General features: G+C 65.8%; 33 protein-coding genes and 1 pseudogene (1 of these 34 cut by a window edge). 8 read left to right on the top strand and 26 right to left on the bottom strand.

What is annotated here, in order from left to right; all coding sequences use genetic code 11:
• Positions 1–476 precede the first annotated feature (476 nt).
• From U4Z64_RS13515 to tssJ, 18 genes are all read right to left on the bottom strand, one after another.
• Positions 477–1022, bottom strand: a complete 546-nt coding sequence (locus U4Z64_RS13515; protein ID WP_321820224.1) for a hypothetical protein — start codon at positions 1020–1022, stop codon at positions 477–479.
• Positions 1022–5512, bottom strand: coding sequence for an RHS repeat-associated core domain-containing protein (locus U4Z64_RS13510; RefSeq protein WP_321820223.1), 4491 nt, complete (start codon positions 5510–5512; stop codon positions 1022–1024). Before U4Z64_RS13510 ends, U4Z64_RS13515 begins: the two co-directional genes overlap by 1 nt.
• A 12-nt stretch (positions 5513–5524) precedes the next feature.
• Positions 5525–6790 carry a hypothetical protein gene (locus U4Z64_RS13505; protein ID WP_321820222.1) on the bottom strand — a complete coding sequence of 422 codons (1266 nt, stop codon included), beginning with the start codon at positions 6788–6790 and terminating at the stop codon, positions 5525–5527.
• Positions 6791–6805: 15 nt separating this feature from the next.
• Positions 6806–9010: a type VI secretion system tip protein VgrG gene (tssI, locus tag U4Z64_RS13500; protein WP_321820221.1), complete on the bottom strand. Its 2205-nt coding sequence runs from the start codon at positions 9008–9010 to the stop codon at positions 6806–6808.
• Positions 9007–11679 (bottom strand): type VI secretion system ATPase TssH, encoded by a 2673-nt coding sequence (gene tssH / locus U4Z64_RS13495; RefSeq protein WP_321820220.1) that lies wholly within the window; start codon positions 11677–11679, stop codon positions 9007–9009. Before tssH ends, tssI begins: the two co-directional genes overlap by 4 nt.
• Positions 11680–11691: 12 nt before the next feature.
• Complete coding sequence (tssG, locus tag U4Z64_RS13490; RefSeq protein WP_321820219.1) at positions 11692–12825, bottom strand: type VI secretion system baseplate subunit TssG; 1134 nt, start codon at positions 12823–12825, stop codon at positions 11692–11694.
• Positions 12822–14693, bottom strand: coding sequence for a type VI secretion system baseplate subunit TssF (gene tssF, locus U4Z64_RS13485; protein ID WP_321820218.1), 1872 nt, complete (start codon positions 14691–14693; stop codon positions 12822–12824). The genes tssG and tssF overlap by 4 nt, the downstream gene beginning before the upstream one ends.
• 4 nt (positions 14694–14697) lie before the next feature.
• Positions 14698–15246 (bottom strand): type VI secretion system baseplate subunit TssE, encoded by a 549-nt coding sequence (gene tssE, locus U4Z64_RS13480; RefSeq protein WP_257772361.1) that lies wholly within the window; start codon positions 15244–15246, stop codon positions 14698–14700.
• 16 nt (positions 15247–15262) lie between these two features.
• A complete protein-coding gene (locus tag U4Z64_RS13475; RefSeq protein ID WP_059525502.1) occupies positions 15263–15754 on the bottom strand; it encodes an Hcp family type VI secretion system effector in 492 nt (163 codons plus the stop codon).
• 70 nt (positions 15755–15824) lie between these two features.
• Positions 15825–17342 (bottom strand): type VI secretion system contractile sheath large subunit, encoded by a 1518-nt coding sequence (tssC, locus tag U4Z64_RS13470; protein ID WP_321820217.1) that lies wholly within the window; start codon positions 17340–17342, stop codon positions 15825–15827.
• Positions 17335–17889 (bottom strand): type VI secretion system contractile sheath small subunit, encoded by a 555-nt coding sequence (tssB, locus tag U4Z64_RS13465; RefSeq protein WP_257772359.1) that lies wholly within the window; start codon positions 17887–17889, stop codon positions 17335–17337. Before tssB ends, tssC begins: the two co-directional genes overlap by 8 nt.
• 59 nt (positions 17890–17948) lie before the next feature.
• A complete protein-coding gene (gene tssA, locus U4Z64_RS13460) occupies positions 17949–19073 on the bottom strand; it encodes a type VI secretion system protein TssA (RefSeq protein ID WP_321820216.1) in 1125 nt (374 codons plus the stop codon).
• Positions 19060–21282 carry a serine/threonine-protein kinase gene (locus tag U4Z64_RS13455; RefSeq protein ID WP_321820215.1) on the bottom strand — a complete coding sequence of 741 codons (2223 nt, stop codon included), beginning with the start codon at positions 21280–21282 and terminating at the stop codon, positions 19060–19062. Before U4Z64_RS13455 ends, tssA begins: the two co-directional genes overlap by 14 nt.
• A gap of 65 nt (positions 21283–21347) precedes the next feature.
• Complete coding sequence (gene tagF / locus U4Z64_RS13450; protein WP_321820214.1) at positions 21348–22043, bottom strand: type VI secretion system-associated protein TagF; 696 nt, start codon at positions 22041–22043, stop codon at positions 21348–21350.
• Positions 22025–25654 carry a type VI secretion system membrane subunit TssM gene (gene tssM / locus U4Z64_RS13445; protein ID WP_321820213.1) on the bottom strand — a complete coding sequence of 1210 codons (3630 nt, stop codon included), beginning with the start codon at positions 25652–25654 and terminating at the stop codon, positions 22025–22027. Before tssM ends, tagF begins: the two co-directional genes overlap by 19 nt.
• 1 nt (position 25655) lies before the next feature.
• Positions 25656–26975 carry a DotU family type VI secretion system protein gene (locus U4Z64_RS13440; protein ID WP_321820212.1) on the bottom strand — a complete coding sequence of 440 codons (1320 nt, stop codon included), beginning with the start codon at positions 26973–26975 and terminating at the stop codon, positions 25656–25658.
• A gap of 15 nt (positions 26976–26990) precedes the next feature.
• Complete coding sequence (gene tssK, locus U4Z64_RS13435) at positions 26991–28373, bottom strand: type VI secretion system baseplate subunit TssK (RefSeq protein WP_321820211.1); 1383 nt, start codon at positions 28371–28373, stop codon at positions 26991–26993.
• Positions 28370–28885 (bottom strand): type VI secretion system lipoprotein TssJ, encoded by a 516-nt coding sequence (gene tssJ / locus U4Z64_RS13430; RefSeq protein WP_321820210.1) that lies wholly within the window; start codon positions 28883–28885, stop codon positions 28370–28372. The genes tssK and tssJ overlap by 4 nt, the downstream gene beginning before the upstream one ends.
• A gap of 81 nt (positions 28886–28966) precedes the next feature.
• Between tssJ and U4Z64_RS13425 the strand changes: the two genes are divergently transcribed.
• The 3 genes from U4Z64_RS13425 (at position 28967) to tagH (ending at position 31360) form a co-directional block, all read left to right on the top strand.
• Positions 28967–29287, top strand: a complete 321-nt coding sequence (locus U4Z64_RS13425; protein ID WP_321820209.1) for a hypothetical protein — start codon at positions 28967–28969, stop codon at positions 29285–29287.
• Positions 29288–29513: 226 nt separating this feature from the next.
• Positions 29514–29900, top strand: a complete 387-nt coding sequence (locus U4Z64_RS13420; protein WP_321820208.1) for a TssQ family T6SS-associated lipoprotein — start codon at positions 29514–29516, stop codon at positions 29898–29900.
• Positions 29901–29947: 47 nt separating this feature from the next.
• Positions 29948–31360, top strand: coding sequence for a type VI secretion system-associated FHA domain protein TagH (gene tagH, locus U4Z64_RS13415; protein ID WP_321820207.1), 1413 nt, complete (start codon positions 29948–29950; stop codon positions 31358–31360).
• An 84-nt stretch (positions 31361–31444) separates the two neighbouring features.
• On the opposite strand, the gene U4Z64_RS13410 is transcribed toward tagH, so the two are convergent.
• The 3 genes from U4Z64_RS13410 to U4Z64_RS13400 form a co-directional block, all read right to left on the bottom strand.
• Entirely contained in the window at positions 31445–32041 is a 597-nt protein-coding gene (locus tag U4Z64_RS13410) for a recombinase family protein (RefSeq protein WP_044848672.1), read from the bottom strand.
• 21 nt (positions 32042–32062) lie between these two features.
• Complete coding sequence (locus U4Z64_RS13405; RefSeq protein WP_321820206.1) at positions 32063–36148, bottom strand: CheR family methyltransferase; 4086 nt, start codon at positions 36146–36148, stop codon at positions 32063–32065.
• A gap of 90 nt (positions 36149–36238) precedes the next feature.
• Positions 36239–36484 carry a hypothetical protein gene (locus U4Z64_RS13400; RefSeq protein WP_321820205.1) on the bottom strand — a complete coding sequence of 82 codons (246 nt, stop codon included), beginning with the start codon at positions 36482–36484 and terminating at the stop codon, positions 36239–36241.
• 364 nt (positions 36485–36848) lie between these two features.
• Here U4Z64_RS13400 and U4Z64_RS13395 point away from each other — a divergent pair, with 364 nt between their 5' ends.
• From U4Z64_RS13395 to U4Z64_RS13375, 4 genes are all read left to right on the top strand, one after another.
• Entirely contained in the window at positions 36849–37238 is a 390-nt protein-coding gene (locus U4Z64_RS13395) for a hypothetical protein (protein WP_321820204.1), read from the top strand.
• Positions 37239–37336: 98 nt separating this feature from the next.
• Complete coding sequence (locus tag U4Z64_RS13390) at positions 37337–37534, top strand: hypothetical protein (protein ID WP_044848675.1); 198 nt, start codon at positions 37337–37339, stop codon at positions 37532–37534.
• Between the two features lie 130 nt (positions 37535–37664).
• Positions 37665–38219: a phasin family protein gene (locus tag U4Z64_RS13385; RefSeq protein ID WP_321820203.1), complete on the top strand. Its 555-nt coding sequence runs from the start codon at positions 37665–37667 to the stop codon at positions 38217–38219.
• A 960-nt stretch (positions 38220–39179) separates the two neighbouring features.
• Entirely contained in the window at positions 39180–39593 is a 414-nt protein-coding gene (locus tag U4Z64_RS13375; RefSeq protein WP_321820202.1) for a PRC-barrel domain-containing protein, read from the top strand.
• A 49-nt stretch (positions 39594–39642) separates the two neighbouring features.
• Here U4Z64_RS13375 and U4Z64_RS13370 read toward each other — a convergent pair.
• The 5 genes and pseudogenes from U4Z64_RS13370 to U4Z64_RS13350 form a co-directional block, all read right to left on the bottom strand.
• Positions 39643–39813, bottom strand: a pseudogene (locus U4Z64_RS13370) (BON domain-containing protein); the annotation flags it as partial.
• A 164-nt stretch (positions 39814–39977) separates the two neighbouring features.
• Positions 39978–40982: a chemotaxis protein CheB gene (locus U4Z64_RS13365; RefSeq protein ID WP_321820201.1), complete on the bottom strand. Its 1005-nt coding sequence runs from the start codon at positions 40980–40982 to the stop codon at positions 39978–39980.
• A 204-nt stretch (positions 40983–41186) separates the two neighbouring features.
• The gene (locus tag U4Z64_RS13360) at positions 41187–45329 is read right to left on the bottom strand and encodes a CheR family methyltransferase (protein ID WP_321820200.1); all 4143 of its coding nucleotides are present in this window, start codon (positions 45327–45329) and stop codon (positions 41187–41189) included.
• Positions 45330–45998: 669 nt separating this feature from the next.
• Complete coding sequence (locus U4Z64_RS13355; protein ID WP_321820233.1) at positions 45999–47012, bottom strand: hypothetical protein; 1014 nt, start codon at positions 47010–47012, stop codon at positions 45999–46001.
• A gap of 384 nt (positions 47013–47396) precedes the next feature.
• A complete protein-coding gene (locus U4Z64_RS13350) occupies positions 47397–48992 on the bottom strand; it encodes a GMC oxidoreductase (protein ID WP_321820232.1) in 1596 nt (531 codons plus the stop codon).
• Positions 48993–49362: 370 nt separating this feature from the next.
• Between U4Z64_RS13350 and U4Z64_RS13345 the strand changes: the two genes are divergently transcribed.
• Positions 49363–49566, top strand: the 5' portion of a protein-coding gene (locus tag U4Z64_RS13345) for a hypothetical protein (protein ID WP_044848681.1). Its footprint extends 57 nt past the window's final position; 204 of the gene's 261 nt are visible here — the first part of the coding sequence; its start codon is at positions 49363–49365; its stop codon lies beyond the right edge, outside the window.

Genomic DNA, 49566 nt, shown 5'->3' with positions numbered 1-49566 from the left:
TCAAAAAGTTCGATCATCGGCATTATGTAAAATAAACATCATCGACCAACACGCATGACGACTGCCGGCTGTCTGACTCCTCCAGGACCCCACGCTAAGGTTCCCCTAAGTCTGTTCAACTAGACTGCGTGACACTCAACTGCCAAGGAGTCGCGCTATGTCGACCGCTACCGACAAGCCCATCACACGCTGGCTCAACAAGGTTCCCGAGATCACGCTTGTGTTCTGGTGTAGCGGTCTAGCGAATCCGGACACAGATTTGGCGAGAGTGTGCGCGATGTCGGAAGGCATCGAGCGGACGAGGTCATCGATCAGATCTGCCGGAACGAATCGGCGGAGCCAGTTTGTGCGGTTTTCGATACGCCGCCTCCTGCGTGTACACGCATCGGGCACGAGTCCGGCATGTCGACAAGCCACCCCTTGCTCCCACGTGCGAAAAGCGATGCCGGTCACCTGCCTTCGATCTTCGATCAATATCAGACAGGCGAGCCGAATTCGATACTGAAATCGTGCGCTTCGCAAAGCGTCTTGAACGCTTCCGACACGACGAATCGGCCATGACTGTCGTTGTCCCTGCAGATGAAGAATTTGGATTCGATCTCCGGCCGGTAGACAGCACGCAATAGCAGAGACGCCCCCGACGCAAGCTTTCGATATTGCGATTTTTCGGTGTCGATCAGCGGCAGCGACCGCAATATCCGGCCGGCACTACACTGGAATGGTTGCCCATCGCACGCGATTACACAGGGGACGAATTCCAGCTCTCCCGAAAACGTCTCCCCAAGAACGTCCTGGAATCGAGTCGAAAAAATGGGAACTCGAATGGAGGCCGCGATATAGTCGGTCGCCTGGATATTGGATTTCGTATATCCGCTCTGTGCGACGGCCTTTAACGGAATGCTCAGATCGCGCAGATCTCCACGGCCATGTATAAAATAATTCGAGATGCCCTTCGGGTCTCGGGAGAAATCCACGATGGCAAACTCGGATTGCACCGTCGTTCGTATCGAGTAAATATTCATTATTTGAATTTCGCACAGGTGAACCTGCCGTCACGGCTACCTCGCCGCAGCTCGCTTTGAAGCCCGTATATCTCCTGCCTGATGGTCTGGCGGTCCCAGCCGGACTGGTGCGCCAATTCCTCAAGATCATCCAGATAAATTTCGACCATTTCGTTGTACTCCTTGTGCTTCTTCGTCCATCCTCGATGCAGCCCGATCAGTTGATGTGGATCGGTCGCGCGCGACCAATGCTTGGGCATATACATCAGGTTGGATGGGGCATCGATATTGGCGCCCGATGCCAGGAATATGGGGTGGTTGCGAAGCGAGTGCGGAATAATGTGTTGGCGTTGATGCCCTGTTTTGGTCGGCATCCACTTCAAGGCTTTCCAGTTCCGCGAACTCTTCCGCTTCAACCCCAGCGGATCGATCCAGTCGAAAACATTCGGAGCGATGCCGTATATATTCTCTCCGGCCCGAAAACCGAGCGGATCCGGTGAGATGTATGTTCCGGCGAGTGAATCGTAATAGCGATAGCGATTATAGTGCAGCCCCGACTCGTCGTCGAAATATTGCCCCTGAAGACGAAGAGGCTGACGGAATCCGGCATACGTGTCGATCGCGCGGCACCCGCCCCAGGCCGTATACGACGCTTCCCACCTCACCTGCCCGCGCGCGTCGACGATGCGAACCGGCGATCCGTTCGGATCGGTTTGATAGAAGAGATGCTGTCTGTCTCCCCCATCGAAGCTCGCGTCGTGCCGATGCTTCAACAACGCCAGGGGACAAAACGTTTCAGGGTAGTAGATCCATTCTTGATCGTTCACGTCCTGCGTGTCGATGGATCCCGTTAGCTCCCTGACGTCCGGTCCGGTGCCATCGACCACGAACTCCCGCGCCAGCGCGTCCCCGTCCCAGAAAAAGCGGCTGACACGTGAACGCCGTTTCGAAGGGGAATGCTGTCGCGAAGCCGGCATTCCGCCGAACTGCGTATGCGACACCTTCCCGATCCGCCGGTGAAGCGCATCGTAGGTGTAGCGCGTGCGCGTGTTCGATTCGCCATCGATCGCAATGCGTCTTGCCTCGGTTTCGATCAATAACCCGTCGCTGTCCCAGTGCAGCAGCAGATCCTGCGTGGCGTCCCGCCTGCGCACGAGATTTCCGGATAAGTCGAACGTGTAGTGGCAGCCGGCATAGCTACCTTCGCGCGTCTGCGCGTGTCGTTCGTGACTCGCGTGCGGCGGCGTTTTCAGCAGGTCGCCCGCCGGATCGAACAAATAGCGTTGCAGCCCGCTGGTCGGGTCGACGTGATGCGTCAGTCGTCCTACAGGATCGTACTCGAAGCGCTCGACACCGAGGCGAGCGTCACGCTTTTCGAGCATGTTGCCATTTGCGTCGTACGTATATTCGCTTGCGAACAGCACACCGGTACCGTTCAACAACGTTTGTCTCGCCGGTCGCCCGTCTATGCCGTACGACAACTCGCGGCGTAACGCCGTGCCTAGATGCTCGACGCGGATCTGTCCGAGCTCGTCGCGCTCCAGCGTTATCGGCGCTTCGTCGCCGATCTGTATCGTCGTGACTTCATCCAGCTCGTTGTACGCGTACCGGACGGTATGACTGAGCACGGCCGTCCCGGCGAGCAGCCGGGTCGTGCGTTCGATTCGGTTTCCCGATTCGTCGTACACGTTGGCAATCGTGAAATCATCGCCCTGCTTTTCTTCGACGACGCGTCCCGCCAGGTCATAGGTGAGTTCGACGCGGCTATCCGGATTCTCCGCGATGACGAGATTTCCGCCGCCATCGTACGTGAGCGTTTCGATGCGAAACCCGTCAGGCTGTCGCGAGTCGGGCACCTGCTTTTGCACGATGCGCCCAAGTGCGTCGGTCCGGTAGACGATTGCCTGTCCAAGCGGGTCGATACTGCGCAGTAGCCGACCCTGCAAGTCATAGCCATACTGGCGCGACTGCCCGTAGTAGTCGACTTCTTCGACGATCCGCCCCATCGCATCGCGTTGCAGTTCGTAGCGCCTGCCGCGCTCGTCGACGACGCAGACCAGTTGCGCTTCGGTGTCGTACAGGTACTCGACGGCATTTCTGTCGGCCGTCAGTCGTTTGCTGACATGCCCGAGCGCCGAATACTCGAGCTGTGTCACATGTCCGAGCGGGTCGCGATAGCGCGTCAGATTGCCATCTGCATCGTAGATGCAGTGGATCTCCAGTCCGCCCGGCTCGATGGCACGAAGAAGATTGCCGTTGCGGTCGTATTCGTAACGGCTCGTCTGGCCGAGGGCGTTCACGGCTTGAATCAGATTGCCGCGCGAGTCATGGACGTACTGCGTATAGCGGCCGAGCGCATCGCAGCGTGTCGACGGATTGCCGTCGCGATCGTATTCGAACCGGGTCACTCCGCCGCGTGGCCCGACATGCGTAATGAGCTGTCCGCACGCATCGTAGGCGTACCGCGAGGTTGCCTGCGCCGGCGTCGTCTGAGCGAGCAAGTTGCCGCACGCATCCCATTCATAGCGCCACATCCTGCCGCCCGGCGCCGTCACGCAAACGAGCCGGAGATCCTCGTCGTACTCGTTGCGCAAGGCGCTGCCGTCCGGCAGTGTCTGCGCCCGCAGATTGCCGTACGCATCGTATTCCCAGGTCGTCGCGCGGCCGGCTGCATCGATGCGCGCGCTCGCTCTGGATTGTGCATCGTATCGATAGGTCGTCACCCCACCCAGCGGATCGGTTTCGGCCACGGGCATGCCGCGCGCGTTGAGCTGCAAGACGGTGGTGTGGCCCAGCGAATCGGTGACCCGCGTTTCCATTCGCTCGCGATCGTAGACGAAGCGATAGTCGAGGACGCCCTCGTCTCCCCACGCACGATCCGCGCGCCAGACGCCGTCGTCGTGCTTCAGGTAGCTGTAGTAAAACGACACGCCGCGCGCGCTGGCATGACGCACCATGCGATGGTCGCTGGCGTACTCGAAACGATGCGGTTGTGTCATCGCATCAATTGCGGCGACCAGGTTTCCCTCGTGATCGTGCTCGTAACGTGCGAGCGGATGCACGCGGCCATCCGCATCGATCAGGGTCAATGACGTCAGCCGTGCGGCGTGCGGCGGATGGCCCCGGCCGCACTCGATGACGCGCTTCGTTGGACCGTCACGCGTGCATTCGACCAGGCGTATGAGGCTGCCGTCCGGCTCACGCTCGAAAATCCATGCGTTGCCGTTGAGATCGGCCATGCGATCGACCGGCGCGACCAGCCCGGCACGCTCGTCGGGCTCACTTGCCATTGCGCACCACTGAACCTGACGGTCGGGCGACAACAAGAACGCGTACTCGATTCCGGCGGTCGTTCGCAGCACCAGGTGTGCGCCTCGGCGGTATAGGGCGTACCCATGCTGCCAGTCGTACACACGGGCCTGCCACCCCGCCTCGTCAGGCAGCGTGTCGAACGCCGTCGCGTAATCCGTAAAATACGCCGCCGCGCCGACGCCATGCTCGTGCCGTATCAGTTCGAGTCGGGTGTCGGCCGGCGTCAGCCAGCCAACGCCGACCGCGCTCACGTATCGCTCATGGCTCGAATAGCACCGGTCCCACTCGAGCGGCAGACGCCCCGACACAGTGAAATCGCTCTGCTGAACGACGACCTCTCCGGTGGTCGCGTCGACCGGCTCCGCCTTCAGTACGGTGCACCTCAAAAACCCCGGTTTCAAATTCAGCTTGTCTGCCAGCGACTTCGCCCACTCCGACCCGCGAAACGCCTTGAACAGCCCCTTCGCAAGCGCCGCCATGTTGACGATCGGCGGCCCGCCCACCAGCACGGGGCGTCCGGTCGGAATCGGCAGCATGAACGACGTCGGCAGCGACAGATGCTCGCGCTTCGTATGGGCGCCGTTATGCGTTGGCGGTTCCAGCCCGACCGCCCAGCAGCTCATCGCAGGCAGCGCCAGGAAAGCCATCGGATCGTTGTTCGCGAGCACGGTCTTGCTGCCCATGTACGCTTCCGCGTCGTTCGATGGGTCCGGATCGGGCGGCGCGAACGATGCGCCCAGCGGAAAATGCAGCGACGGCACATGAAACGCGTGCGTGCCCGCTGTCGCGCGCAGCATCCCGTTCACGAAGATCGGCCGGCCGGCGATGCTGCCCATCCCGACGCCCGCGCCCGCCGCATTCGCGATGTCGGCGGCCATGGTCGCGCCCTTCAGTACGTGTGCGACGGTCGGATTGCTTTCGAGCTTTTTGGCTTCGTTGGAGGCGGCGTTGACCGTGTCGCCGAGTTGCTTCGCGTCGTCCGGATGATCCTCGAGATACTCGACGGCTTTTTCTTCGACGATCGTGAAGGCGATTGCACCGATCACGCCCAGCGCCGCGTTCACATACTCGCGCAGATCCAGCATGAACCCGATATGGGGGTGCGGCAGAAACACGGGCGTCGGGCTCGGCGTGACCATGACTGAATGCAAGTCGACGCCGACGACCGGATCGAGATGCTTGACCGCCGGCAGCCCCATGCGTGTCTCCGATCAGCGGGCACCGCGCAACGCGGCGACTTTCTCGCCGAGTTCGGCGCGGCGCCGGTCGAACGCCCCGACCTGCGACGCCATCCACTCGACGACGAACTGCAGGTTGCTGTTGACGCGCGTCGAGTCATCCAGCGCCAATCCCGCATCGAGTGCGTTGAAGCCGGCTTCCATCGCATGCTCACGCTCCCCTGCGCGCTCCCAACATATGGCGCTCATGCGCCACGCTTCGACCGTCATCAGCGTATCCTGCGCCGCGGTCGTCGATGCGGCTGCCCGTTCGTAGCAGTAGGCGGCATGCGCATGATCGTTGTACGTCAGGTGCACGCTCGCCTCGCCGAACAAGCCGTTCGCGACGAGCTTGTGGCCGGCCGGATGGCCGGTGTTCACCGCATGCGCCCCGCTTTCGGCTGCATGGCGATACGCGTCGACGGCCTGCTCGCGATTGCGCCATTTCAGATACGCGGCACCGGCAATCAAATGCACGACGACACACTGGTCGAACCACTTTTCGCGCTCGGCCACCTTCAGCGCAGCCGCGCGGAGTTCCTCCAGGCGCGCGGGATTGCCGCCTTCGACGGTCTCGCTCATCGCGACGAACAGTCGGCGGAATTCGCCGCTTGATCCGCGCTCGCCCGATTCCGCGAGCAACTCACGCGGCACGCTCGCTATCGCGTACTTGCCTTGTACGACTCGCACTGTGGCCGGATACCGCAGCATCAGTGCTGCGAACGACGCAATCCCGGTACGCGGCACGACGAAGCGCACGCGTTCGCCCAGCTTCGGTGCGGCGCCGATGACCGACAACAAGCCGTCCATCCATCGCACCCATGCCGCGTCATCCCGCACGTGCGCCGGCTCCAGCACGAACACCATCGCCGGAAAAACTTCCGGATGGTGCTGCATCAGGCTGTCGGCAACCGTGAGGAGATACAGCACCGGGTGCTTGCCATCGTCATACGGCGCTTGCCAATCCGCACGCACGCCCTGCGCGGCGGATGCGTCGCGCCGGCTGTCGTAGAAAGCGATGAGCTCATCCGTCAGCGCCGACGCATAACCGGCTTCGCTCACGAACGACGCCCTCATCGTCCTTACCGCACACGACGTCTCGTCCTGAACCTGGAAATACAGCCGCACGAGCTCCGCATCCTTTTCGTCGGTCTGCCAGATCATCAATCGCGCATCGCGATCCTTCGCAAAACGCATCCAGTCCGTATGCGCATCCATGAACCTGCGTTCCACCGGATTGGTCGGCTGCCAGTTCTGCATTCGTGCGAGCCTCCGTTATGGATTCAGTTTCAGGACCGTGCCTTCGACCGTGTGCTCGCCCGTGGCCGACGACGTGACCGTCGTTCCGCGCACGCTATGGCTTTGGGAGCCGGTCGATGCGACGTTGACGCCCTGGATCGTGATCGTGCCGTCGCGCTTCATCACGATGCTGGACATCCCGCAGACGAGCGAAAGCTGATCGCCGGCGTTGACGGTGACCTGATGCTGCACGTTCGTCGTCTGGTTCGCGCCGACGTTGACGGTGTGTTCGCCGCCGACCGTGTGCGTATGGGCGTTCGCAATCGTCGATGTACGTGCACCGATTTCCTCGGTATGCGACGACGCAACCAGCGTCTTCATGTCCTGCGAAGTCGTTTGATACATCTGTCCGACATTCAGCGTCTTGCCTTCGCCGATCGTTTCAGTCTTGGCTTTCACAACCGTCTCGGTATGTATTCCACCAATGGTCGCGTCGCGATTCGCGGCGATCGTCACGGTTTCGTTCTTGCCGACCGTTCGCGTGCGATTCCCCCCGACCCCATGCGTCTCATCCACCCCGATCTGCGCGACCCGGTTCTTGCCGATATTCACCGTCTCGTCCTGCCCGACACTCCGTTGCCGGTTGTTCTTCACCTGCATCGTCTCGTCGTTTCCGACCGTATGCGTGTGGTTGTTCCCGACGGACAGCGAATGATCGAGTTCGGTCTCGGCATCGAAATTCCTTTCGGCATGCATCCACAGTTGCTCGGCGCCCTTCTTGTCCTCGAACCGGAACGCGTTCGCATGGTCGGTTGTCCCGCCGGGCGACGAGCGCGACAGCAACCCGCTCTGCGTCGCACTGCCCGGTAACCCCCACGGCGGCATCTTCTCGCCGTTGTAAACCCGCCCCGTCACGATCGGCTCATCCGGATCACCATTGAGAAAATCGACAACGACCTCATCGCCGACGCGCGGGATCTGCACGCCACCGAATCCACCGCCCGCCCAAGGGCTCGACACCCGCACCCAGCACGACGAATCCTGGTTGCTCTGCCCATACCGATCCCAGCGAAACTGCAGCTTCACGCGCCCGTACTGGTCGGTCCAGATCTCCTCGCCGGGCGGTCCGACAACGGTTGCCGTCTGCGGCCCGTTCGTCCGCGGGCGCGGCGTTTCACGCGGCGATCGATAAGGCAGGCTCGACGGCTGCACGAGCATCGTCGTTCGATGCACGACAGCCTCCGCGCCCTGATCGCTCGCATACGCGTTCTCCTGGAAACGGTATCGACACCGCACGATCAGGTACTCGCGGTTCTGATCGGCGCGCGGACAATGTGCAAGCGTGAACAGATACCCGGGCGCGGCACCGCGCACGTCGGTATCCGCACTCGCCCGCTCATGCTCGGCCTGCTGCTCCTCGAGTCTCACGCGGCTGTAATGCGCACCAGGCGCATCGTCGCGATACCCGCCCGGCCATTCGAACGACGCAAAACTGTCGTGATCATGCCCACGCGGATCGACCTTCTGCGACGAGAGATCCGCACGCGGCTTCGTATAGTCGTAGTCGGCGGTCTGATGCTTGCCGACGCTCACCTCCTGCGCCGGCAACCAACCGTCGACGTGTTCCTCGTCGGCGATCGCGGTGCGATCCTGCGCGATGTACGGGATCGTTTCGTAGCCGGGCAACGCGACGTGCGATGACATCGCATCGCACAGCACGAGCGTATGACTGTCGGCCGCGTGCCGGAAATAAAAATAGATGCCCTCGAATTCCATCAATCGCATCACGAACGCGGTGTCGGTCTCGTTGTACTGCACGCAGAACTCGCGCGGCACGTACGCATCGGTCAGCTTGTTCTCGATGGGGAAGCCGTAAGGCGCGAGCACTTCCTGCACGATGTCGGGCACGGTGTGATTCTGGAAAATTCGGCAATCGGAGCGGCGCGTCGCGAGCCACAGCCACGGCCGCACGATCAGCTCGTAGCCGTAGTGCCGCTCGGCGCGCCGGCCGGCCAGCATCGCGCGCGCGACGATGCCGTTCAAGTAACGCGTCGACAGGTCCTGCTGCTCGATCCGCACGGTCACGGGCTTGCCGAGCATGTCCTTCAGCGACAGGCTATGGCTGTCCGCCAGCGCGTCGATCCGGAATTCGAACAGGCGGCCGAGTTCGTCGCTGCCGTCGAGCGCATGGAATTTCAGGTCGTCGCCGTGCGGGCTGTCGAGTGTGAATACGCGATTCACGTCGTTCCCTCCTCGTCGAACCGGTAAGCGAATTCGCCGCCGGCCGCGCTCACCTCGATCGAAGCCAGCGCACGGCCTTCGAGCGTGGCCTCGAGGATCGCGCGGCCGATGCGCGGCATCACGGTATGCGTGAGGATCGCGTCGACCATGCGGCCGCCGGATTCGATCGTCCGGCAGCGCTCGACGATCAGCGCGGTCGCCGAATCGGTGCAGCGCAGCCGGATGCCGTGATGCAGATCGATCCGCTTCTCGAAGCGCCGCAACTGCAACTCGACGATGCGCGCGAGCGTCGCATCGGTCAGCGGGTAGTACGGCACGACGGTCAGCCGGCCGAGCAGCGCGGCGGGGAACACGTCGAGCAGCGGCGCGCGCAGCGCATCGGCAAGCGTCTGCATGTCGGGCAGGCGCTCGGGGTCGCGGCACAGCTGCATCACGCGATCGGCGCCGACGTTCGACGTCAGCAGGATCACGGTATGCCGGAAGTCGATGTCGCGCCCTTCGCCATCTTCCATCCAGCCCTTGTCGAACACCTGGAAGAACATCTCGTGCACGTCGCGGTGCGCCTTCTCGATCTCGTCGAGCAGCACGACGCTGTACGGCCGCCGGCGCACGGCCTCGGTGAGCACCCCGCCCTGCCCGTAGCCGACGTAGCCGGGCGGCGCGCCCTTCAGCGTCGATACCGTGTGCGCCTCCTGGAACTCGCTCATGTTGATCGTGATCGCGTTGCGCTCGCCGCCATACAGCGTGTCGGCCAGCGCGAGCGCGGTCTCGGTCTTGCCGACGCCGGACGGCCCGCACAGCAGGAACACGCCGTGCGGTTTGGTCGGGTCGTCGAGCTTCGCACGTGCGGTCTGAATCCGTTGGGCGATCAGTTCGACCGCATGGTGCTGGCCGACGACACGTTCGCCGAGCGTTTCGGCGAGCTTGAGCACGGCCTGCGTCTCGTCGCGCACCATCCGGCCGAGCGGGATGCCGGTCCAGTCGGCGACGACGGCGGCGACCGCATGCGTGTCGACGGCGGGCAGCACGAGCGGTGCGTCGCCTTGCATCTCGGCCAGCGCCTGCTGCGCGGCTGTGAGGCGCGACAGGACATCGGCGCGTGCGTCGCTGGTGAGCGCGCGCGACGGCGCGTCGTCGAGCAGTGCGGCGCGCGATTCGACGATCGAGGCCAATGCGTCGCGCTCGGCTTGCCAGCGCGTATCGAGCCGATCGAGTTCCGTCTGCACGGCGGCAAGCTCGGCATCGATCGCGTCGCGCCGCGCGGTGTCGCCGCTGCCGAGCGCGCACTCGCGCGCGATCCGTTCCCGCTCGACGCGCAGGCCGTCGATGCGTCGGCGCGCGTCCTCGATCGGAGCGGGCACCGCGTGCTGGCTGACGGCGACGCGCGCGCAGGCCGTGTCGAGCAGGCTGATCGCCTTGTCCGGCAACTGCCGCGCGGGAATATACCGATGCGACAACGTCACGGCGGCCTGCAGCGCATCGTCGAGCATCAGCACGCGGTGGTGGGCTTCGAGTTTCGCGGCGAGGCCGCGCAGCATCGTCACGGCGGCGGCCTCCTCGGGTTCGAGAACATGCACGAGCTGGAAGCGCCGCGTCAGCGCGGGATCCTTCTCGATGTACTGCTTGTACTCGGACCAGGTGGTCGCGCCGATGGTGCGCAGCAGGCCGCGCGCGAGCGCCGGTTTCAGCAGGTTCGCGGCATCGCCGGTGCCGGCGGCCCCGCCCGCGCCAACGAGCGTATGGACTTCGTCGATGAAAAGGATCGTCGGCCGCTCGGACGACATCGCTTCGTCGATCACGCCGCGCAGGCGGCTCTCGAATTCACCCTTCACGCTCGAGCCGGCCTGCAGCAGCCCGATGTCGAGCAGGCACAGCGCGACGTCTCGCAGAGACGGCGGCACGTCGCCGGCGGCGATGCGCAGCGCGAAGCCTTCCGCAACGGCAGTCTTGCCGACGCCGGCCTCGCCGACCAGCAGCGGGTTGTTCTGCCGGCGCCGCAGCAGGATGTCGACGATCTGGCGGATCTCCGCGTCGCGCCCGACGACGGGGTCGATCTCGCCGGCCCGCGCTCGGGCGGTCAGGTCGACGGCGAAGCGCGCCAGGGCCGAGCCTTCCGCGGCTGGCACACCGCGCATCGCGGCGGCGTCGGAGCCGGCGTCAAGGCCCGAGTCGCCACGCGCAGCCGGTTGCGCCTCGGGCGAACCGTCGACGATCGATGCGAGTTCGTCGGCGAGCACGTCGGGCACGATGCGCTCGAACTCGCGTGCGATCGCGTACAACACGTTGCGCAACTGCGGCGTCTTCAGGATCGCGAGCAGCAGGACCGCGCCGCGAATCCGCGTCGCGTCGTATTTCAAGGTCGCATAGACCCACGCACGCTCGACCGCGTCGTCGATGTGCACGGACAGGTCCGACACCGATCCCGCGCCACGCGGCAGCCGATCGAGCGACGCGACGAGGCCGCGCTCGATCGCGGCCTCGTCGATCTCGAACCGGCGCAGCACTCGCTGCAGGTCGCCGTCGGGCCGCTGCAGGAGCTGCTTGAACCAGTGCGCGAGTTCCACGTACGGATTGCCGCGCAGCCGGCAGAATCCGGTCGCCTGCTCGAGCGTCTCGTAGAGGAGCGGGTCGAGCTTTCCGAACAGGTTGACGCGGCCGATATCGGACATGACGGTTCCCGTTTAGGCGGTTTCGCGATGAGGAGCGGCGCCGGTGCGCGGCGGGCCGCCACGGCGCGCGTCGTAACGGACGACGAGATCGCGCGCGGGCCCCGCGTCGAGCCGTTGCCCGAGCCACACGCTACGGCCGAGGCCCTGCGGCACGCCGAGCGCGATCGCGGGCACCGCGTCGGCCGCCAGTTCGAGCTGGACGTCCCAGTCGAACTCGATGCCGACGTATTCGCGCACCCAGTGCGCGAGCTGCCGCGCGTGCGGGCCGCCCGGCAGGAAGCGCCGGTACGCGTCGAGCGATAGCGGCCCGAGCACGATCCGGAAATGGGACTGCGCGTCGCGCACCGCGATGCCGAGCACGACGCCGCCGACGCGCAGGGTCGGCCGCGTCGCACGGATCACGCAGCGCTGCGAGCGCTCGATCGCGACCCAGCGCGGCACGTGCTCGACTATGCGCGCGTCGACGCCGAAATGGCGTCGCAGGATCTGCACGAGCCCTTCCGGGTTGCGCGTGTGCCGCACGAGATGACCCGCGTGGAAATAAAGCGCATGCGGCGCGAGCGTGTCGGCGGCCGTGCGTTCCGCATCGGCCTGCGCGGCCGGCCTGTCGTCATGCGCGGTGCGCCCGATGAGGCTCGCGACATACGCGTCGAACCGTGCGCGCCCGGGACGATCGAGGCTCACCGTCGGTTGCGCGTCGGCCCATGCGCGGTAGAACAGCAGGATCAGCCGGTGATGAAACAGGTCCGCGAACGCGGCGAAGGTCGGGTCGTCGTGCTGGGCCGCGCGCTCGTGCGCGTATTCGGTCAGGTGGGTCGGCAGCGGACCGTTCGGTCCGAACAATCCGAAACCGTGGATCGCGATGCGCGGCCGCGTGGCGCCGCCGTCCCCGTCGTATCCGTCGTATGCGCCGACCACCATCGACGCCGCGAACGCAAGCGACGGCCGTTGCCCGAGCCGCACCGGTTCGTCGCGCGGCCGCGCGGCATGGCCGAGCGGTGCGCGGCCGGACGACAGCGCGTCGAGCCAGCGCAACGCCTGGAACAGGTCGTAACCATGCGGCGCGGCGCGTAGTCGCGCCCACCACGCATCGCGGCGGGCGGATTCGACGGCCGATCGAGCGCCGGGCGGCGTGCCGTGTTTCATATCGCTGGCCGTCTGCCGATGCGCGCAGGCCAGTGCGCGAGCGTGCCGCGCTGCACGCTGGTCAGCACGCATTCGGCGAACGCATTGATCGAAACATGCCGCGCGAAGAACTGTTCGAGCACCGCGCCGAGCAGGAACGGGCTGTCGCCGGAGAACGCATGATCGTCGACGGTCACGTCGACCTGCACGCCACGTCCGAACATCAGCGGGCCGAGCGCCGGCAGCCGCCGGAACACCGGCGAGAACGCGACGCGCCGCACGCCGTCGATCTGCCGGCGCATCGCGGCATCGGCCGGGTCGGCGTGCAGGCCGAGCAGCTCGCGCAGCGCATGCGCGCCCTCGTCGTCGTCGAGATCGGTCAGCGTCTGGCGGGCGAGCCCGAGATGGCGAACGAGCCGCCAGGCCGTCTGTGCGTCGGCGATCGGCGGGCGCGGCCGCGACGGGCCGCGAATCGCGACGATGCGCTCGACGGGCGCCGAGATGCGCAGCGTGAATGCGTTCGCGTCGCCCGGCGGCAGCAGCAGCGCGAGATCGCGGTTCGTGCACAGCGTGTCGACGGACAGGTAGCGCATCGTCTCGTCGTACGGCGCGCACTGGCTGTCGACGAGCGATACGTAGGTTTCGCTGCCGACGTAGCCGGTGCGCGTGCCGTTCGCGCGTGCCTGCGCGGACACCAGCCGAGGCTCGCGCCGCACCGTGTAGTACGCGCCGTAGTTGCCGTCGTCGCGCGCGAACGACGCATGGAACGGCCGGAATTCGCGCGACCGGCCATCGTCGCGCTGCTCGCTCGCAAGCCGCTGCACGGCATAGACTTCGTGATCGAGCGGCCGGCTGCGGTCGACGACGACATGATGCTCGCGCGCGCCCGGCTGCAACAGGATGCGGTCGCCGCGACGTGCGAACAGGTTCACGGCCGGTGTGCAGTTCAGCGCCAGATGCCGCGCATCGACGGCCGCCTCGAGCGCGGCGTCGTGGCGATCGAACAGCACGGTCAGCTCGCATTCGTCGCCGGTGGCGTGCGCGAGCGCGGCGCGCAGCCCGCCGATGCTGAAGAACAGGAAGCGCGCCGGAAACGCGAAATACTCACGCAGCAGCCGGTAGCCGTGGAAGCTGCGCCCGTCGTCGGGCAGGATCGCCTGCGCCGGATCGAAGCCCTCATGGACGATCGCATCGGCGTCGAGCGTGTGCAGCCACCTCGGCGGCTGCCCCGGGTCGTGGCAGACGGCGCCGAGCGCGTGCCCGGCGATCAGTTCGAGCAGGTGCAGCGCGTCGCGTTCCGGGCCCGCGAGATGAAAGGTCAGCCGCTCGAGCGGCAGTTGCGACAGCCTGGCGCCGCCGCGCGCCTTGAGCCGGATGCGCAGCGCGCCGCGCACGTCCTGGCGTGCCGGCACGGCGCCGCGCGGCAGCCACGACGGCGCGCCGGTGACGGCCGCATCGGTCAGCTCGAGCGGCCACAGCGTCAGGTCGTGCGCGGTACGGAATTCGCACGCGGTCTGCTCGGACGCGGCGGCCCGCGCGCGCAGCGCGGTGCCGGCGGGAAGCCGCCAGCCCTGCGCGAGGCTGCCTTCGTTCAGCATCGGCGCGAACCGAACGATCGCCATCGACGGCAACGGCGCCAGATAGCCCGGATACACGGCGTCCAGCAGCGCCTGCGTGAAGCGCGGAAATTCGGCATCCATCTTCAGCTGCACGCGCGCGGTGAGGAAGCTGAAGCCTTCGAGCAGCCGTTCGACGTACGGATCGGGCGGCCCCGATTCGGTGAGCCGCAGCCGCGCGGCGACCTTCGGAAACTGCTGCGCGAATTCGTCGCCGAGCTCGCGCAGGTATGCGAGTTCGCGGTTGTAGTAGTCGAGCAGGCGCGTATCCATCGTGTCAGTTTCCCGCCGCCGGCCGCAGCGACATCGCGCCCGTCTCGAGATCGAGGTCGGAGCGCAGCACGAATTCGACCGGATGCGGGATCGACCACAGCGTGCCGCGAATCTCGAACAGCAGCACGTTGTGACGCCGTTCGCCGGCGCGCCCGTCCGATGCATCGGCGACGCTGCGGACCTCGACGCTGTCCGGCGCGATGCGCGGTTCGAAGCGCACGATCGCGTCGCGGATCGACGCCTCGACCGACATGCGCTCGACGCCCGACATCGGCTTGCCGACGAGCGGCCGCATCCCGTAGTTGAGCACCGAGGCCTGCGCATGCGCGAACGCGGCCCAGTCGACGAAGCCGTCCTCGGCGTTGCGCGTATTGAGCAGCCACGCGAGATCGCGCAGCACGGCCGCGCGCAGGCGCTCGGCGCCGATCCCTTGCGTGCCGGGCGGATCGGCCGTGCGCTGCGGCGCGTCGTCGGTCAGCCGGTCGAGCAGCGCGGGCTGCAGCCGGTCGCGCACACCGGCGTGCCGGCCGGCGCGGGCTTGCGGGTCGTCCATCGTCATCGCTCCACCGTCACATCTCGGTGTTTTCCTTGATGTTCCAGCCGACCGACACCTCGGCGCCCTTGCCGCCGTTGTCGTTCTGCTGCCAGTACTGCTTCTTCACCTTCGCGGCCTGGAAGCCGTAGTGCATCATCAGCCGGTCGGCCGCGTCGCCAGGGTCGATGCCCGCGACCTGCGCGGACGTGACGAGCACTTCCTGCAGCGTCACGCGCATGAACTCGACCTGCGTGCCGCCGGTCTTGCACGCGGAGATCTCGACCTTCGGCAAGTGCTTGCCGCTCGCGCAGTTCTTGACGATCGCCGGCGCGCCCTTGTCCATGTACGCAGCCACGACGAGATCGTTGAAACTCGCCTTGCCCGCGTTGCCGCCGCTGCCGCTCGCCATCGCGCCCGGCTGGCTCGCGCCCCACGTGAACGATTCGATGTCGGTCCAGCCCTTGTGCTGCGCGTCCGCCGATTCGCCGGTCACGCCGTCCACCTTCATAAACATTGCCACGCCCATTGCCGTCTCCGTTTCGGTGCGAAATCAGGTTGAATGCCGGGTTGAATGCCGTATCGAATGCGCGTGCCGCTCACTCGTTCGCCGCCTTCGCCGATGGCAGGCGCGAGATGAGCCGCAGCGACACGGTGAGCCCTTCGAGCTGGTAATGCGGTCGCAGGAAGAATTTCGACGTGTAGTAGCCGGGGTTGTCCTCGACCTCGTCGACGACCACCTGCGCGGCGGCCAGCGGCTTGCGCGCCTTGGTTTCCTGGGACGAGTTCACGGGGTCGCCGTCGACGTAGTTCATGATCCAGTCGTTGAGCCAGCGCTCCATGTCGTCGCGCTCGCGGAACGAGCCGATCTTGTCGCGCACGATGCATTTCAGGTAGTGCGCGAAGCGGCAGCACGCGAACAGATAAGGCAGGCGGCCGGACAACCGCGCGTTCGCGGTCGCGTCCGGGTCGTGATATTCGGCCGGCTGGTACAGCGACTGCGCGCCGATGAACGCCGCGAAATCCGAGTTCTTCCGGTGCACGAACGGCATGAAGCCGTTCTTCGCGAGCTCGGCCTCGCGGCGGTCGCTGATCGCGATCTCTGTCGGGCATTTCTGGTCGACGCCGCCGTCGTCGGTCGGGAACGTGTGGCTCGGCAGCCCTTCGACGGCCCCGCCCGACTCGACGCCGCGAATCGACGAGCACCAGCCGTACAGCTTGAACGAGCGGTTGATGTTCGCGGCCATCGCGTAAGCCGAGTTCGCCCACGTGTAGCGGTCGTGATTCGCGGCGTCGGTGTCTTCCTCGAAGTCGAATTCGTCGACCGGATTGGTGCGTGCGCCATACGGCAGCCGCGCGAGAAAACGCGGCATCGCGAGGCCGACGTAGCGCGAATCCTCCGACTGTCGCAGGCTGCGCCAGCCCGCGTATTCGGTGTTCTGGAAGATCTTGGTGAGGTCGCGCGGATTCGACAGCTCCTGCCACGAATCCATCTGCATCAGTTCCGGCGACGCGCCCGCGATGAACGGCGCGTGCGCGGCCGCCGCGATCTTCGACAGCTCGCCGAGCATCTCGACGTCCGGCGGGCTGTGATTGAAGTAGAAGTCGCCGACGAGGCAGCCGAACGGCTCGCCGCCGAACTGCCCGTATTCCTCCTCGTAGATCTTGCGGAACAGCGGGCTCTGGTCCCACGCGACGCCCTTGTAGCGCTTGAGCATCCGCGCGACCTCGTTGCGCGACGCCGGCAAGGCCTTGATCTTCAGCAGCTCGTCGGTCTCGGTGTGCGTGACGAGGTAATGCAGGCCGCGCCATGCGCCTTCGAGCGTCTGGAATTCGTCGTGATGCAGGATCTGGTTGATCTGTTCGGAAAGCTTCCGGTCGATCTCCGCAATGATCTGCTTCACGCTGCCGTATGCGTCGGTCGTCATGCCGACCGTATGTTCGAGCGCCTGCTGCGCGAGCGTGCGCACTGCGCGCTCGACCGACTCGCGCGCCTCGGCGGTCTTCGGCTTGAACTCCTTCTGCAGCAGCGCGGCGAACTCGCCGTGCGCGACGGCCGGCGGCGCGGCGTCGCGGGTGTTGCGAGTTTCTGCGCGGGACTGGACGGAGTCATTCATCGCGGGCCTCCGGTTGGGTCGCGTCGCCGGCCTGCGCGTCGGCGCGCGGTTCGCGCACGAGCGTCTTCAGCAGGTCGGGATCGTTGATCGCGCGCTCGATCAGCTGCTCGGCGCCGTGCTTGCCGTCCATGTACGACAGCAGGTTCGACAGCTCGGTGCGCGCCTCCAGCAGCCGGCGCAGCGCGTCGACGTTGCGCGCGATCGCCGCCGGCGAGAAATCGTCGATCTGCTCGAACGTCATGTCGACGTTGAGCATCCCTTCGCCCGTCAGCGTGTTGGGCACCTGGAACGCGACGCGCGGCGCGACCGACTTCATCCGCTCGTCGAAGTTGTCGACGTCGATCTCGAGGAACTTGCGCTCCGGTAAATCCGGCAGCGGCTCGGCACGCTTGCCCGCCAGGTCCGCGATGACGCCCATCACGAACGGCAACTGCACCTTGCGCTCGGCGCCGTAGGTCTCGACGTCGTACTCGATCTGCACGCGCGGCGCCCGATTGCGCGCGATGAACTTCTGTCCGCTGCCTGCCGCCTTGGTTCTGTCCGTCATCGTCCGCTCCTTCACATCGATCAGATTGCGTGTACATCGCCGCCGCCGGGCGGCTTGCCTCATTCGCTCCGCTCGCCGCTCAGCAGGTCCAGCTTCGGCAGGCTCTCCGGAGCGAGGTCCCGGATGATTTCGTAGAAGTCGAGCGCGAGCAGCCGTTGCGCGCGCCGCAGCAGCAGCGGCGCCGGGTGGCTCGGCTCGTGCAGTTCGAAATAGCGGCACATCTTGTCGAGGCCGAGCCGCACGTCGTCGCGGCTCGCGACCTCGGCATCGCGCCAGGCCTCTCCGTGCGGCAACGCGGCCGGCGCGGACGCGGCGTGCGCGGCGCCGGATGCGGTCGGCGTTGCCGGAATCGAACCGTCCGCCGGCCGTGCCACTTGCAGCGGTGCCGGCTCCGGCATTTCGCGCACGATGCGTTGCAACGCCTTTTCCGTGTCGCTCGCATCGGGCGACCATTCGCTGCCGAGCCGGTCCGTGACGTGCGTGCGGATCGCATCCAGCGCACCCAGCACCGCGCGCACCGCGTCGATCGGCGCGCGGCCGTCGTCGCGTGCGGTCGACAGCGCGGCGACCAGGCCGTCGCGGCTGCCTGCGGCCGGGTCGCCCGTTTCGTCGCGGCCGTCGAGCGCGCGTTCGGCGTCGCGCACGCTCGGGCCGCCGTCGAACAGCGGCTGGCGCCGCGCCGCGCGCGCGCATTCGTGCGCGCCGGCGACATCGGCGAGCGCGTTCATTCGCAATGTCGGATCCGGTTCGCCATCGGCGTCGAGGCGCGGATGCAGGTCGTCCCACCAGCGCTCGATCAGGCCGGCGACGACCGCGAGCCCGTCCGCGTAGCCCGGAATGCCGTGCTGCTCGGTCCAGCTGCGCGCGAGATACGCGGCGACACGCAAGTCCTTCGTCCGCTCGCCCAGCGCGAGTGCGAGGCGCTCGACCGCGCGCCAGTCGGGCGTCTCGGCCGGAATCACGGTGTCGCCGTATTGCTGCTCGGCGCGCGGTGTCGCCCGCGCCTGAAGCTGCAGGAAGTCGGCGTCGTATTCGAGGTTCGGACCGCACGGGGCTTCGGGCGAGACCGCCGCCAGCAACCGGCCGATCAACCCGGCGCGCGGCGTCGCGGCCGGCAAACCGGGCGACGGCGAGGACAATGCGGCGGCGGCCGGCGCCGCCTGGCTGACGTCATTCGAATGCATAGTCGATGTTGACCGGTTTGCTGCCGAAGTCGATCGCCACGGTGCGGTGCAACGGCGGCAGCGAGCCGTTGCGGATCTCGATCTGATAGACGCCCGGTGTCAGCGACACCGAGCGCAGCGGCGGGCTCGCGCCGCGCCGTGCGCCGTTCACGTACACGTCGCCCCACGGACGCACGTTGAAACGGACCTGGACGGTCTCCTGTTTCGGCGGGCGCTGCTCGACGGCCGGCGCGTTGATCGCCGCGACGGCTGTCGCCGCTTCCGATGGCGATGGCGACGCCGGCGCGGGCACCGGTGCTGGCACCGGTGCGGCCGACGGCGACGCAGCAGCCTCCGACGGCGGCACGTTGACGACGCGCTCCGATGCGTCGAGGCTGCCGGCCGGCGCGATGGTCGCGCTCGAACCCGCTTGCGACGGCGTGACGCCCGCGATGTCCTTGGCGGTCGTCGCGACCTGCGGCGCGGAAACGGCAGCCACCGCGGCGGGCGTGCTGGCCGGCGCGGCGGCCAGCGATGGCGGCGGCACCTGCGCGGACGATCCGCCCGGCATGCTCGACGGCGGCACGACGATCGGCGTCGGGCCACGCTGCGCGAGCATCGCATCCGACGCGCCGGCCGAGGACGCGACGCCGGCCGGCGGCTGGCTTGCGCCGGCTTCCGGTTCGCCCGCGACTTTCGCGGGACGCGACAGATAGGTCGCGGCGATGCCGACGACGATCAGTGCTGCCAGCGCGCCACCCACGTAGGTCTTCGTGCGCCGGTTGCCCGCCGCGATGAACGATGGGCGGCGCGGCGGGTGGATCGGAGGCGCTGCGCCCGGCGAGGGCGTGGATGTGGAGGCGCCAGCAGCGCCAGCAGCGCCAGCAGCGCCAGCAGCGCCAGCAGCGCCAGCAATCGGCAGTGCCGTTCCGTTCAGGTTCCCTGTATCCGTTGCACGGCCTTGCCCACTGTCCGCCCCGGCGCTTGCCGATCGCATGCCGGCATCGCCATGCATTTCGGTCTTCGAAGCCAACTGGTCGTCGTGTGACGCTTCCTTTGCATGCTTCTCATCATCGTCACTTCCATCGGACAGCCCCGTTTTCGCGGAGGGCGACAACGCCTGCGATACGGATGACGAAGCAGTTGAAGAAGCGGACGACGCCTGTGAAGCCAGCGCTCCCGCAGCCGCACCCGAAACGCCGGAAGCAACCTTCCCTGCTCCGCCGCCCCCGGCATCGGCTGCCGGCGACACAACGGCCGCACCATACCCGCCGCCCGGCCGGTCGAGATCGCGCAACCCGAGTTCCGCCGCGAACGCCGCGACCGACTCCGGCCGATCCGGGATCCGCAACTGCAACGCATGATCGATCGCCGCGAGGAACGCCGGGCTGTACACCTCGCCGGCCGGCAACTCGCGCGACGCGAGCGGCCGGTACGTGTCCTTGATGCTGCGCACGACGGCCGCGGGCGGCAGTTCACCGGTGATCAACGCGTGCATCACCGCGCCGAGCGCGTAGAGATCGGTCCATGGCCCCTGGCTGAACGCGGGGTCGTCGGTGTATTGCTCGATCGGCGCGTAGCCGGGCTTGATCATCATCGCACCGTCGTCGACGAGATCGCCGATCCGCTTGCGCGCCGCGCCGAAGTCGAGCAGGATCGCGCTGCCGTTCGGGCGGATCAGCACGTTGTCGAGCGCAACGTCGCGATGGAAGCACTGCGCGCGATGCAGCGTGTCGAGCGCGCCGAGCAGCGCGCCGACGATGTTGCGCAATTGCGTCTCGCTCATCCGCACACCGCCGTCGAGCAGCTGCTTGAGCGTGCGCCCCTCGTAGAACGGCATCACCATGTACGCGGTGCCGTGGCTCTCCCAGAAGTGCAGCACCTTCACGAGTCCCGGATGGTCGAATTGCGCGAGCAGGCGTGCCTCGTTGAGGAACGCGCCGCGTCCCGCGTCGAACGCCTGGGCGAACCGTTCGGAGCGCAGCGACACCGTGTAGTCGCCGCCGCGCGTCGCGAGCATCGACGGCATGTATTCCTTGATCGCGACCGCGCGCCGCAACGTGCGGTCGAACGCGCGATAGACGATGCCGAAACCGCCGATGCCCAGCACCTCGTCGAGCTGCAGCTCGCCCAGGCGATGACCGAGTGGCAGCGGCCGCACCGTGAATTCGGGTGCGTCGCCGCGGGTCGCCGTGTCGTGCTCGTTGTCTCTCGATGAAGGGTCCTTCATGTCTACCTCGCGATACCGCATCCGTATTGCCTGCGTTGCCTGCCGCCGACCGCCGGCCGGCACCGTCAGCGACCGCCGAACAACGTCAGGAACAGCGCGTTGTCGGGCGCGCCCGTATGCGCATGCGTGCGCAGCGGCGAGCCGTCGGCGCGATTGGTCCACCAGAAGCTCGTCCCGCCGTGCGGATCGAAATAGCCGGACAGCCCGGGCCATGCGGCGAGCGCCGGCCGCTCCGGCAGCGTCGCCGTGATCCCGTCGACCACGTCCGCCGTCGGCCCGTCGCCCGGTGCGAGCCGCACGCGGTCGAGCGTCTCCTCGAGATCGACCGGCGCGCGCGCATGCCGGATCGCGTCGAGCAGTGCATGGCCGATCTGCCAGTAGAACGCGTCGGCGGCGTCCGGCAGCCGGTTCCAGTAATCGGCCGCCGGCATCGCCAGCGTGACGATCACCGGGTAGTAACGCCCGACGCGGTCGCAGCTCGGCGCGAGACAACCTGCCTGCACGCACGACGCGCCGGCGCCCGCCGGCACCAGGAAATTCCAGACCGGCGCGACCGTGTAGTGGCGCGCGATCTCGTCCGGGCCGCGCTGGCGCATCGCGGCCATCCCCTGCTGAAGCCAGCGTTCCCACCACTGCGCGAGCGCATGCGGCAGCCGGCTGTTCACGAAGTCGCCGGCGCCGGGAATCTTTCCGTACCAGGCCGGGGCGTCGCCATCGGCGCGCGCGAGCGGCGGGAGGCGGCTCATTGCTTCGGAGGGCATGTAAAGGACTCCATCTGGGGCAGCCTGAACGGATTGCGGACACTGCCCGCATTCACCTGCAGCACGAGCGGTTTGCCGTCGACGGTGAAGCGCGCGACCATCTGGTCCGACCCGCGCCCGGCCGACACGGCCGCGCGGTCGAACAGCCGGTGCAGCGCCCACGGCCCGCCGGTCGTGAAGCCGTCGGTCGCGCCGGCCTGCCCCGACACCTGCAGGCGCACCTGGTTGCTGCCGCGCGTGCCCGGCCAGTCCACCGCGCTCTGCACGAGCGGGCCGTGCGCATAACGGACGATCTGGCCGTCGACGTCGAGCACCATCTCCGTGAGCGACGGATCCATTTCGAGCGGCTGGATCTGCACCTTCAATTGCGCGGTGCGTGCGCCGCCGCCGAAATACACGTCGCGAATCACCGCGGCCTTCTCGAACGACGAAAGCATCGCGGCGGCCGCCGGATCGGCGTCCGCATTGCGGTTCGCGAAACGCCACGGGTGCGACGTCGTATCGACGATCGACTGCAGGTTCTTCTGGTAGAAATCGTCCATCAGGCCGCCCGGCGCGAACATCTGCGCGAAATCCGCCGGTGCGACGTCGCGCGACGATCCGCGCGCGAACGGGTAGCGACCCGCGATCGCCTGCCGGCAGAAATCGCCGACGTTCGCGCCGGCCCGCTGCGCGACGCTGCGCTGCTCGACGGTCGCGACGCTGCCGTTCGCGACGTTCGACAGGTCGTCGAGCACTTCACGGAACGGCGTGGGCAGCCGGCCGGCCTGCGCGCGCAGCCGCGCGGGCGCGTCGGACGGCGGCGGCTGGGCGCCGCTGCGCAGTGCATCGTCGGTGGCCGTCAGGTACGTATAGAGCGCGTCGATCGACTTCAGCACCGCGTCGAACGCCTGCGCCTGGTCGCCGCTGCCCGGCGCGAACGCGCGCAGTCCGGCGAAGTGGCTGTCGACCACCTGCTCGGGGCTCGCGGGCGCCGCGGCTGACGGATTCGCGTCGCTCGCGCCCTGCCCCGCGAAGATCTGCGACAGCGAACTGCGCGCCTCGTCGACCTTGTCCTGCGCGCGCGACGCGAGATTGCGCGCGCCGCCCGGCGCATCGCCGAGCGCCGTGTCGCGCGCGAGCGCGATCATCAGCCGGGTGAGCGGCGAATCCGCCGACGACAGCGCGCGCGCGACCTGGATGCTCTGCGCGAGCGTCGCCGTGCGCTGCAGCTTGAGGTCGGCGAGGTAGTCGTCCCAGATCTTCAGATAGTCGTTCAGGTACAGCTGGCGGATGTCGCGCGCCCATGCGGCGGCGTCGTTCGGCCCGGGGATCTCGGACAGCCCGAGATTCAGCACCCATACCTCCTCGCGCCCGTATGCGTCGACCTCGCCCGCGAGGCGCGGCGCGAACGCGTTCCGATAGCCGTTGCGCGTATACAGACCCGGCACGCCTTCCGACAGCGGCTTGCCGCTCTGGCGGCGGAACACGAGCGACGCGTCCGGCCCCACCGCGCGCGCGACGCTGAAATCGAACGCGGACGTCGCCGGCCGCAGCGTGCGCGTGAGCTGGCGATACAGCCGCTGCGAGAATGGCACCTGCCGCAGCCGGTCGCGTACGTCGGCCACGAGCCGCTCGTTCATCGGATACGGCGACACGGCCACCCGGTTGCCGAACAGCGCGGCGAGATGCGCGCGCAGCGCCGAGCGTTCGGCCGGCGAGAAATCGGGCGGCAGCGAGCGCTCCATTTCCAGGTCGACGACGGCCTGCACGAACGCAGGATCGTAATGCGCGCTGTCGTACAGCATCAGGTAGGCCTTCAGCGCCGCATACGCGTAGTCGGTTTCGTCCGGCCGTGCATCGCCCAGCGCGGCCTCCATCCGGCGCGCGGCGATCGGCAGCAGCACGTCGTCGAGCGCGCGCCGGTACACGGCGTCGACGGCCTGGTCGATCTTCTCGCCCTGAAACAGCCCCCAGCGGTACGCGAGCGGTGGATGCGAGCGGTCGACGCCGCCGGCATTCGCAAGCCCGCCGAGCGCATCGAGCACCGGCAGCAGCCGCGCGATGTCGGTCGCATCCGAGAACTTCGCGCCGGCGATCTGCGCATCGACGGCGGGTACCTGCTGCGCGATCCGGTCGAGATACGCGCGATTGTTCGCATAGCTGCGCAGCCAGGCAGCCAGCACGACCACGCTCACGAGCGCGAGGAGCGCATAGCCGGCGATCTGCAACACGCGCCGCTTCTGATGCCAGCGCAGGTCGCTGCCGGCGAGCGCGGCTTCGCGGAAGATGTGCTCCTGCAGCAGCGACTTCAGGAAGAAGCTGCGCCCGGTCGAGCCGACCTGGGCAACCGGCGGCACGCCCTCGATCTTCAGGAAGCGCTTGATGCCGCTCATTACGCGGTCGAACGCGGTGCCTTCCTGCGTGCCGCTCGTCAGGTACACGCCGCGCAGCATCGGCATCGGCTCGAAGCTCGACACGGAAAACACTTCGGCGACGAACTGGCCGAGCATGTCCTGCAAGTCCGCGACCTGCTGCGGCAGCAGGTACGCCATCTCGCGCTGGCGCGCATCGGTCTGCGTCGCGAGCAGTTCGGGCAGCCCGTCGTTCAGCCGCTGGTGCAGCAGCCGGTATTCGCGGTCGAACGCGGCGCGCAGGTCGAAGCCCGGCGCCTCGCTCTGCGCGAGCGGGAACGTGAAGCCCCACACCTGCGCGCATTCCGCGCGGCCGAAGCCGCCGAAATACTCGGCGAAGCCGGCCAGCAGGTCGGCCTTCGTCACGAGCAGGTAGACGGGAAACCGGATGCCGAGCTGGGCGCGCAGCTCGAGCAGCCGCTTGCGCAGCACCATCGCGTGCTGCGTGCGCTCGGCTTCCGACGCGCCGACCAGATCGGCGACGCTGATCGTCAGCATCGCACCGTTCAGCGGCTGGCGCGTGCGGTACTTCTTCAGCAGCTCGACGAAGCCTTTCCACTCGGCTTCGTCGAGTGCGCGGTTGCCTTCATGGGTCGTGTAGCGGCCGGCCGTATCGATCAGCACCGCGTCGTTCGTGAACCACCAGTCGCAGTGCCGGGTGCCGCCCACGCCGCGAATCGCGGCACGGCCGAACTGCTCGGCCAGCGGAAAACTGAGCCCGGAATTGACGAGCGCGGTCGTCTTGCCCGAGCCGGGCGCACCGATGAACACGTACCACGGGAGCTGGTACAGATACTGGCGCGACATCCGGTCGAACCAGCGCGCCAGCCCCTTGCGCGCGGTGTCCGCCTGCCCGAAGCGGACTTTCTTCAGCAGCGCCGCGGCCTCGTCGAAGCGGCTGCGCAGCTCGTCGAGCTGGGCCTTGGCCGGATCGTCGGGGTTGGCCGGCCCGGGCGCGGCCTCGCGCAACTGGTTCAGCAACTGCGCGTTCAGGCGGCTCGCGTGCCAGCTTCGCCACGCCACGCGTGCGCCCCACGCGACGAACAGCACCGCGATCGTCACCGCGCGCGCCCAGCCGCTCTCGAGCGGCCGGATCTCGGCGAACGCGAACAGCGGCCCGGCGAGCCACACGAAACACGCGAGCACGACGAGACCGGCGAAGGTCCAGATCTCCCGCGACGGCAACGGCCTGACGAAACGCGCGACGGCCTGGTTCATGTCAGTGCGCTCCCTGCGTCGCGCCGACGGCGGCACTGCCGGGCGCCGGCAGCAGCGTGATCTCGACGCGCCGGTTCAGCGCGCGATTCGCGGGCGTATCGTTCGGCGCGACCGGATCGAGCGTGCCGCGCCCCTCGGCCGCGAGTCGCTCCGGATGGTCGAGGCGCGCGGCGATCATGCCTCGCACGGCCTCCGCGCGCTCGCGCGACAGGTCCCAGTTCGACGCGAAGCGTGCCGTATGCACCGGCGTGTCGTCGGTATAGCCGGTCACGCGCACGTTGCCGGGCACCTGGTCGAGCGCATCCGCGACGCGTGCGAGCACCGGCGCGTAACGGTCGATCACCGACGTCGAGCCGGACTTGAACAGCCCGTCGCCGCGCAGCACGATCACGCTGCGATCGGCGTCGTCGCGCACCGACACGAGGCCGGCCGCGATCTCGGGCGCCAGGAACTTCGCGACGCGCGGCGCCGGCGCCGCGCGCGGCGATGCCTGGGCAGGCTGCAGCTTCGGCACGTGCAGCGCGTCGATCGACGCGAACAGCCGGTCCGAATGTCCGGCCAGCGCGATGCGCAGCCCGACGAACGTGCCGAAGCCGATCAGCAGCGCAAGCGCCGCGCAGACCCAGAGCGGCACGATGAAGCGACGCGACACGTCGCGCGTGACGACGTCGCGCCAGTGCGGCGACAGCGCGGGCTCGAATTCGCCGCGCACCGAGCGGATCGTGTGAGCCAGTTGCCAGCGCAGCGCGTCGAGCTCGGCATGACCGTTGTCGAGCACCCGATAGCGGCCCTCGAAGCCGAGCGCGAGACAGAAATACTGCAGCTCCAGCAGGTCGAGGTGCTGGCGCGGCTGCTGGGACAGGCGTTCGAGCAGGTGGAAGAACTTCTCGCCGCCCCAGGTTTCGTTGTGGAACGAGACGAGCAGGCTGTGCGACGACCACACGCTGCCGCCCCACGGCGTCAGCGCGGCTGCTTCGTCGAGCGCCGTGCACAGGCAGTAGCGCGCACCGATGATCGCCTCCGACGGCACGCCGGCTTCCTGCGCGCGCGCCTCGAACTGACGGATCTCGACGACGAGATGCTCGCGCAGCCACGCCGGATTCGGATGATGGACGGTCGAGCGGATCTGGGGCACGAGATTGAGCAGCGGGTTCGCGGCCGCGACGAGCGGGTTCGTGCCGCTCGCGGCCCAGCGTCCCGGGCGCGGCTGCGTGGCCGTCGGCCCGGCCGCACCGGCCGCGGCCGGCGGATGCATGCCGCCCGGATTCGGCGGCACGAATCCGCCTGCGCCGGCGGAAATCGAATCGGAGGAAGAATTCATCGCGCTGCCCCGCCCTCACCCGCGAATCGCCCAGAACTCCATCGAGAGCCCCGGAAATTCGCCGGCGAAATGAAATGCGAGACCGCCGGAGCGCGCCAGCTGCTTCCACAGGTCGCTGCCCTTGTCGATCTCGAAGTACGTATGACCCGCGTGATACGGGATCTGCCGCGGCGCGACCGGCAACTGGCGCATCGTGATGCCCGGCAGCTGCAACTGCACCAGGTCGCGGATCCGCTCGACCGGGCCGAGCTTCGCCTGCGCGGGAAACCGCGCGCGCAGGCTGTCGGCCGGCACGTCCGCGCGCACGGCCAGCACGAAGCCGGCCGTGTCGCGCAGCGCGGGATCGGCGAGCGTCGCGACCCGGATGCCGTTGCCCGCGTCGCGCAGCTCGATCTGGATCGCGTTTTGCTCCAGCACCGTCGACAGCGACCGGCGCAGCTCCGTCATCAATTCGGCGAAGCTCGTGCGCAGGTCGTCGTGCACGTAGACGACGAGCGATTGCGGGCGCCGGCCGGCCGCCGTGAACGTGCTGAGGTCGCATGCGAGCTTCAGCCAGTCGCGGAACAGCGCCTCCGGATGCGTCGCGACGTCCTGCTGCGCGTGCCAGGTCAGCGCCAGATAGCGGTTCACCAGTTGCAGCAGCAGGAAATCCGCGACTTCCGATACGCCGCCGCGCCCCGGCTCCGACAGTCGCTCAGCCAGCGCGTCGCTGCGCTGCGTCAGCAATCCGTGCAGCTCGCGCGTGTATGCGAGCAACGCCGCATCGCGCTGCGCGACCAGGCGCGGCGGAATGTAGCCGTCGTCGACGAGCAGCCGCGCGTCGGTGCGCCGCTCGACGATCCGCACGACGCCGAGCGCATGCCAGTCGCCGGTCAGCTCGGTGTCGAGCATCAGCCGGACGTTCAGGCGCCCCGTTTGGAGCAGTGCGGGGCCGAGCGCGACCGCGTTCGCATCGGCCACTTCGTATTCGCGCACGACGTAGCGCGCGACGTCCGCGCCGCCGTTACCGCCTGCGTCCACGCCGAACGACACCTCCTCGCCGCCGCCGCGCCACAGCGGCAGTGCGAGCACGACGAGCTGATCCTTCGCATCGGGCGGCACATCGAGCGGCTCGGGCAGATCGTCGGGATGCGTCAGGTCGAACGGCGTGCCGTCGCGCATCACGCCCGCCGCCGCGCGTAGCGCGACCTTGCCGAGCGCGAGCTGCTCCCGGTCGATCTCGAGGGTGTCGAAGCCCCAGTAGAAGCCCTGCAGCGGCAGGCAGCGCAGCGCGACGTAGCGCTCCCAGTGCCGCTCGAGCTGCTGGAAATGCTGCGGCCGAAGGAACATCCCTTCGGTCCACACCACGCGCTGGCGCAGCGCGGCGAGAGGCGTCGCGGACATCGTCGGTTCGGTCATGGGCGCCCCCGCGTGTCGTTCAGCGCGAGACCGCCGTTCCTGACCGCGATCGACAGCTTCAGCTCGCCGGGCGACGTCTGCCAGAACTTGTATACGTTCAACTGCTTCGCGCGCGGCAGCGGCACCGTCAGGCGCCAGCGGTTCTTGTCGAGCATCCGGTATTCGGCGATCACGCCGATCGCGCCGGCCTCGACGTTGCCGCGGTAATGCAGCGTGCGCGACTCGCCCGGGCGGAGGATCACGCGGTCGGTGCCGAGCAGGTCCGCGCCGAGGATATTCTCGGGTTTGTCCTGGAGCGAGAAGAAGTCGGCGCCGTCGAACGCCGATGCCGCGCGCAGCTGGAACACCTTCAGCACGATCGGCGAAGGCTTGCGGTTGAGGTCCGGATTGACGTCGGGCGCCACGTCGACCGTGATCGCATACGGCACCGCGGCGGCACGCTCGGTGGCGCCGCATCCGGGCAACAGCAATGCACATCCCAATACGATGAACCCGCTCGACCGCCAGCGCATATTTCACCCTCGCAGCGCAATAATCCCCCCGTCGATTTCCGTACGCGAAATCGACGCATCGAATTAAAAGGGGACGATTAATTGACCGGTAATTACGTGACCTGCATATCCTTCCACTCAAATTTCATTCGGCAATTTATTCTTGTAAAAAGACGGGTCAAATCTCCAATTACGGGACGGAATCGAAATTGGGGAGATGGCGATGAATTGATTTCTGTCATTTTGAAAAGTCGTGTTAATCCGGCCGGTTCGCCACGGCGGCCCGGTTCTATTGCATGGACACTTGCTGTATGGACGCTGAACCCAAGCCTGACGGCCGTCGGCGATGGGTGGCGACGCCCTGCGGGTCGTGTCACGCTGTTTGCGTTTCCCGAACGGCAGGCCGGTCTTTACGATCATTGACCGGCGCCGGGCAAACAACTGACGAATCCCAAAAAAGCACAGCGAACTATAGAATCGATTTTATGGATTAACAAGTCGAAAACCCGGAATTGATTTGAGTGGCAACTCGAACGCAATTTCCCAAGTTGAAACAAAACGTAACGGCGACATCACCGGCCCTGATTGGCACTAGAATCCAACAGCGCTTGTGCGCCACCTTCCAATAACGCAAATATTTCATTTCAAAATGAAAGGCCGTTCATCGATCGTGATTTTCCTCGGCGCCTTGCTGCTGGGAATCGGCGGATGCAGCACGTCGCCCACGCAGTCGGCGGCGCGCGCCGCGGTCGACAGCGCGCGCGCGGCGTATGGCGCCGGCGACTACGGACGCACGATCGCGATCCTGAGCCGAGCGAAGGAGATCGACGGGGCCGATACCGACACGCAGGTCGCCGCGCACAAGCTGCTCGCGTTCAGCTATTGCGTGACGAACCGCATCGCGCAGTGCCGCGCCGAGTTCTCGAAGATTCTCGACCTCAACCGGCGCTTCGACTTGTCCCCGGCCGAGAAGGGACATCCGGTCTGGGGGCCCGCGTTCGAGTTCGCGCGCCGCAGACATGCGTCGTCGTCCTGACCGAACCGGAATCCCCGCGAGCGTTTCCTTACCGAGCGACGTGTGACATGCAACTGATCGTGATCGAACATGCTGGCGAGCCGGTCGAAAGCGACTCCTACGACGCCGTCGTGTTCCACCCGCCCGGCGGCACCATCGGCCGGGCGACCGACAACCATCTCGTGCTGCGCGACGACACCCGGCAGATTTCCCGGCTGCAGGCCCTGCTGCAGGTCGGTGACGATGCGTGCCTGCTGAAGAACCTGAGCAGCGTGTCGACGATCGAGGTGAACCGCGAGCCCGTCGGCTACGCACAGGAGCGCCCGCTCAATACCGGCGACATCATCCGCATCGGACCCTACGTGCTGCGTGCCGAGCGTGACGACGGACATGACGCGCCGGTCGTCGACATGCCCACCGCTGCTTCCAGCGCGCGCGCCGACCTGCGGGGCACGCCGGGAACCGCCGCACACGCACACGTCGACGCGAAGACGACCGGCAACCGGTTGTGGGGCCTGCTGCAGGATCGCCTCGCTCCGCGCGGCAAAGCAGCGGACACCGGCACGCGATCCGGCACGGCGGCGCGCAGGGAGGCGGCGCAGCCCGCGAGCCGCGCCGCGCCGCCGGTGCCATCGCAACGCGATCTGAATCAGTTATCGACCGACCCGCTCGACTTGTTTGTACCGTCGTCGCCCGATATCGGTGGATCGGGTTCGGCGTCTCCGTCCGAACGCGGCAAGGCGGATCGCGGCGCGTCGTCCGCGACGCAAGCCGATCATGCGCCCGAGTGGGCGCAGCACGTGCGTGTGCAACCGGCGACGGCGCATGCCGAGCCACGTCCCATCGATGAGCCTGCACCGCAGGCGAACCGCGTGCCGACGCCCGATGAATTGCTGAACGCGTTCTTCGCGGGCGCCGGACTCGATACCGCCGCCGAGTCGCATCAATGGTCGGCCGAACAGCTGTACATCGCGGGGCAGTTGCTGGCGCTGTTCGCGAACGGCACGGTCGAGCTGCTGTCGTCGCGCAGCATCCTGAAGCGGGAGGTGAAGGCGCACATGACGATGCTGCTCGATCGCGAGAACAATCCGCTGAAGCTGCTGCCGGACGGCGGCGCCGTGCTGCGCCAGATGTTCGGGCTGCCGCTGCCCGGCTTCATGTCGCCGCAGAGCGCGGTCAGCGACGCGTTCCAGGATCTGCACGCGCACCAGATCGGCATGGTCGCCGGCATGCGCGCCGCGCTGATGGACCTGCTGACGCGCTTTTCGCCGCAACGGCTGCGTGAGCGCGACGATGCGATGCGCTGGTACGAGAAGCGCGTGCCCGCGCTGTACAAGGCGAGGATGTGGGACCGCTACGCGGCGACGCATCGCGACACGGTGTTCGCGATCGAAGACGATTTCGCGTCGGTATTCGGCAAGGCGTTTCTCGCCGCGTATGACGCGGAAGTGGAAAGCTATCGCGGCAGCAGCCGGCATTGAGCGGCGAGCGCGTCCTCGGGCTTGTCGAAATCGCGGATCGCCGCGACCGGGCCCGTCACGCTGCGCGACGCGCTTGCGCACCCGTCAGTCTTCCGTAGCGGCAGTCGCGGAAGACGCCCGTATCCGCATGACGGTTTGACGCGAGGTGCCGAATTTACGTGCGACCTCGCTGACCGACAGGCCTTTGTCGAGCGAACGCATGACGCGCTCCTGATCGTGGCGCGACAGCGAGGCTGGCCGGCCAGTATGCTGTCCGCGTTCCTGCGCGAACTTCAGGCCGTTCTGGCTGCGTTGGCTTCTCGTCGCGATTTCCATCTGGACGATCGCGCGCAGCGTTTTGACCGCTTGCCGTTCGGGACGGCCTGCGAGGTCCACGTTGCCGAGCTCGACGCACAGGACGGAAATTCCTTTGTCGCGACATGCCATCAACGTCGAAAGTACATCGCGCGCGCTGCACCCGAGCGCGGAAAGTTCGAGTACCACCAGAGAATCGCCGGGAGCAACACGCCGCAAGAGACCCTTCAGTTCCGGCCGACCAGCTGCCGCGACGTATGGGTGCACATGTTCGATCGCGGTGCGGCTGAGCACGACGGTGTAACCGGCCTTGTCGAGCTCGAACAACTCCTTTTCCGGATCCTGACGATCGACTGGTTTGTTGAGGTAGAAATAAGTGCGAGCCACGACGGTGTCCTGGAGCGGGCATCAACGACGCGAACGCGCAAGAACGGACAGCAAGTCGTCCAGCGCCACCGGTTTCAGCAGATGCGCATCGAAGCCGGCATTCGTGGCCTCCTTCACGTCGGCCTCCTGGCCAAAGCCGCTGAGCGCGATACAGGTCACCGATCTGAGCGCCGGCGCTTCGCGCAGCTTCGCGATGAACGCCAACCCACCCATGCCCGGCATGCCGATATCGGACAGGACGAGGTCCGGTATCTGGCCGTCGAGCAGGGACAACGCCTCTTCTCCGCTGGTCGCCGTCTGGACGATCGCGCCATCGCTTTCCAGCAGGACCTTGAAGGTTTCGACGGTTGTAGCGTCGTCATCGACCATCAGGATATGCAGACCGTGCAACGATTCCGCCATGGGTCCGCTGGCAGGACTGGTAACTGCGACAGCGCGATGAGTCGGGAGCGTGATAGTGAAGGTCGCGCCGCGGCCGACACCTTCCGATTCCGCCCGTACCGCGCCGCCATGCAGGCTCACGAGATCCCTGACCAGCGCAAGGCCGATGCCGAGGCCGGCACGGCGTGCGTTCGAGTCCCGGCTTTGCTGGAACATGTCGAAGATGTGCGGCAACAGCGACGGCTCGATGCCGCTGCCGGTATCTGCCACACGCAGCAAGGCCTCGGCATGTTCGTTGACCTGCAGCGAGACATCCACCGAACCGCGCTGCGTGAATTTCAGCGCATTGCTGATCAGGTTCCAGACCGTCTGTTCGATCCGCGTGATGTCGGCGTGGATGATGACGGGCGAGCCCGTCATGGTGACGTTGAGCGCGAGGCTGCGCTGGTTCGCTTCGGCCTGAACGGCGTCGGTGACACGACGGACGACCTCGCGCAGGTCGACGGGCGTCCGCACGACCGACAGCTTGCCGGTCCGTACGCGCGAGATATCGAGTAAATCGTCGATGATCTGGGCTTGACCCATCACGGTGCGCCGGATCGTGTCGGTTGCACGCAAGAGGTTCAGGTTCTGCCGCGTTTCCGGCGCGCGCGCAATCAGTTCCGCGCTCGCCGAAATCAGATTGAGCGGATGCTTGAGTTCGTGGGATACCACGGCGAGGAATTCGTCGCGCCGCCGCTGGGTATCCCGCTCGCTGGCTTCTCGGACGAGTTCGGGCTTTGCGGCGCGGGCGGCCGTCGCGGACTCGGCGAATTCCCCGAGGTCACGAGCGATTTTCGCAAATCCGCTCACACCCGGTTCATCCAGACGCGCCAGCACGCCGCTCGCAAAGAAGTGCGTGCCGTCCTTGCGCTGATGCCAACGCTCCTCCTCGGTGCGCCCATTCAGTCGAGCCTCCGCGAATTCGCGCCGGGCAACGTTATTGACACGGTCCTCCTCGGTCGAAAGGATATCGGCGGACTGCCCGATCATTTCCGCTTCCGTGTACCCGAAGATCCGCTTCGCACCGGCATTCCAGCTCGTGATGAGGCCGTCGTCGTCGAACGTGATGATCGCGTAGTCCTTGGTGCCCTCGGCCACGATACGCATGCGCCGTTCGCCTTCGCGCAGCCGGTCTTCCGCGTGACGACGGTCCGTGATGTCGACGAACGACAGCACCGCGCCGTCGATGCGATCTTCCGTCGTCCGGTAGGGAACGAAGCGCGCGAGATACCAGCGCCCATCGTTGCTCTTCAGCTCCCGCTCGATCAGGCGCAGCGAATCGAACGCCTCCGCTGCATCGTCGGCGAGCTTCGGGTATTCGAGCCGATGCGTGATATCCAGCAACGATCGTCCGATATCGGAAGGAATGATGCTGAAGACATCGGTCGCACGCGGCGTGTAACGCTTGATGCAGATATTGCGATCGACGAAGATCGTGCCGATGTCGTTCGCGGCAATCAGGTTGTGCAAGTCGTCGTTGATCTTGCCAGTTTCCTCCACCTTCGATTTCAGCTCGGCATTGACGGTGGTCAACTCCTCGTTGATCGACTGAAGCTCTTCCTTGCTGGTTTCGAGCTCCTCTGTCGCCGAACGCAGTTCTTCGTTGATGGCCTGAAGTTCCTCGTTGGAGGCCTTCAGCTCTTCCGTCGACGTTTCCGACTGCTCGATGGTCGACTGAAGCTGCTCTTTCGTGCGCTGTAACTCGCGCTCGAGCTGGTTGATGATCGGATCTTTTTGCGCGTCGGCCGTCGACGTTTCCGATCCGCTCATGCTGTCTTCGACTTCATCGAACAACACCAGCACGAAATCCGCATTGGCCTCGGGATCGTGCACGGGACGCGCCGTCATGTTGACGAAATACGAACGTGCCTCGCGCTCTATCCTCACACGTCGCGCTTCCACACTGCGATTCGTGTGCAAGGCCTGGTAGATCGCGGTGCGCAGTTCGAGCCGCAGCTCGGGGCGCACCACCGCGATGATGTTGTGAGACGGTTCGCCCCCCGAGTACTGCAGGAAGCGCCCTGCGCGGTCGGACAAGTGAACGATTTCGGAATCGCGGCTGACGAGCACGCTGGGCGGTGCATGTTGCTCGACAAGACGCTGATGCAAGTCGCCAAAGGAGAGGCGGCGGCGTCCCGGCGGCTGCACCGTCGAAACGATCGGCCGTGCGCTCAGGGTGCTGGAAATCGACGCCGGCACGAGCGTATCGCCGCGCACCGCCACGTTCGCACGGTAGATGCGGTTGCGCTTGTCGATGACGGTGAACATCGAACTGACGCTGTCGGCCGATTCGGAGCTGCCGAGAAACAGCACGCCGCCCGGACGCAGCGCGAAATGAAACATCTTCAGAATTTCAATCTGGGCTTCCCGATCCAGATAAATCAGCAAGTTACGGCAGCAAATCAGATCGAGCCGCGAGAACGGTGGATCGCTCAACACGTTGTGATGCGCAAACAGCATGTGCTCGCGCAGTTCCTTCTTGACCCGATAGTGCGCGGCGTCTCTTGTAAAGAACTGGCGTACGCGGCCCGGCGTCACGTCGGCGAGAATCGAATCGGGATAGAGGCCGGCACGCGCGAAGGAGATTGCCCGCTCGTCGATATCGGTCGCGAAGACCTGGAACGAATTGCCCTCGGGCGACTTCAGCGATCGGTCCTGCAGCAGCATCGCCAGCGAATAGGCTTCTTCGCCGGTGGCGCATCCGACCGACCATACGCGGACGCGGTCCTGCTCGTCTCGCCTATCGAAGATACCGGGCAGGACATCCCGCTCCAGCACGTCGAACGCCTCCTTGTCGCGGAAGAAGTTCGTGACGCTGATCAGCATGTCCTGCAGCAGCGCCTGGGTTTCCTCCGGGTGCAGGTGGAGGTGGTCGCGGTACGCCTGCAGATCGGTGATGCCGTTGACCTGCATGCGGCGCTCGATCCGTCGCAGAACGGTCGCCCGCTTGTAATGACGAAAATCGTGCGCGGTGCGCGTGCGCAGGATGATCATGATCTCGCGCAGCGCCCGTTCTGCCGCCTCGTTGCCCAGATCGTAGAGGTGTTCCTCGTTTTCGACCACCGGCAGATGTATTTCCTTTGCAGTCAGCCACAGGTCCATTAGCCGCTGCGGCATCTCCGCCGCAGTGGTCACGAAGTCGACCATGCCGGTCGCAATCGCGCTGCACGGCATGCTGTCGTATTCCGCTTCCGCCGGGTCCTGGGCAAGCGTGATGCCGCCCATCTCCTTGACTCTCGACAGCCCGACGGACCCGTCCGAGCCGGCGCCGGACAGCACGATGCCGATTGCGCGTTCGCGGTGGGCTTCCGCCAGTGTCCGGAAAAACAGATCGATCGCGGCCTTGCGCCCCCCTTCCTCAGGCTGATTGGGGGCGACGCGCAAATAGTCGTCGACCATCGTCAGCGCGAGCGAGGGTGCGATCAGATAGACGTGATCCGGCTGAATGGGCGTGGCGCTCGTTACCTGGAGCACGGGCATGCTGGTTGCCTTCTGCAGCAGCGAAGCCATGTTGCTTTCGTGATCAGGCGCCAAATGCACGACCACGACAAACGCCATCGACGTGCGCGCCGGCAGCGCTTCGAAAAATTCAAGGAGCGCACTCAACCCGCCCGCCGATGCGCCGATACCGACGATCGGATGATTTGCCTGGCTCGGGAGAGTGTGGCCGCGTCTTTTCGACATCGCTGCTGATCCTTCGGAAGAATAGGTATTCGCGGCCAGGGTCAGGCAGGCTCCTGGCCCGCTTGCACCAAGATGCGCAGTAAACTTCCATTATCCTTCGAGAAGCAGCGACTGCAAGATTTTTGCCGCATGCCGCCATGCCGCGCGCGCCGGGCCGCCGCCCGCCTCTTCCCCCGCCGCGACGCAGGGTCGCCGCACCGCCCCGCCGAGTATTTTTTCCCGCGGTACGCCCGACACATCGATCGTCATACATCTCGCATAACCGAAACAGCTGCGCAGACAGTTGCCGAAACTGAAATCTCCGATGCGCGGGATATTGCAACGAAAATCGGTCATGAATGTGCCTGATGGAAACGTATCCATTGGATTCGGGCTTCGCACATCCACGTCGTTGGCGACAACAGGGAGCACGCGCAGTTTTCGCGCCGCACGCTCAGTGCGCGATCTCGCCGACCATTGGGTCGCGACAAGGTGCCGGCCCCGCCGCGTCTCTCCTTGTTCGCTATCGACAACCGAAGGCGTCGCATTCTCACGCTCGAACGTATCGACGAGCGAGAAATCGCTCTTGCCTGCAGTCGGCGCAGCTGTCCGTAATGCTCAACATACGGACATGTTTACGTCGTGTACTCGCGATCGTCCCTGGCCTATGCTACGTACGGTCCCATCCCGGCTCGGACGAGCTCCTTACAGGGAAATCGCGATGGTTGTTCAAAGGCTTTCGATTCGTGCTGACTTCGGCAAGCTGAAGGTCATCGCGGTCTGGCAATGCCTCGCAAAAAACGGCATGAAAGTGTGTCGTTGGAGAGTTGAAGTCGATCGGACGACCCGCATGGAATCGATGACGGTCGACGTTATCGGCGCCCATCCGATGCGCATCGCCGACCTCGCCGCCATGCTCGGCGACCCGCATCTCGAAATGAGAGTCGCGCCGTTTCATTTGACGGTGATCTCGAATCCCGGAGCCGAGCCTGCATCGGGGACGGGCGGCGCACGTGACGCGGTCGGTCCATTCGCACGCGTACGCTCAGGTCCGCGGCTGACGCTGGCCGGAGATGTCACGGATCACGTCACGTGCTCCAGGCGAAAATGATCGCGCCAAAGCGCGAGACGTAGTCCCGGTTTGCGGTCGTCACGACCGACACTCAGTGGATCGGTAAAAACGCCTATTTCAAATTCCAGGAGACAAAAATGCTGAGCCCTCACGAATTGGCGGCGCTCATGCTGATCAAGTCGTCGCCAGACCAGATCGACATGGAACGCGAGGAACTCGATACGCTGCTCGAGCAGCAACTCGTCATACTCGAGCGGCTCGCTTCCGGCGTGCGGCGTCCCTCGGTGACGGATGACGGCGAATTGCTGCTTCGTGCAGTGATGCGGGCACATTGACCAGCCTTCGCTGACCGACCGGGTCATGGCGGCCAGGCGCGACAGGCGAAAAGCCGTGACGTGGCCAACGTCCGCGCGCCGAGCAGGTGAACATCCACGGTAGTTCATTCAATTCAGGAGATTGTCGATCATGCAAACCCATGAATTGGTTTCCGGCGCGCAGCGCGCCAATCTCGACACTTTTTTCGATCTGGCCGGCACGATGGTCGATGGCGTCGGGAAACTGGCTGAACTCCACGCGCGCTTCACGCGGTCGACGCTGAAGAGCGCGTTGGAGATCGGACAGAACGCGATCGTCAATCCGCAAGACTGGTTGGCGATCCAGAGTGCGACCGTCGCGCCGATGGCCGAGAACGTTCAGTCCTACAGCAGCGAGTTCTGGGGAATCGTGTCGTCCGCCCAGACGTCGATGCTCAAGGCCGCGCAGGAGGGAAGCGACACGTATGTTCGTCGTGTCCAGACCTTCGTGGAAAACGCGACGAAACACGCGCCGAGCGGCTCCGAGGCGGCTGTCGCTGCCTTGAACTCCGCGATCGATGCCGCCAACGAGTTTTATCTGACGCTAGGGAAAACCGGGCAGCAGGCGGTCGAAGTCGCGCAAAGCACCGTCGATGTGGCGGCGGCCGCGGTGTCGAAGAGCGCCAGGCGCGCGATCGAGCAGGAGCAGCGCGCGGCGATACGATAATTTGGCCGGCAGTGCCGCAGCCTGTCACCGCACATCACTCGACCAAGCGGGCATTTTCCATCGCGGACCACGCCCGGATCGACTGTGCATTTGCGGGCATCTGCGGATGCTTCACGCGCGCTCGTCGGCGTCGGATTCGATCGAGCGTGCCTGTTTGACTTGTCGATTGTTCCGGTTGAAAAACCACGATTGTCCAGCTGTTTTTCCCGCGCGGCGAGTGCGAAATCGTCCTGCGGATGGCTCGCCGACTGCAACGCCCGACGCACGGCTTCGGTATCGTCGAAGCCGGCATTCCCGAGCCACCGCACCTCCCTCTTGCCCTCGAACATCAGCCTGTCGGGCCGCGAAACCGGCGGCTCGTGCTTCCAAACCTGAAAACGGTCCCTCGCCGTATCGAATCCACCGCCGCGAACGTTGACTTCGTAGTGGACCGGATGTGTCGGTTTCGGCCAAGTCGTAGCGCCCTCCTGCATTGTCGACGCCGCCGTTGCGGGCGTTGCACGGCCGTTGCCATGTCGCGGCCCGCAGGCTCGCTCCCCCGCCCGGCCGCGGCGCTGGCGTCGTGATGTGACGGGAGGGGCTGCCGCAAGCGGCATAGCCACGCCGCCGCGGGAACGTCCGTTGCGCTGGCGAACGCGTGCCCCGAAGGAGCATCCGACACGACCAAACCCCACCACGCCGGCGACGACGCGTTGACCCTGGGCCGGCGCGCCGTACATTCGACGCCGCCGCAGGCGTATCACGGCGGCACGCATGCGTATCGTTCGGAGCAGCATGTCGACGATGCGCGACGCGTCCCGCCGATTTGGAAACTCACCCGCGCGAAACGCTGCCCGACAGAGTCGACATTCGCGCCAGCCAGTAGGATCACCATGAACACCACCGACCACCACCGACCACCACGGAACCCGCATCATTCGCAAGGAACGTGAAACTGCGCGCGGCCCTGGCCCCGACTTCATGGCCGCCAGTACGCTCGAAGGCGACAAAGTGCTCACCGCGGACGGCGACCACGCCGGCAGGATCAAGGCGATCATGCTCGATGTCGGCTCCGGTCGAGTCGCCTATGCGGTGCTGTCGAGCGGCGGCCTGCTCGGGATTGGCGACAAGCTGCTCGCAATTCCATGGAACGAGCTCACGCTTGACGCTGCACACAAGTGCTTCGTGTTGTCGGTGTCAATCGAACAGGTTCGCAGCGCGCCGGGATTCGACAAGGACCACTGGCCGGCTCTGGCCGATCCGCAATGGGCCGGACCGATCCGCGACTACTACAGCAGCGTGCCTCACTGGAGCGTCGATGACGAGTTCGGGTCCGATATGCCTGAAGATCAGCTGGCGCCAAATGTTCCTGGGCACGACGGACGCCAGCGCTGACACGCGGCGGTTGCATCGTCGCAGGAGAGCAGCATGGAAACGTGCGCCGTCATCTGGGCCGGATCGTGAGCTGGTCGTGGGCGTGCTGCACGCCATCGACATGCTTCACCGTATTGACGGCGAGCGTGCGCTGCTGCAGGTCCGGCACACTGCCCGTCAGCACGACGTCGCCGTGGCGCGTCTTCACGTGGATATCGCCTGACGACACGTTGTCCTTGCCCACGCGTTGCCATCCAGACAACGACCGTTTGATCTAAAACCGATGTCTATTGGGGCAGTTCGCAAGACCGCATGCGGTCGAGATCGCTCTCATCGGAAAACTGAACGGAAATCAAGGCCACCCTGAAACATACGTCGTCTGCCGCGTTTCCGATCAGCGTCCGCTTACTGCGTTTCGCTCCGGTGCATCGTCGCCCCCACGGCATTGCGCAGGACCTCCGCGAGTTGCTCGTTCTCATCGATGCGGGCCTGCTCGATTGCAACGTCCTCGGCATTGCCGCTCTGTCGGGCCCATTTCTGGCGCTCGAGCGCAAAGATCATGCGCTCGTGAACCGCCCGGATCGCCGCCCATATCGTGTCTTCCGCTTTCTGCGCCTGCGCGTCCTCCAGCGAAAGCACGGAGAACGCGTGCCCGGTATGGCACCGATAGCGCAACGGGCGATCGTCGCTCATGCGCCACAACACGCCGTGGCAACTGGGGCATGTGAGCGCGGAGCGTTCGCCAATCGCATCAAGTAGCTGTGGCGTCACGAGGCCGCGCTCCGCAAGCCGGGCCTCTTCGTCCAGATCGCGCAACTCTGCCATCTTGTCCTTCTCCTCCACACGTGCACCGTAGACCGCTGCATGGATGGTCTGCGGCAGTTCATCGGCCCGGGCGATCGCATCGGCGCCCGCCGCGGCAAGCGCGCTGCGCGGCATGGAAGGCGCGTCGCACTCATCGGGGTCCTGAACGATCCCGTAGCCGTCGCGGGCCCGGATTGCGGCCAGTCCGGCTGCGCCGTCGTCCAGATCGCCGCTGAGCACCACGCCGACCACCCCGGCACCGTATTCACGTGCCGCCGATCGAAACAGCGGATCGGCGGCCGGACGGGTGTAGTTTTCGGCAGCGGTATCGAGCAACAAGAAGATCCCGCCGCGTAGGATCATGTGCCGATCCGGCGGCGCGATGTAAATCCTTCCCTGCTGGGGGCGTTCCCCATGCATCGCCTGGCTTGCCAGCAAGGGACCCCATCGCGTCAGCAGCTCCGGCAGGATCGTCCGATGCCGGCCAATGTGCTGCACGATGCAAATCGGCACCGGGAGATCCGCGGCAACGCCCGCCACCAGCGTCCGGAGTACCGCGAGGCCACCGCGGGACGAGGCGATGACAACAATGTCTCGGTGGTTCATGGCACCTCCTATGCGGATGGTGCAGCAAGATTAGTGCCCGATACGGGATGCTGCCGAATGAACCACGTACGAGCAGGCGGTACGAAGCGCCGACCGACGCTCGAATAGACGACCTCGACGCGGGGACGAATGCATGCAGATGGACGACAGCGGACCGTCGTCCGCTGCCCTCCCGTCACACGCGCATTGAACAGGCGCGCGACTTCACTGAAGGTCGGTCAATGCGGCAAGCAGCATCCCGAAATCCAGCGGTTTGGCGAGATGCGCATCGAATCCGGCGTCTGCGGCAGCGTCGACGTCGTCCTGGCGGTTACGGCCGGTCAACGCGACGACCTTCAGGTTCGCCCACCGGGGGGCGGCCTTGATCCTGCGAAGCAACTCGTAGCCGTCCATGTCCGGTAGCCCGATGTCGGACACGATCGCGTCGATCGGTGTCGTCGGCAGGATCTCGAGCGCCGAGGCGGCGGTTTCGGCGGTGCTGACCACCGCGCCCGCCAACTCCAGCAGCGCAGTGAGCGACAGCGCCGTCTCCTGGTCATCCTCGACGAGCAGCACGCGCAGGCCGGCGATGCTCCGCTCCGACACGTCACCGCCGGTGGCGGACACCGCGCGCTCGTCCGCCGCGGCCGGCAGCCATACCGTCATCCGCGTGCCTTGCCCCGGACCATCGGAAGCCGCCGAAATCCGGCCGCCGTGCATCTCGACGAGTTGCCGCACGAGCGCCAGACCGATGCCGAGGCCACCGCGAGCCCTGTCGCGCGGCGCCTGCCGAAACATGTCGAATACATGCGGAAGCATCTCGCGATCGATGCCCTGGCCGTTGTCGACGACGTCGACACGCAGCATCCGCCCTTCGTGCGTCAACTGCACCCCGATCTGCCCATGCGGCGGCGTGAACTTCAGCGCATTGGACATCAGGTTCCAGAATATCTGCTCGCATCTCACCGGATCGGCGAGCGCGATGGCCGGACCGGCCGGCAACTCCGTTTTCAGAACCAGCCCGCGCGCGTGCGCGTCGGCCTCGCAGGTATCCGCGATCGTGCGCAAGATGGCCGTCAGGTCGACCCGCGATACGTCGAGTGCCAGCTTTCCGGTCTGGATGCGCGACAGGTCGAGCAGGTCGTCGATGATCTGGGCCTGCGCGCGTACGGCCTGGCGGATCGAATCGGCCGCCTCGCGCACGGCGGGAATGTCGCGCGTCTCGGGAAGGCGCGGCAGCATCTCCGACTTGACGCCGATCAGGTTGAGCGGATGTCGCAGCTCGTGCGACAGCACCGCGATGAACTCGTCCTTCAGCTGGTTCGAGCTCAGGGCCTGCTCGCGTGCGGCCTGTTCCCGCGCGAGCGCTTCCCGGTTCGCATCCTCGCTCTGCTTGCGCGACGTCAGATCGCGGATGATCTTCGCGAACCCGCTGAACGAGGTGTCCGAAATCGGTGTGACGACGCCGCTGCAGAAGATGCGGCGTCCGTCCTTGGTACGGTGCCAGCGCTCGTCGTCCGCGCGCCCTTCCCGGGTCGCGATGTCGCGCTCGCGCGCCGGCACGAGCGCCTGCCGGTCGTTCGGTTCGTAGATCAGCTCCACGTCCTGACCGATCATCTCGTCTTCCGTATAGCCGAAGATGCGTTCGGCGCCGGCATTCCAGCTGACGATCGATCCGTTGTTGTCCTGGATGATGATCGCGTAGTCCTTGGTCGACTGCGCGACCAGCCGCAGGCGTTGCTCGCCCGCGCGTGCCGCTTCTTCCGCGTGATGCCGGTCGGTGATGTCGATGAGCGTAATGACGGCGCCGTCGATGTGATCGTCCGCGGTGCGATAAGGCAACAGCCGCATCAGGTACCACCGTCCCGTCTCGCTCTCGATTTCGCGTTCGATCAGGCGCAGCGACTGGAACGACTGGCGGACGTCGTCCGCGAGCGTCGGATATCGCAGCGCGTGCGTAATATGGAACAGCGACCGGCCGAGGTCCGTATCGATCAGGTTGAAGATCGCCGTCGCGTTCGGCGTGAAGCGCTTGACGCGGATCTCCTTGTCGACGAAGACGGTGGCGATTTCGCTCGACGCGATGATGTTGTGCAGGTCGTCGTTCGCCTTTGCGGTGTCCTCGATGCGCGCCTGCATTTCGGCGTTCGCCGTGGTCAGCTCTTCGTTGACCGACTGCAGTTCTTCCTTGCTGCTTTCGAGCTCCTCGCTCGTCGAGCGCAGTTCCTCGTTGATCGCCTGCAGCTCCTCGTTCGACGCCTTCAGCTCCTCGACCGACGTTTCATACTGCTCGATGATCGTCGCCAGTTGCTCGCGGCTGTGCTGCAACTCCTGTTCGAGCTGCGCGAGCACCGGATCCTGTCCGCTCGCTTCCGCCTGATCCTCCTCGGTCATGCGGCCGGCCACCTCGTCGAACACGATCAGCAGGAATTCCGAATTGGCGACCTTGTCGTGAAATGGCCTGACCGTCATGTTGATCCACGACACGCGGGCCTCGTGCGTCCACTTGACGCGCCGCGCCTCGACGCTCGTGCCCGTTTGCAACGCGCGGAAAATGGCCGTGCGCAAGTCGAGCCGCAGGTCCGGCAGCACCAGCGTCATGATGTTGCTGGACAGCTCCCCGCCGACATGCCGCAGGAATCGCCCGGCGTTGTCCGACAGGTGAACCACGTTGGATTCCTTGTCGATGATGACGCTCGGCGGTGAATACGTTTCCAGCGCACGCTGATGAAGCTCCGAATAGGAGAAGTTGCGCTGGGCCGGGCTGGCCGGAACCCGCATCGGCGGTTGAGGCGCGGAGCGCTCGTCCCCGCCGGATTCGACCTGGAAAAGCGGCGGGAAACCGGTGACCGGTTTCGCGCGATGCGTGACGACGCGCGCCTGGTAGATCCGCCGCTTCTTGTCGACGACCGTAAACAGATCGTCGGCTGCGTCGGCCGATTCCGCGGTGCCGAGGAACAGATAGCCGTTCGGACGCAACGCGAAATGAAACAACTCGAGGATCTGCCGCTGCACCGCGCGCTCCAGGTAGATCAGCACGTTGCGGCACGAGATCAGGTCGAGGTGCGAGAACGGCGGATCGCGCAGCAGGCTGTGGGCGGCGAACAGGATGCGCTCGCGCACGGCCTTGGCAATCACGTAGTGCGCGCCCTCGCGCGTGAAGTAGCGCTGCAGCAGCGGCGCAGGCACGTCCGTCGCGATCGACAGCGGGTAGGAGCCCGTGCGTGCGCGGACGATCGCGGCTTCGTCGATATCGGTAGCAAATACCTGGATCGCCTGGCTCGACATCGACGCCTCGCGTGCCCGCGCGAGCAGCAGCGAGATCGAATACGCCTCTTCCCCCGTCGCGCATCCGGCCACCCAGACCCGGACCTGCTCCTCGGCGGATTCCGGCGCGAACAACTGGGAGATCACCTCGCGTTCGAGGAAGTCGAAGGCCTCGCGATCGCGGAAAAACTGGGTCACGCCGATCAGCATGTCGGCCAGCAGCGCGTTGGCCTCGTCCGGGGCGGTCCGCAGAAAGTCGCGGTACGCGAGCATGTCGCGCTGGCCGTTTACCTGCATGCGCCGCTCGATACGTCGCAGCACCGTCGCCCGCTTGTACAGCCTGAAATCGTGGCCGGTGCGTACCCGCAGGTGCATCAGGATGTCCGACAGCGCCCGTTCGGGATCATTGGCGCCGGGCCGATCGCCGATTTGCTGCATCTGCGTGAGCTCGAGGGTCTGTTGCTCGATGCGCCGCGCATTCGCCCAGAGGTCCAGCAATTTTTGCGGCATCTCGGCCGCCGGCAGCACGATATCGACGCGCGCCGTCGAGATCGCATGCTGCGGCATCTCCGCGTACTCCGCATCGTCCGGCGTCTGGGCGAGCGTGATGCCGCCCGCCTCCTTGATACGGCTCAAGCCCGCCGCGCCGTCCGAGCCGGTACCGGACAGCACGATGCCGATCGCGCGCGAGTCGTGAGCGTCCGCCAGCGTCCGGAAAAAGTGGTCGATCGAGAGCGCGGCACCTTCGGCGGAGCTCAGCGGGCTACAGCGAAGGCAACCGTCGGACATCTCCAGCTGCATGCCGGGCGCGATCACGTAGATATGGTTTTTTTCGATCGCTACCGTGGTCGTCACCTGATGCACCGGCATACCCGTCGTGTGCTGCAGGACGTTGTCCATATGGCTGACTTGTTCTCGTGCCAAATGGACGATGACCACGAACGCCATGTCCATGCCCGTCGGCGCGCTCTCGAAGAAGGTCTGCAAGGCCGTCGTGCCGCCAGCGGATGCCCCGATGCCCACAACCGGAAACGGCAGATCGCTCTTCACCGTGGTGGACGAGTGTGGCTGCTCCTGATGGGTCGGCTCTTGCCGTGACATTGATTTTCTCCTGATGCTGTAGCTGGACGTCGCCTGTCGGGCGCCAACCGCTGGGGCGTCACATGGATCGGGGCGCAGTTCCGCAACGGGCCGGGCCTGTTCGTGGCCATGCACTCTATCAGGTTGGCAGCCGGCTATCGGAAGCGCGCTCGAAGGCGACCGCACGGGCTCGCGATATCGACCGGTGAAGCCGGTTTCGTCCAAGCGCCTGATGGATATTCGGCAGCCTATTCGTGCTCGCGAGACCTTGCACGGGCGCTCGTGCGTATTGTACGCGGCGATCGAGCGATGAGCCGGCATCCTGACCCCGAATTCATTCGCCGGTCGTCCCGTTGCGCCGCGATACTCGAATTTCCGGAGTCTTATCTCCCTGAAGGCAAACGCGGCGACAGGGACAGCCGATCGACTTGGGATCGGTGGACGGTGTGAAAGTCATGCGCATTGGTGAGTCCTGATCGCAACGCAGCGCCGCCTGCGTTCGCGATATGGGTGACGGCCGCACCGGCCCGCGCATGGGCATGCGTCTCGATTCGCATCGCGGGAACGTCGAGGCGCCACCCGTGCTCGAGCGCGCTGCCCGTGCCTCCGTACGATTCGCTGACCGCCGGGTCCTGTGCCTCGTCGAGCAAGGCTTTCTGAACAGAATGCGCCTGCGCTTGAAAACAAGTGCTAGAAATTGCGTGCCACGCCGACCATGAACATGTCCTGATCCTTGTCGTTGCCGGTTGCGACGCGATTGAAGCGCAAGCTCGCCGCCCAATCGGGCGTGACCTGATACGTCACCTGTGCGCTGAGCAACGCGTTGAGCCTCGTTGTGCTCGAGGCCTCGTCCCGATCACGCGACAGGTACGGACCTACGCCTGCCGAAAGCGTCCATTTGCTCCTGATCGGCGCGACGTACCAGATTTGCGCTGCCACGCCTCTGCGGCCGGCGACGCCGTTGTTGCCCTCGTAGATGAAGCTCGCCGAATAGGCCCACGCATTGCCGAGCGGCCGCTTGACTTCGACCATGTAGCCCTTTTCGATCGGCACTTGCGGACGGTTCGTCTGCGACGTTCCGGCCCACACGCCGACCTGCGTCTTGCCGTCCGAAAACGCCGGCCCCGGATCGCCGCCAAAATCCGAGCCGATGCCGAAGAGCACCGCGTCGGAGTTGAATCCGCCGATCATCTGCACGTGGTTGTACTGCACCTTGAGGAAGAAGCGGTCGGGAACGACGTAATACCGCACCGCTGCAGACGCACGCACGCCCCATCGCTTGTCGTTGCGCGGCTGGTTGTCGACGTGTGTCGTGTCCATGCTGAAATACGGCCCGGCCGACAATTCGAGCGCGAAGCGATTGCCGAGCGGCCAACGAAACGAACCCAGCGCGGCGAAGCCATCGCGGTGGTGATTCAGCGGATGGCCCTCGTTCAGATACGCGAGATAGACGGAGAAGTAGTCGTTCAGGACGTCGCCGAAGCCGACTTCGTACGCACGCCAATGCATGTCGCCGCCCTCGGTCGCGCGTCCGTCGCCATACACCGCATAGACGTCGATCTTTCTTTCCGCTGGCTTGAAGCCGGCCGGCGAGCTCTCAGGATTGTCCTCGGCGTGCGCGTGGCCCGCGCCTGCCAGAATGACCAGACCGGCGATCGAGCTGGCGACGACGAAGCGCGCATAGTTGCGGCGGCACTGTCCCATTTGGACTCTCCCTGACCTTGGTAACCTCGACCTCGTTCGACACAACGCCATTTGTCGCATCGCCCTTGATGCCGGGCGCTTGAGCATACGTTTTCCTGCCTGCAGACGATCAAACGCAATCTCCGCCTCGCAGTAGCCACCGTGCAGCGCAGATTTACCCGGTTGCTCGTGATGAAGCAATATCGCTCCGTCTTGCAACGAACAATAGGTGTTTGCCTCCTGCAATACCTGCCGATTCGCAAAGGCAGGACCGCCGAACGGTACGCGCGTGGAAATCATATCGATATTCGGTCCGATCCCGATGCGTTCGGCGCGCGTTTCCACGCGATCCATTGTGACGATCAGGATGCCCCGTCAACCGTCGCCGATCCGGAACACCTTCGCTTAACGCCGGCCAAGCAACACGGCGACGTTGCGCTCGGCCAATGCGGCGATCGTGCGCGACGGATTCAGCCCGAGCGCGCGCGGGATCGTCGCACCGTCCATCACGTAGAGCCCGTCGTAACCGAATACTTTTCCGTCCGCGTTTACCACGCCATCCGCGTGCGTGAGCCCCATGTTGCAACCACCGAGCGGATGCGGGGTGATCAGCCTGTGGAAGTCGCTCCACGTCGGAGGGACGAAGGGTTCGCCGCCCGTGGCGGCCGACAGGCGCCGGTGCGTGTCGACCATCGCATCGACCACCGCCTGCGATCGCGCGTACGACCAGTCGAGCCGCAACACGCGACGCCACGGCGCAAACCAGCAGCGACCGAGACGCATGCGCCCGTCTCCTGGATCGATCGCCTGGCCGAACCAGGGCATCATGTTCTCGACCGGGTCGTCGCAATCGAAATGGCGCGCGAAGGCGCGCCAGAACGTGCGCATCGCCGTGCCGTGCGAGCGCTGCAGGTGGCGGCGCACGAAATCATGCGCAAGGTTGGGCACGCCGCCATCCTCGACGAACAAAGGCTGACCACCGTCGGCAGCCCCGTCGAGCAGGTCGATCGCGGCGGAAATGGTGACGCCGTGCGACGGCGAGATCTTCCGGCTGCCGTAGAAGGCCGGCGTCACGAAGTCGCCGTTGAAGGCCCAGCCCCAGCCGAGCCGCGGCGATAGATTCGGCAGCGTGCGATGCGCGTCGCGACAGCGCAGCAGCAGCTCGGTGCTGCCGATCGATCCGGCGCTGACGATCACCCTGGTCGCGGTGACGTATCCGGGCATGAAACTGCCCGCGGCCGGATCGATGACGTTGAAATGCACGCGCCATCCCTGGCCGAGCGGCTCGAGCTTGTGCACGACGTGCAGCGGCAGGATCGTTGCGCCATGGCGCTCGGCCACGGCCAGATAGTTGAGATCGAGCGTGTTCTTCGCCGACACCTGGCATCCGATGTCGCAATTGCCGCAGTGTACGCACGTGCCTTGCGATACCCCGTGCACGTTGACGTGCCTGACGGAATGCCGGTCGTCGCGCGCGTCGGGCAAGGACGGATCGTAAGTCGACGAAAACGACACGGCGAGCGGCAACTTGCGATACCGATCGCCCCAGCCGCAGGCGTCGGCCGCATCGCGCAACAAGCGGGTGCGTTCGCTGATCTGGTTGTCGGGCACCTCCTGGACCGACAGCATCCAGCCCACGCGCTGGTAATAAGGCTCGAGCGCCTCGTACGTGATCTCCGGCGGCCAGCCATGCTCGAAGGCGTCGGGTTTGGCCTCGACCGAGACGTTGGCGTAGATCAGCGACCCGCCGCCGACGCCCGCGGCAGTCACCACCGACATGTCGGAAAAAACACGCAGGTCGGCCCAGCCGTGGAAGCGTTGCGGGTTCTGCTGGTTCCAGAGCCACGGGTCGGCCTCGTCGCGCGGATACGTTTTCGGCGTCCAGCGCCGGCCACGCTCCAGCACCAGCACCCTCCATCCCGCTTCCGCGAGGCGGCAGGCCGCCACCGCGCCCCCGAAGCCACTGCCGACCACGACGACATCGTATTCAAGCGCGCTCATGACGACGATCTCCTGACGCAGGTGCGCCACGGTTCCGATACGAACGACCCGAAGCATCCGCGGATTTCCGGCGGCATCGCGAGGCCGGACGGAGCGAAGCCGATGCGGGCAGCCACGCCGCCTTCGTGTTGGATGACGCGAAACAGTTGCCCGGCAAATTGTTTGGCAACACCCGACATCGTCTTTCCGCGAGCTTGCCCGGCGCACGCGGCGAATTATCGGAAGCTGGATGAAATGTCCTTTGTTTTCATTGGGTTAAGCGCCAATCGCGCAGGCGTGATGCGGGCTGGCACGCCCCATGCATTTGTAGCTGCGAGCGCAACGAAAACGTGCTCTCTTCCAAAACCGCAGCAAACTTAGGAGATTTATCATGTCCGCACTGATGATCAGCGACCTGTCCCGCGCCCACGAACTCAGCCGCAAGGAAATGGCTTCCGTCCGCGGCGGTAGCGTGTTCCAGAACTACGGAATCAACAACATCGCAACCGGCGGCGGCTTCTCGTTCGCGAGCCCCAATACCATCACGGCCCCGGTCACCCAGGTCGATGCATCGACCCACCTGGATCTCACCAGC

The sequence above is a fragment of the Burkholderia sp. BCC1996 genome, assembly GCF_905339955.1.
GTDB lineage: Bacteria > Pseudomonadota > Gammaproteobacteria > Burkholderiales > Burkholderiaceae > Burkholderia.
The sequence above is the reverse complement of the archived record's forward strand: the minus strand, read 5'-3'. Positions and strand labels throughout refer to the sequence as shown.

What these genes read in the sequence shown, in the direction of transcription:
- U4Z64_RS13515 (WP_321820224.1), bottom strand. Translation starts at nt 1,022, where the DNA reads ATGAATATTTACTCGATACGAACGACGGTGCAATCCGAGTTTGCCATC.
- U4Z64_RS13510 (WP_321820223.1), bottom strand. Translation starts at nt 5,512, where the DNA reads ATGGGGCTGCCGGCGGTCAAGCATCTCGATCCGGTCGTCGGCGTCGAC.
- U4Z64_RS13505 (WP_321820222.1), bottom strand. Translation starts at nt 6,790, where the DNA reads ATGCAGAACTGGCAGCCGACCAATCCGGTGGAACGCAGGTTCATGGAT.
- tssH (WP_321820220.1), bottom strand. Translation starts at nt 11,679, where the DNA reads ATGTCCGATATCGGCCGCGTCAACCTGTTCGGAAAGCTCGACCCGCTC.
- tssG (WP_321820219.1), bottom strand. Translation starts at nt 12,825, where the DNA reads ATGAAACACGGCACGCCGCCCGGCGCTCGATCGGCCGTCGAATCCGCC.
- tssF (WP_321820218.1), bottom strand. Translation starts at nt 14,693, where the DNA reads ATGGATACGCGCCTGCTCGACTACTACAACCGCGAACTCGCATACCTG.
- tssE (WP_257772361.1), bottom strand. Translation starts at nt 15,246, where the DNA reads ATGGACGACCCGCAAGCCCGCGCCGGCCGGCACGCCGGTGTGCGCGAC.
- U4Z64_RS13475 (WP_059525502.1), bottom strand. Translation starts at nt 15,754, where the DNA reads ATGGGCGTGGCAATGTTTATGAAGGTGGACGGCGTGACCGGCGAATCG.
- tssC (WP_321820217.1), bottom strand. Translation starts at nt 17,342, where the DNA reads ATGAATGACTCCGTCCAGTCCCGCGCAGAAACTCGCAACACCCGCGAC.
- tssB (WP_257772359.1), bottom strand. Translation starts at nt 17,889, where the DNA reads ATGACGGACAGAACCAAGGCGGCAGGCAGCGGACAGAAGTTCATCGCG.
- tssA (WP_321820216.1), bottom strand. Translation starts at nt 19,073, where the DNA reads ATGCATTCGAATGACGTCAGCCAGGCGGCGCCGGCCGCCGCCGCATTG.
- U4Z64_RS13455 (WP_321820215.1), bottom strand. Translation starts at nt 21,282, where the DNA reads ATGAAGGACCCTTCATCGAGAGACAACGAGCACGACACGGCGACCCGC.
- tagF (WP_321820214.1), bottom strand. Translation starts at nt 22,043, where the DNA reads ATGCCCTCCGAAGCAATGAGCCGCCTCCCGCCGCTCGCGCGCGCCGAT.
- tssM (WP_321820213.1), bottom strand. Translation starts at nt 25,654, where the DNA reads ATGAACCAGGCCGTCGCGCGTTTCGTCAGGCCGTTGCCGTCGCGGGAG.
- U4Z64_RS13440 (WP_321820212.1), bottom strand. Translation starts at nt 26,975, where the DNA reads ATGAATTCTTCCTCCGATTCGATTTCCGCCGGCGCAGGCGGATTCGTG.
- tssK (WP_321820211.1), bottom strand. Translation starts at nt 28,373, where the DNA reads ATGACCGAACCGACGATGTCCGCGACGCCTCTCGCCGCGCTGCGCCAG.
- tssJ (WP_321820210.1), bottom strand. Translation starts at nt 28,885, where the DNA reads ATGCGCTGGCGGTCGAGCGGGTTCATCGTATTGGGATGTGCATTGCTG.
- U4Z64_RS13420 (WP_321820208.1), top strand. Translation starts at nt 29,514, where the DNA reads ATGAAAGGCCGTTCATCGATCGTGATTTTCCTCGGCGCCTTGCTGCTG.
- tagH (WP_321820207.1), top strand. Translation starts at nt 29,948, where the DNA reads ATGCAACTGATCGTGATCGAACATGCTGGCGAGCCGGTCGAAAGCGAC.
- U4Z64_RS13405 (WP_321820206.1), bottom strand. Translation starts at nt 36,148, where the DNA reads ATGTCGAAAAGACGCGGCCACACTCTCCCGAGCCAGGCAAATCATCCG.
- U4Z64_RS13400 (WP_321820205.1), bottom strand. Translation starts at nt 36,484, where the DNA reads ATGACCGATTTTCGTTGCAATATCCCGCGCATCGGAGATTTCAGTTTC.
- U4Z64_RS13395 (WP_321820204.1), top strand. Translation starts at nt 36,849, where the DNA reads ATGGTTGTTCAAAGGCTTTCGATTCGTGCTGACTTCGGCAAGCTGAAG.
- U4Z64_RS13390 (WP_044848675.1), top strand. Translation starts at nt 37,337, where the DNA reads ATGCTGAGCCCTCACGAATTGGCGGCGCTCATGCTGATCAAGTCGTCG.
- U4Z64_RS13385 (WP_321820203.1), top strand. Translation starts at nt 37,665, where the DNA reads ATGCAAACCCATGAATTGGTTTCCGGCGCGCAGCGCGCCAATCTCGAC.
- U4Z64_RS13375 (WP_321820202.1), top strand. Translation starts at nt 39,180, where the DNA reads ATGGCCGCCAGTACGCTCGAAGGCGACAAAGTGCTCACCGCGGACGGC.
- U4Z64_RS13365 (WP_321820201.1), bottom strand. Translation starts at nt 40,982, where the DNA reads ATGAACCACCGAGACATTGTTGTCATCGCCTCGTCCCGCGGTGGCCTC.
- U4Z64_RS13360 (WP_321820200.1), bottom strand. Translation starts at nt 45,329, where the DNA reads ATGTCACGGCAAGAGCCGACCCATCAGGAGCAGCCACACTCGTCCACC.
- U4Z64_RS13355 (WP_321820233.1), bottom strand. Translation starts at nt 47,012, where the DNA reads ATGGGACAGTGCCGCCGCAACTATGCGCGCTTCGTCGTCGCCAGCTCG.
- U4Z64_RS13350 (WP_321820232.1), bottom strand. Translation starts at nt 48,992, where the DNA reads ATGAGCGCGCTTGAATACGATGTCGTCGTGGTCGGCAGTGGCTTCGGG.